Source organism: Paucibacter sp. PLA-PC-4, from assembly GCF_026241155.1.
Taxonomy (GTDB): Bacteria; Pseudomonadota; Gammaproteobacteria; order Burkholderiales; family Burkholderiaceae_C; genus Roseateles_E.
Genome location: NZ_JAPFGP010000018.1, coordinates 1 through 55,475 on the forward strand (window position 1 = coordinate 1; position 55,475 = coordinate 55,475).

The 55,475-nt window shown below is 65.4% G+C and carries 54 protein-coding genes, 1 pseudogene and 1 riboswitch (1 of these 56 running past the window's edge); of the genes and pseudogenes, 22 read left to right on the top strand and 33 right to left on the bottom strand.

The genetic code is table 11. The annotated features are described in order from the left end of the window. Positions 1-179: 179 nt before the first annotated feature. Together lipA and lipB are read right to left on the bottom strand one after the other, a co-directional pair. Positions 180-1,184: a lipoyl synthase gene (lipA, locus tag OOZ63_RS23150; RefSeq protein ID WP_266008000.1), complete on the bottom strand. Its 1,005-nt coding sequence runs from the start codon at positions 1,182-1,184 to the stop codon at positions 180-182. Between the two features lie 17 nt (positions 1,185-1,201). Next, positions 1,202-1,870 carry a lipoyl(octanoyl) transferase LipB gene (lipB, locus tag OOZ63_RS23155; protein WP_266008001.1) on the bottom strand — a complete coding sequence of 223 codons (669 nt, stop codon included), beginning with the start codon at positions 1,868-1,870 and terminating at the stop codon, positions 1,202-1,204. A gap of 92 nt (positions 1,871-1,962) precedes the next feature. On the opposite strand from lipB, the gene OOZ63_RS23160 reads away from it, so the two are divergent. Continuing rightward, positions 1,963-2,595 (top strand): tetratricopeptide repeat protein, encoded by a 633-nt coding sequence (locus tag OOZ63_RS23160; protein ID WP_266008002.1) that lies wholly within the window; start codon positions 1,963-1,965, stop codon positions 2,593-2,595. Positions 2,596-2,632: 37 nt separating this feature from the next. On the opposite strand, the gene OOZ63_RS23165 is transcribed toward OOZ63_RS23160, so the two are convergent. The 7 genes from OOZ63_RS23165 to OOZ63_RS23195 are packed head-to-tail and all read right to left on the bottom strand — an operon-like array spanning position 2,633 to position 7,579. Then, entirely contained in the window at positions 2,633-2,920 is a 288-nt protein-coding gene (locus OOZ63_RS23165; RefSeq protein WP_266008004.1) for a DUF493 family protein, read from the bottom strand. A gap of 14 nt (positions 2,921-2,934) precedes the next feature. Beyond that, positions 2,935-3,810 (bottom strand): D-amino acid aminotransferase, encoded by an 876-nt coding sequence (locus OOZ63_RS23170; RefSeq protein WP_266008005.1) that lies wholly within the window; start codon positions 3,808-3,810, stop codon positions 2,935-2,937. A gap of 38 nt (positions 3,811-3,848) precedes the next feature. Further along, positions 3,849-4,997 carry a D-alanyl-D-alanine carboxypeptidase family protein gene (locus OOZ63_RS23175; protein ID WP_266008006.1) on the bottom strand — a complete coding sequence of 383 codons (1,149 nt, stop codon included), beginning with the start codon at positions 4,995-4,997 and terminating at the stop codon, positions 3,849-3,851. A 29-nt stretch (positions 4,998-5,026) separates the two neighbouring features. Then, positions 5,027-5,644 (bottom strand): alpha/beta hydrolase, encoded by a 618-nt coding sequence (locus OOZ63_RS23180; protein WP_266008007.1) that lies wholly within the window; start codon positions 5,642-5,644, stop codon positions 5,027-5,029. Between the two features lie 4 nt (positions 5,645-5,648). Next, complete coding sequence (locus OOZ63_RS23185) at positions 5,649-5,975, bottom strand: (2Fe-2S) ferredoxin domain-containing protein (protein WP_266008008.1); 327 nt, start codon at positions 5,973-5,975, stop codon at positions 5,649-5,651. Between the two features lie 24 nt (positions 5,976-5,999). Further along, the gene (locus OOZ63_RS23190; RefSeq protein ID WP_266008009.1) at positions 6,000-7,151 is read right to left on the bottom strand and encodes a VanZ family protein; all 1,152 of its coding nucleotides are present in this window, start codon (positions 7,149-7,151) and stop codon (positions 6,000-6,002) included. Then, positions 7,151-7,579 (bottom strand): CopD family protein, encoded by a 429-nt coding sequence (locus OOZ63_RS23195; protein ID WP_266008010.1) that lies wholly within the window; start codon positions 7,577-7,579, stop codon positions 7,151-7,153. Before OOZ63_RS23195 ends, OOZ63_RS23190 begins: the two co-directional genes overlap by 1 nt. A gap of 965 nt (positions 7,580-8,544) precedes the next feature. On the opposite strand from OOZ63_RS23195, the gene hemB reads away from it, so the two are divergent. Then, the gene (gene hemB, locus OOZ63_RS23200) at positions 8,545-9,561 is read left to right on the top strand and encodes a porphobilinogen synthase (RefSeq protein WP_266008011.1); all 1,017 of its coding nucleotides are present in this window, start codon (positions 8,545-8,547) and stop codon (positions 9,559-9,561) included. Continuing rightward, entirely contained in the window at positions 9,561-10,625 is a 1,065-nt protein-coding gene (locus OOZ63_RS23205) for a magnesium transporter CorA family protein (RefSeq protein ID WP_266008012.1), read from the top strand. The genes hemB and OOZ63_RS23205 overlap by 1 nt, the downstream gene beginning before the upstream one ends. 3 nt (positions 10,626-10,628) lie before the next feature. Here OOZ63_RS23205 and ybeY read toward each other — a convergent pair whose 3' ends face one another. Together ybeY and OOZ63_RS23215 are read right to left on the bottom strand one after the other, a co-directional pair. After that, on the bottom strand, positions 10,629-11,075 hold the full coding sequence (gene ybeY / locus OOZ63_RS23210) for an rRNA maturation RNase YbeY (RefSeq protein ID WP_266008014.1): 447 nt from the start codon (positions 11,073-11,075) through the stop codon (positions 10,629-10,631). Beyond that, complete coding sequence (locus OOZ63_RS23215; protein WP_266008015.1) at positions 11,072-12,040, bottom strand: PhoH family protein; 969 nt, start codon at positions 12,038-12,040, stop codon at positions 11,072-11,074. Before OOZ63_RS23215 ends, ybeY begins: the two co-directional genes overlap by 4 nt. A 96-nt stretch (positions 12,041-12,136) precedes the next feature. Between OOZ63_RS23215 and OOZ63_RS23220 the strand changes: the two genes are divergently transcribed. From OOZ63_RS23220 to ruvB, 4 genes are all read left to right on the top strand, one after another. Next, positions 12,137-13,489 carry a sensor histidine kinase gene (locus tag OOZ63_RS23220; RefSeq protein WP_266008016.1) on the top strand — a complete coding sequence of 451 codons (1,353 nt, stop codon included), beginning with the start codon at positions 12,137-12,139 and terminating at the stop codon, positions 13,487-13,489. Positions 13,490-13,585: 96 nt separating this feature from the next. Next, positions 13,586-14,239 carry a response regulator gene (locus tag OOZ63_RS23225; protein WP_137944150.1) on the top strand — a complete coding sequence of 218 codons (654 nt, stop codon included), beginning with the start codon at positions 13,586-13,588 and terminating at the stop codon, positions 14,237-14,239. Between the two features lie 72 nt (positions 14,240-14,311). Next, complete coding sequence (gene ruvA / locus OOZ63_RS23230) at positions 14,312-14,881, top strand: Holliday junction branch migration protein RuvA (RefSeq protein ID WP_266008017.1); 570 nt, start codon at positions 14,312-14,314, stop codon at positions 14,879-14,881. Next, complete coding sequence (ruvB, locus tag OOZ63_RS23235) at positions 14,878-15,945, top strand: Holliday junction branch migration DNA helicase RuvB (protein ID WP_266008018.1); 1,068 nt, start codon at positions 14,878-14,880, stop codon at positions 15,943-15,945. Before ruvA ends, ruvB begins: the two co-directional genes overlap by 4 nt. A gap of 66 nt (positions 15,946-16,011) precedes the next feature. On the opposite strand, the gene OOZ63_RS23240 is transcribed toward ruvB, so the two are convergent. The 5 genes from OOZ63_RS23240 to OOZ63_RS23260 all read right to left on the bottom strand — a co-directional run bounded on the left by OOZ63_RS23240 (position 16,012) and on the right by OOZ63_RS23260 (position 21,553). Beyond that, the gene (locus OOZ63_RS23240) at positions 16,012-16,935 is read right to left on the bottom strand and encodes a porin (protein WP_266008019.1); all 924 of its coding nucleotides are present in this window, start codon (positions 16,933-16,935) and stop codon (positions 16,012-16,014) included. A 185-nt stretch (positions 16,936-17,120) separates the two neighbouring features. Then, positions 17,121-17,768, bottom strand: coding sequence for a histidine phosphatase family protein (locus OOZ63_RS23245; RefSeq protein ID WP_323055779.1), 648 nt, complete (start codon positions 17,766-17,768; stop codon positions 17,121-17,123). After that, a complete protein-coding gene (locus OOZ63_RS23250) occupies positions 17,769-18,092 on the bottom strand; it encodes a DUF1840 domain-containing protein (RefSeq protein WP_266008020.1) in 324 nt (107 codons plus the stop codon). It abuts the gene before it with no gap. Positions 18,093-18,155: 63 nt separating this feature from the next. Continuing rightward, entirely contained in the window at positions 18,156-20,279 is a 2,124-nt protein-coding gene (locus OOZ63_RS23255; RefSeq protein ID WP_266008021.1) for a putative bifunctional diguanylate cyclase/phosphodiesterase, read from the bottom strand. Beyond that, the gene (locus OOZ63_RS23260) at positions 20,276-21,553 is read right to left on the bottom strand and encodes an HD-GYP domain-containing protein (protein ID WP_266008022.1); all 1,278 of its coding nucleotides are present in this window, start codon (positions 21,551-21,553) and stop codon (positions 20,276-20,278) included. The genes OOZ63_RS23255 and OOZ63_RS23260 overlap by 4 nt, the downstream gene beginning before the upstream one ends. 223 nt (positions 21,554-21,776) lie before the next feature. Between OOZ63_RS23260 and OOZ63_RS23265 the strand changes: the two genes are divergently transcribed. From OOZ63_RS23265 to pobA, 5 genes are all read left to right on the top strand, one after another. Further along, positions 21,777-22,478 (top strand): 3-oxoacid CoA-transferase subunit A, encoded by a 702-nt coding sequence (locus OOZ63_RS23265; RefSeq protein WP_266008024.1) that lies wholly within the window; start codon positions 21,777-21,779, stop codon positions 22,476-22,478. A gap of 1 nt (position 22,479) precedes the next feature. Then, complete coding sequence (locus OOZ63_RS23270) at positions 22,480-23,133, top strand: 3-oxoacid CoA-transferase subunit B (RefSeq protein WP_266008026.1); 654 nt, start codon at positions 22,480-22,482, stop codon at positions 23,131-23,133. Positions 23,134-23,161: 28 nt separating this feature from the next. Further along, positions 23,162-24,364: a 3-oxoadipyl-CoA thiolase gene (pcaF, locus tag OOZ63_RS23275; protein ID WP_266008028.1), complete on the top strand. Its 1,203-nt coding sequence runs from the start codon at positions 23,162-23,164 to the stop codon at positions 24,362-24,364. Positions 24,365-24,803: 439 nt separating this feature from the next. Then, a complete protein-coding gene (locus OOZ63_RS23280) occupies positions 24,804-25,637 on the top strand; it encodes an IclR family transcriptional regulator domain-containing protein (RefSeq protein ID WP_266008029.1) in 834 nt (277 codons plus the stop codon). A 93-nt stretch (positions 25,638-25,730) separates the two neighbouring features. Continuing rightward, positions 25,731-26,909 (top strand): 4-hydroxybenzoate 3-monooxygenase, encoded by a 1,179-nt coding sequence (gene pobA, locus OOZ63_RS23285; RefSeq protein ID WP_266008030.1) that lies wholly within the window; start codon positions 25,731-25,733, stop codon positions 26,907-26,909. A gap of 140 nt (positions 26,910-27,049) precedes the next feature. Here pobA and OOZ63_RS23290 read toward each other — a convergent pair whose 3' ends face one another. Both OOZ63_RS23290 and OOZ63_RS23295 read right to left on the bottom strand, forming a co-directional pair. After that, positions 27,050-28,525 carry a M20 family metallopeptidase gene (locus tag OOZ63_RS23290; RefSeq protein ID WP_266008031.1) on the bottom strand — a complete coding sequence of 492 codons (1,476 nt, stop codon included), beginning with the start codon at positions 28,523-28,525 and terminating at the stop codon, positions 27,050-27,052. Between the two features lie 37 nt (positions 28,526-28,562). Continuing rightward, a complete protein-coding gene (locus OOZ63_RS23295) occupies positions 28,563-29,426 on the bottom strand; it encodes an alpha/beta hydrolase (RefSeq protein WP_266008032.1) in 864 nt (287 codons plus the stop codon). A 150-nt stretch (positions 29,427-29,576) separates the two neighbouring features. Here OOZ63_RS23295 and OOZ63_RS23300 point away from each other — a divergent pair, with 150 nt between their 5' ends. Together OOZ63_RS23300 and OOZ63_RS23305 are read left to right on the top strand one after the other, a co-directional pair. Continuing rightward, positions 29,577-30,407, top strand: a complete 831-nt coding sequence (locus OOZ63_RS23300; protein WP_266008033.1) for an enoyl-CoA hydratase-related protein — start codon at positions 29,577-29,579, stop codon at positions 30,405-30,407. Between the two features lie 8 nt (positions 30,408-30,415). Next, positions 30,416-31,396 (top strand): succinylglutamate desuccinylase/aspartoacylase domain-containing protein, encoded by a 981-nt coding sequence (locus OOZ63_RS23305; protein ID WP_266008034.1) that lies wholly within the window; start codon positions 30,416-30,418, stop codon positions 31,394-31,396. Between the two features lie 45 nt (positions 31,397-31,441). On the opposite strand, the gene OOZ63_RS23310 is transcribed toward OOZ63_RS23305, so the two are convergent. From OOZ63_RS23310 to sppA, 5 genes are all read right to left on the bottom strand, one after another. Continuing rightward, complete coding sequence (locus OOZ63_RS23310; RefSeq protein ID WP_266008035.1) at positions 31,442-32,188, bottom strand: hypothetical protein; 747 nt, start codon at positions 32,186-32,188, stop codon at positions 31,442-31,444. A 74-nt stretch (positions 32,189-32,262) separates the two neighbouring features. Continuing rightward, positions 32,263-32,847 carry a methionine biosynthesis protein MetW gene (metW, locus tag OOZ63_RS23315; protein ID WP_266008036.1) on the bottom strand — a complete coding sequence of 195 codons (585 nt, stop codon included), beginning with the start codon at positions 32,845-32,847 and terminating at the stop codon, positions 32,263-32,265. Next, entirely contained in the window at positions 32,844-33,974 is a 1,131-nt protein-coding gene (metX, locus tag OOZ63_RS23320; protein ID WP_266008037.1) for a homoserine O-succinyltransferase MetX, read from the bottom strand. The genes metW and metX overlap by 4 nt, the downstream gene beginning before the upstream one ends. 48 nt (positions 33,975-34,022) lie before the next feature. Beyond that, a riboswitch (SAM riboswitch) is annotated at positions 34,023-34,098 on the bottom strand. 25 nt (positions 34,099-34,123) lie between these two features. After that, a complete protein-coding gene (locus OOZ63_RS29135; RefSeq protein WP_323055780.1) occupies positions 34,124-35,692 on the bottom strand; it encodes a methyl-accepting chemotaxis protein in 1,569 nt (522 codons plus the stop codon). A 134-nt stretch (positions 35,693-35,826) separates the two neighbouring features. Then, positions 35,827-37,680 carry a signal peptide peptidase SppA gene (gene sppA, locus OOZ63_RS23335; RefSeq protein WP_266008039.1) on the bottom strand — a complete coding sequence of 618 codons (1,854 nt, stop codon included), beginning with the start codon at positions 37,678-37,680 and terminating at the stop codon, positions 35,827-35,829. Between the two features lie 138 nt (positions 37,681-37,818). Between sppA and OOZ63_RS23340 the strand changes: the two genes are divergently transcribed. Beyond that, positions 37,819-39,462 carry an FMN-binding glutamate synthase family protein gene (locus tag OOZ63_RS23340; protein ID WP_266008040.1) on the top strand — a complete coding sequence of 548 codons (1,644 nt, stop codon included), beginning with the start codon at positions 37,819-37,821 and terminating at the stop codon, positions 39,460-39,462. A gap of 564 nt (positions 39,463-40,026) precedes the next feature. On the opposite strand, the gene OOZ63_RS23345 is transcribed toward OOZ63_RS23340, so the two are convergent. Beyond that, positions 40,027-40,350, bottom strand: coding sequence for a helix-turn-helix domain-containing protein (locus OOZ63_RS23345; protein ID WP_266008041.1), 324 nt, complete (start codon positions 40,348-40,350; stop codon positions 40,027-40,029). A gap of 1 nt (position 40,351) precedes the next feature. After that, complete coding sequence (locus OOZ63_RS23350; RefSeq protein WP_266008043.1) at positions 40,352-40,648, bottom strand: DNA-binding protein; 297 nt, start codon at positions 40,646-40,648, stop codon at positions 40,352-40,354. A gap of 110 nt (positions 40,649-40,758) precedes the next feature. Between OOZ63_RS23350 and OOZ63_RS23355 the strand changes: the two genes are divergently transcribed. Further along, positions 40,759-41,619, top strand: coding sequence for an alpha/beta hydrolase (locus OOZ63_RS23355; protein ID WP_266008044.1), 861 nt, complete (start codon positions 40,759-40,761; stop codon positions 41,617-41,619). On the opposite strand, the gene OOZ63_RS23360 is transcribed toward OOZ63_RS23355, so the two are convergent. From OOZ63_RS23360 to OOZ63_RS23380, 5 genes and pseudogenes are all read right to left on the bottom strand, one after another. After that, a complete protein-coding gene (locus tag OOZ63_RS23360; protein WP_266008045.1) occupies positions 41,613-43,148 on the bottom strand; it encodes a 3-hydroxyacyl-CoA dehydrogenase in 1,536 nt (511 codons plus the stop codon). The genes OOZ63_RS23355 and OOZ63_RS23360 overlap by 7 nt on opposite strands. An 11-nt stretch (positions 43,149-43,159) precedes the next feature. Continuing rightward, complete coding sequence (locus OOZ63_RS23365) at positions 43,160-43,945, bottom strand: enoyl-CoA hydratase-related protein (protein WP_266008046.1); 786 nt, start codon at positions 43,943-43,945, stop codon at positions 43,160-43,162. 72 nt (positions 43,946-44,017) lie between these two features. Then, positions 44,018-44,377 (bottom strand): annotated as a pseudogene (locus tag OOZ63_RS23370) (cupin domain-containing protein); the annotation flags it as partial. Between the two features lie 175 nt (positions 44,378-44,552). Further along, positions 44,553-44,867, bottom strand: a complete 315-nt coding sequence (locus OOZ63_RS23375) for a hypothetical protein (protein WP_266008047.1) — start codon at positions 44,865-44,867, stop codon at positions 44,553-44,555. A 65-nt stretch (positions 44,868-44,932) separates the two neighbouring features. Further along, positions 44,933-46,018 carry a DUF748 domain-containing protein gene (locus OOZ63_RS23380; protein ID WP_266008048.1) on the bottom strand — a complete coding sequence of 362 codons (1,086 nt, stop codon included), beginning with the start codon at positions 46,016-46,018 and terminating at the stop codon, positions 44,933-44,935. 200 nt (positions 46,019-46,218) lie between these two features. Between OOZ63_RS23380 and OOZ63_RS23385 the strand changes: the two genes are divergently transcribed. The 3 genes from OOZ63_RS23385 to OOZ63_RS23395 all read left to right on the top strand — a co-directional run bounded on the left by OOZ63_RS23385 (position 46,219) and on the right by OOZ63_RS23395 (position 50,913). Beyond that, positions 46,219-47,133: a PEP-CTERM sorting domain-containing protein gene (locus OOZ63_RS23385; RefSeq protein WP_266008049.1), complete on the top strand. Its 915-nt coding sequence runs from the start codon at positions 46,219-46,221 to the stop codon at positions 47,131-47,133. A gap of 162 nt (positions 47,134-47,295) precedes the next feature. Continuing rightward, complete coding sequence (gene prsT, locus OOZ63_RS23390; protein ID WP_266008050.1) at positions 47,296-50,028, top strand: XrtA/PEP-CTERM system TPR-repeat protein PrsT; 2,733 nt, start codon at positions 47,296-47,298, stop codon at positions 50,026-50,028. 54 nt (positions 50,029-50,082) lie between these two features. Then, on the top strand, positions 50,083-50,913 hold the full coding sequence (locus OOZ63_RS23395; protein ID WP_266008051.1) for an alpha/beta fold hydrolase: 831 nt from the start codon (positions 50,083-50,085) through the stop codon (positions 50,911-50,913). Between the two features lie 5 nt (positions 50,914-50,918). On the opposite strand, the gene OOZ63_RS23400 is transcribed toward OOZ63_RS23395, so the two are convergent. Then, positions 50,919-52,007, bottom strand: a complete 1,089-nt coding sequence (locus tag OOZ63_RS23400) for a sensor domain-containing diguanylate cyclase (RefSeq protein WP_266008052.1) — start codon at positions 52,005-52,007, stop codon at positions 50,919-50,921. A 136-nt stretch (positions 52,008-52,143) separates the two neighbouring features. On the opposite strand from OOZ63_RS23400, the gene OOZ63_RS23405 reads away from it, so the two are divergent. Beyond that, positions 52,144-53,067 carry a hypothetical protein gene (locus OOZ63_RS23405; protein WP_266008053.1) on the top strand — a complete coding sequence of 308 codons (924 nt, stop codon included), beginning with the start codon at positions 52,144-52,146 and terminating at the stop codon, positions 53,065-53,067. Then, the gene (locus OOZ63_RS23410) at positions 53,064-53,369 is read left to right on the top strand and encodes an antibiotic biosynthesis monooxygenase family protein (protein WP_266008054.1); all 306 of its coding nucleotides are present in this window, start codon (positions 53,064-53,066) and stop codon (positions 53,367-53,369) included. Before OOZ63_RS23405 ends, OOZ63_RS23410 begins: the two co-directional genes overlap by 4 nt. 72 nt (positions 53,370-53,441) lie before the next feature. Here the strand turns inward: OOZ63_RS23410 and OOZ63_RS23415 are convergent, their stop codons facing one another. Together OOZ63_RS23415 and OOZ63_RS23420 are read right to left on the bottom strand one after the other, a co-directional pair. After that, positions 53,442-53,813 (bottom strand): HU family DNA-binding protein, encoded by a 372-nt coding sequence (locus OOZ63_RS23415; protein WP_266008055.1) that lies wholly within the window; start codon positions 53,811-53,813, stop codon positions 53,442-53,444. A 9-nt stretch (positions 53,814-53,822) separates the two neighbouring features. Then, complete coding sequence (locus OOZ63_RS23420) at positions 53,823-54,707, bottom strand: SDR family oxidoreductase (RefSeq protein ID WP_266008056.1); 885 nt, start codon at positions 54,705-54,707, stop codon at positions 53,823-53,825. A 33-nt stretch (positions 54,708-54,740) separates the two neighbouring features. Between OOZ63_RS23420 and OOZ63_RS23425 the strand changes: the two genes are divergently transcribed. After that, on the top strand, positions 54,741-55,475 hold the 5' portion of the coding sequence (locus OOZ63_RS23425) for an AraC family transcriptional regulator (RefSeq protein ID WP_266008057.1). It continues 231 nt past the right edge of the window; only the first 735 of its 966 coding nucleotides appear in the window; its start codon is at positions 54,741-54,743; its stop codon lies beyond the right edge, outside the window.

Sequence of the window (55,475 nt, forward strand, 5' to 3'; positions counted from 1 at the left end):
GGCTGTTCAGCCCACCATCACGCAATACGCTCCAATGGACACCTCGTGCGCGCCCAAACAAAAGCGCTCCGAGAAACTCGGAGCGCTTTGCTCTTGGCGCCCTTCGCAGCCGTTTTGACACGGACTGCGTGGGCCGCCGTTTGCTTTTGCACTTCGCGGCCGGCGCGCCGGCCTGCTGGCTATTGCACTGCCGCAGCCGTCTTCTCCGCCGCCGCATGAGCCTGCTCATCGGCATGGTAGCTGGAACGCACCATCGCGCCGACGGCCGCATGGCTGAAGCCCATCTTGTAGGCTTCTTCCTCGATCATCTTGAAGGTATCGGGGTGCACATAGCGGCGCACCGGCAGGTGGTGGCCCGAGGGAGCCAGGTATTGCCCGACGGTCAGCATGTCGATGTTGTGGGCGCGCATATCCCGCATTACCTGCAGGATCTCTTCATCGGTCTCACCCAGGCCCACCATGATGCCGCTCTTGGTCGGCACGCCGGGCACTTCCTCCTTGAAGCGCTTCAGCAGATTCAGGCTGAACTGGTAGTCCGAACCGGGTCGAGCTTCTTTGTAGAGGCGCGGCGCAGTCTCCAGGTTGTGGTTCATCACGTCCGGCGGCGCGGCCTTCAAAATATCCAGCGCACGGTCGGCGCGGCCACGGAAGTCGGGCACCAGCACCTCGATCTGGGTCGCCGGGCTCAGCTCGCGGACCTTGGTGATGCACTCGGCAAAGTGGCCGGCACCGCCGTCTCGCAGGTCGTCACGGTCGACGCTGGTGATCACCACATACTTCAGCTTCAGCGCGGCAATGGTCTTGGCCAGGTTCAGCGGCTCGTCGACATCGAGCGGATCGGGCCGGCCGTGGCCGACATCGCAGAAGGGGCAGCGACGCGTGCACTTGTCGCCCATGATCATGAAGGTGGCAGTGCCCTTGCCGAAGCACTCGCCGATATTCGGGCAGGAGGCTTCCTCGCAGACCGTGTGCAGCTTGTGCTCACGCAGGATCTGCTTGATCTCGTAGAAGCGGGTGCTGGGTGATCCGGCCTTCACGCGGATCCAGTCGGGCTTCTTCAGCATTTCGCCGACCGGCACGATCTTGATCGGAATGCGTGCGGTCTTGGCTTGGGCCTTTTGCTTCGCGGTAGCGTCGTAATCGGCGGCGTCCTGCGCCTGGTGAATCACATTCTCGGTTGCCATGGCCTTAGCTCTTGTTATCAGCGCGACAACTGGGCGGCAAGCCGCTCGCCGAAGCGCTGGGCCACCGTGGGCCAGTCCGTACAAACCCCGATTCTAGCGAGGTCGACCGTTTCGAGCCCCGCATAGCCGCAGGGATTGATGCCCAGGAAGGGCCGCAGGTCCATCGCCACATTGAGCGCGGCACCGTGGTAGGTGCAGTGTCGGCTGACCTTCAGCCCCAGCGCCGCGATCTTGCCCAGGCCCTTGAAGGGGTCCAGTGGGTCGACCGGGCCGGTCAGCGCGCCATGGGCGCCGGGGTCGTCGAGCCGCACATAGATGCCCGGCGCGCCGCCAACGCGGTGGCCGGTGACGCCGAAGCTGGCCAGCGTCTGGATCAGCGCGGCTTCCAGCCGGAACACATATTCCTTGACAAAGATGCCCAGGCGTTTCAAGTCCACCAGTGGATAGGCCACAACTTGGCCGGGGCCGTGATAGGTCACCTGGCCGCCACGATTCGTCTGCACGATCGGAATGTCGCCGGGGTTCAGCAGATGATCGGCCTTGCCAGCAAGGCCTTGCGTGTAAGTAGGTGCATGCTCACACAACCACAGCTCATCGTCGGTATCGGTGCCGCGCGCCTCGGTGAAGCCGCGCATCGCCTGCAAGGTGCTCTCGTAGTCCACCCGCCCCAGTGTTTTCACAATCATGCCCGCGATGGTAGCGCTGCCACCGTAAGGCCCCGGTGCTGCCAGGCGACTGCGCTTGATGTAGGGTTGCGTCCAGCCCTGGAGATTCACTCATGCGACTCATCGCTGCCCTGGTGCTGGCCCTGATCGGGCCGGCTTATGCAACCACCCTGGATCAGGCCCTGGACGCCTACGAGCGCGGCGAGCTGGAGACGGCAGCCAAGGGCTTCACCGAGTTGTCGCACCAGGGCCTGCCGCTGGGCGACTACAACCTGGCGATGATGCATATCCGCAGCGAATTACCGCGGCCCGACCTGCCGGAGGCAAAACGCCTGCTGGAGCGCGCAGCGTCGCAGCGACTGGTGCGGGCCCAACTGGCGCTGGGTCAATGGCATGAGCAGGGGCTGCAGGGCAAGGCCGATCTGCGCGCCGCCGCACATTGGTACGGGCTGGCGGCGGCCTCGGGCAGCGTGGACGGCCAAGTACAGCTGGCCACCGCCTATTACCTTGGCCGCGGCCTGGCCAAAAACATGGCCCAGGCCGCGCACTGGTATCGCGAGGCGGCCAAGGCCGGCGATGTCGGCGCGCAATACCTGATTGCGTCGATGTACGAGAAGGGTCTGGGGGTGAGCGCCGATCTGCGGCTGGCGCGCTACTGGTACGACATTGCCGCGCGCAATGGCGACGAAGCGGCGCCGGCCAAGCTCAAAGAACTCGATCAGCGCCTGGCCGCCAAGCCCGCTTAGTCGGTCGAGAACAGAGCTATGGTTTGCGCCGCAATGTCTAAAGAACCACCTTCACCATCGGGTGCGTGGTCAGTGTCCGATACAGCTCATCGAGCTGCTCACGGCTGGTGGCGGTGACGGTGATCGTCAGTCCGAGATAGTTGCCACCCTTGCTGGGACGCTGCTCAACGGAGGCTGCATCGAATTCGGGGTCAAAGTTCTTCGCCACCATGACGATGGCCTCGACAAAGCCCTCGACATGGGCCCCCATCACCTTGATCGGAAAGCGCGAGGGGTACTCGATCAGCGACTGCTCGGGCGGGATGTCGGGCGGGGTGAAACTCATGATTGCGGCTCTTGTCAGATCGATTGCAATTGCTTGGCGCGCTGGTAGGCCTCGTACAGGCGGGCGTAGACCGGCCCGGGCTTGCCGCGCAGCGCGCCATGACCGACCGGCTCATGGTCCAGGGTCGTCACGGGCAGCACTTCCTTGGTGGCCGAGCTGAGGATGATCTCGTCGGCGGCGAAGACCTCGGCTTCGGAGATCGGGCGCAGGTTGTAGCCGATGCCGCAATCCTCGCAGAGCTCGCGCAGCAGTTCTACGCGGATGCCCTCCAGCACCTGCTCACTCTTGGGCACGCCCAAGAGCGCACCTTCCTTGACGATCCAGACATTCGAGGAAGAGGCTTCGGTCAGGTGGCCGTCGCGGAACATGATGGTCTCCAGCGCGCCCTGGTCGGCAGAGATCTGGCGCGCCAGCACATTACCCAGCAGCGAGGTGCTCTTGATGTCACCGCGCTCCCAGCGGAAGTCACGGGCCGACAAGCAGGCCACGCCGTGATGGCGCTCCTCGGCCGACACCAGCTTGGCCGGCGCGCTGTAGGAGAAGGCGGTGGGCGCGGTGTCCTTGGGCATCACATGATTACGCGGCGCGACGCCACGGGTGATCTGCAGGTACAGCCACTGGTCGTCGGCATCGACCGACGCAATCAGCTGCCGTCCCACCGCCAGCCATTCGGCGCGGGTGAGCGGGTTCTCGATGCGCAGCTTGGAGAGGCTGCGGTCCAGCCGGTCCATATGCGAGTCAAAGCGGAACAGCCGCCGGCCATAGACCGGCACCATCTCGTAGACGCCATCGCCGAAGATGAAGCCGCGATCCATCACCGAGATCTTGGCCTCGGCCAGCGGCGTGTACTCACCATTCAAATAACAGCGGACTTCGGGCAGTGCGTGCATTGCGTTCTCCTCGGACCCATCAAGAGCTTACGCCCGAATCACTTGATCCAGAGCCGGATTGCGTCCCAGGCGCGGCCGAAGATGCCGGCCAGCGGCACCTCCTGCTGCACCACCAGCGGCACCTCGGCAACTGGCGTGCCGGCGGCGGTCATCACCTTCAGCGTGCCGACGCGCTGGCCCTTGGCCAGCGGCGCGACTAGCGGGTCGGTGCGTTCGACCTTGGTCTGCAGCTTGCCGCCCTCACCGCGCGGCACCGCAATGAAAACCGCGCCCGCCGCACCCAGCTTGGCCTCGGGTACGGCGCCCTTCCAGACCGGCACGGTAGAGACAGCCTGGTCCTTGTCAAACAGGCGCACCGCGTCATAGGCCGAGTAGCCCCAGTTCAGCAGCTTCTGGCTTTCGCTGGCGCGGGCCTGCATCGAGGCCGTGCCCATCACGACGCTGATCAGGCGGCGCTTACCGTTCGGGAACTCGCGCTGAGCGCTGGTGACCAGGCAATAGCCGGCCGCCTCGGTGTAGCCGGTCTTCAGGCCGTCGACACTGGGATCGCGGCCCAGCAGCAGATTGCGGTTGGGCTGGCGAATCTTGTTGTAGGTGTACTCGCGCTGAGAATAGTAGCCGTAGTACTCGGGGAAGTCGCGGATCAGGCTGGCGGCGATCACCGACAGATCGCGCGCGCTGCTCTTGTGGCCCGGCTCGGTCATACCGGTGACGTTCTTGAACTCGGTGTTCTTCAAGCCCCAGGCCTGGGCCTGGCGATTCATCATCGCAACGAACTGCTCGACCGTGCCGCCCACGCCCTCAGCCAGCGCCACCGATGCGTCGTTTCCCGACTGGATGATCATGCCGCGCAGCAGTTCGTCGACCTTGGGCGTCATCGTCGTGTCGATGAACATCAGCGAGGGATCGCCCTTGCGCTCGTCCCAGGCACGCTGGGACACCGTCAACGTCTGCTCCAGCGTCAGGCGCTTTTCCTTCAGCGCGCTGAAGACGATATAGGCTGTCATCAGCTTAGTCAGCGAGGCCGGGTCTTGCGGTTGGTCGGCTTCGCGCTCGGCCAGCACCTTGTTGGCAGTGACGTCGAACAGGATGAAATTGCGCGCAGCAATCTCGGGTGGCTGCGGCGCCTGGGCCAAGGTATTGAGGGCGCTGGCGGCGGCCAGCACGAAGGCAATCAATCGCTTCATCGGAACAGGGTCTCGGGGAAAGTGGCGGCTCAGGCAGGGTGCCAGCCGCGCAGAACAATGTCCTTGAGCAGCGGCAGCTGCCCATGGAAGAAATGGCCGACACCGGGCACGACGGTGACCGGTAGCGCCTGCGGCCGCGCCCAGTCGAGCACGGCAGCCAGCGGCACAACATCGTCGGCCTCGCCATGGATTACCAGGGTGTCGGCCGGCACCGGCGCAGTATCGAAACGGCTGGTGGCAGGGCCAACCAGACACAGACGCTCGGCGGAGGCCTCCAGGCGGCGCGCCGCCTGCGAGGCAACGAAGCCGCCGAAGGAGAAGCCGGCCAACGCAAGCGGCAGTGCTGCGTCGCGGGCGTGGGCGATCACGGCCAGCGCATCGTCTACCTCGCCACGCCCCTCGTCCCAGGCGCCGGCCGAGCGACCGATGCCACGGAAGTTGAAGCGCACCGCGCGGTAGCCCAGCTGCACAAAGGCACGCGCCAGCGTCTGCACCACCTTATTGTCCATCGTGCCACCCTGCGTCGGGTTCGGATGGCAGATCACCGCGACGCCGCGCAAGACCTGCCCCTCGGGCGGCAGGTCCACCGCACACTCAATCTCACCGGCCGGGCCGGTGATCAACAGCTTCTCGGTTCGCGAATTCATCGATTCAGCGCCCGACGTTGTCCGGCAGCACCAGTCGCTCAACCACCCGACCCTGCTGCAGATGCTGCTCGACGATCTCGTCGATATCGCTGGCATCGACATAGCTGTACCAGACGGCGTCCGGATAGACCACAGCCACCGGGCCGCCGGCGCAGCGGTCCAGGCAGCCGGCCTTGTTGACGCGCACGCCACCGGGGCCGGCCAGGCCCAAGGCCTTAACCCTGGACTTGCAGTGATCGAAACCGGCCTGCGCACCATGCTGGGCGCAGGCGTTATCGCCGCTGTCGCGCTGGTTCAGGCAGAAGAAGATGTGGCGCTGGAAATAGCTCATAACCAGATTGTAGGCAGTGCGGGTTTATCCCGTGCCTGATGCGCGGACTTCGCGCCGCGCCAACAGCGCCAGCAACCATGCCAGCACGCCGAATGGCCAGAGCCAGCCAACCCATTGCGCCAGGCCGTAGAAGCTGATGAATCGGCCCTGCTCCCAGGCTTGCAGGCTTTGCGCCAGATAGGGATCGGTGGGCGCCTCGCTGACCATCGCGATCAGCGCGCTGGTGACGACCAGGCCCCAGGCCGCGCAGGCACGGCGCGAGAACGCGCACAGGATGCAGGCCAGCCCCAGGCCCAGCGCCAGCCCCGGCCAGGTGCTCAGAGTCAGCCAGGCCCAAGCATGCTGGGGGCCAAAATTCAGCGCGGTCGATAAGGCCGTGCTAAGCACGCCCAGCGCGGCCGCGCCGAACACCAGGGCCAGGCGTTGCCAGCCGGGTCGTGCCACCGACAGGGCCAGCAGGCAGGGCGCCAGCAAGCCCAAAGCAATCGTGATGCCTTCGAGGCCCGGCGGCAGTGCCCGCTGCAGCGCTGGCTCGGCCAGCTCATCCCATTGCAGCGCCCAGGGCGTACCTTCCAACAGGCTGGCTGCGAGTTCCTGCAGCCGTGGCAAGACCTGGCCCAAGCCCAAAGGTACCGGCGCCGGGAACAGCAGGGCCACCGGCCAGAGTGCCAGCAAGGCCAGCGCACCAGCGCTGTGCGGCACAAACCAGTGCTCGCGCCGGCCCTGCCAACGGGTCAGGCCGCCGGCGATGTAGAGCACCAAGCCCAGCAACAGACCGACCGCCGCGCCCGCGCTATTGAGCAGCCAGTCCACCATCGAGGGCACCCGCCGCGGCAGGAAGTACTGCAGACTCTCCATGCCGAAGGAGAGCAAAGGCGGCAACAGCAGGCCCAGCAGCAGACAGCGGGGCAGCCGCAGACCGCTGCGCACGGCGGCGGCAAACACAAGCAGACCCAGCGGCATATAGCCCAGCAGATTGGCGTGAACATCGAAGCCGCCCCAGTACTTGGGCCAGGGCAGACCGATCAGCCCCCAGGCATCGACGGTCGGCGGCAGAGTCCAGGGCCAGAACGGATAGAGGCTGGCGTAGACCACCAAACCTGCATAGGCCAGGGCCAGCAGCGTGGCGGAACTGCGGCGGCGCGGCAGCGGCTGCGGCAGCCAGCGCGCCATCATCAGAAGGGCTTGACCACCACCAGGATCACGATGGCGGCAAAGATAAGGACGGAGACCTCGTTGAACACGCGGAACCAGCGATGGCTGCGCTTGTTGGCCATCTGCTCGAAGCGGCGCAGCTGAGCACGGCAGACATGGTGGTAGCCGACGGCCAACAGCACCAGGCTCAGCTTGGCATGCATCCAGCCATTGCCGGGGCCGCGGCCGATGCCGTAGTACAGCCACAGCACCAGGCCTAGTGCCAGGGCCGGGATCATCAGCAGGCTCATGAACTTGTAGAGCTTGTGCCCCATCAGCAGCAGGCGTTCGCGCTCGGCATGGCTATCGGAGGGCACCATGGCCAGGTTGACGAACAGCCTGGGCATATAAAACAGGCCGGCGAACCAGGCGGCCACGAAGACAATGTGAAAGGCTTTGATCCAGAGCATCAAGCCATCATACGGCCCGAGTCCGGCGGGCCCCTCTTGCGCGGACTGCAGAGTTGCAAGCAAAAACCGCAGAATCGGGTAGGACGAGGGGGTCCCCCCTTCCGTCCTCCAACACCACCGCACGTGCCGCTCGGCATATGGCGGTTGCTGCCTACTGGGGCAAGGTGCCCAGTGAGCTGGGTTTGGTTCCTCATGTCGCCTGGCGTGCATGGAGCATCCATCGCATCGAGACTTCTAGCCTCAACGCAGCGGTTGGCGTGGCTGCTGGCCCGTGCCAAACTCTTGCCTTGCAATGCCAGAGCGCACGCGTGACGATCCACTCATGACAGGTTCGGCCCTTCGCCGCTGCGGCTCCCAGCGGCACACTACGAGCTGTGCAGACCCCTGCCAACCCAACCCGTCGCCTTTCGACGCCGGCAAGCCCTCTCAGTCAAGCTGGCAGGACTCCCAGGGTAAGACGCGCGACCTTCACTACATACCCCCGCCGGATCGACTTGCTTGCCATCCGGATGATCTCGGGCTTCAGGTTTCTTGGCACCCTCGCCCAGACGAGCCTGCCGCATGTGCGGTTCCTGTTCGTCGGGCCACAGCTTTGCATAAAGCTTCCTTCAGAATCCACCTCGCGGCGCGCACCCTCGCAGTTCGGCTCACGGTTCCCATCATCAAGGTCCGTAGGGGACTTTCACCCCCAAGTCATCCAGCTCACCGTCACGGCGAGCTGGGCAGCGCCAGGACTGGCGCACCAAAAAAAAACCCCGGCTAAAGAGCCGGGGTTGGAAAGCCTTTTCGCTGTCATCACGTCAAGGCTCCTGCTCAGGGAGGAAAAGCAGGGGACGACCACCTTGCGGCTATCATCCGCTGGCAATTTTAACAGAGCCGTCGCAATCGCGTCTCTACGGGATGTTGCGTAGAGTGAGCAGATTGGCACACTGGCGACGCTCACCCCTCATTCTCGGAGCCTACCCTTGTCGTCCCGCGCCCTGATTCCCGCCCCCTTTCCGGCCAGCCGCCCGCGCCGTCTGCGCCGCGATGCCTTCACCCGTGAGCTGGTGCGCGAGCACCACTTGCGGACCAGTGACCTGATCCTGCCAGTATTTGTTCACGAGGGCATCGACAGGACGGAGCCGGTGAGCTCGATGCCCGGCGTCGCGCGGCTGAGCCTGGACCGGCTGCTGGGAGTGGCTGAGGAATGCGTCGCACTCGGCATTCCGGTGCTGGCCTTATTCCCGGTCATCGATGCATCGCTGAAGACGCCCGACGGCCAGGAGGCCACCAACCCCGACGGCCTGGTGCCGCGCGTCGTGCGGGCGCTCAAGCAGAACTTCCCGAAGCTGGGAGTGCTGACCGATGTGGCGCTGGACCCCTTCACGAGCCACGGCCAAGACGGTGTGCTCGATGAGTGCGGTTACATCATCAATGACCGCACGGTCGAGATCTTGGCTCGGCAGGCGCTAGTCCAGGCCCAGGCCGGCGTCGACATCGTCGCGCCCAGCGACATGATGGACGGACGCATTGGCGCGATCCGCCAGGCCTTGGAAGCAGGCGGCCTGATCCACACTCGCATCATGGCCTACAGCGCCAAGTACGCCAGCGCCTTCTACGGCCCCTTCCGCGATGCGGTGGGCTCGGCCGCTAATCTGGGCAAGGCCGACAAAAAGACCTACCAGATGGATCCGGGCAATAGCGACGAGGCCCTGCGCGAGGTGGCGTTGGACCTGGCCGAGGGCGCCGATATGGTGATGGTCAAGCCTGGCATGCCGTATCTGGACGTCGTGCGTCGCGTAAAGGACGAATTCCGTGTGCCGACCTTCGCCTACCAGGTCAGTGGCGAGTACGCAATGTTGAAGGCCGCCGCCGCCAATGGCTGGCTCGACCACGATGCAGTGATGATGGAATCGCTCCTTGCCTTCAAGCGCGCGGGCGCCGATGGCGTGTTGAGCTATTTCGCGCTGGAAGCCGCCCGTTTGCTGAAAAAGGGCTGATGCGGGTCTTCCACATCCATGGCGAGCAGTTCATCGAGCTGCAGATGCTGCCGGCGGATCTGCCGACCGAGGGTTTTGTCTGGGTTGGCTGCGCACGCCAGGAACTGCCTGAGCGAATCAGCGACCTGCAGCAACATCTGCAAGGCTGGGGCTGCGGCCCGCTGGTCGATCTGCATGTCTCCGACCTGCTGAACAGCCAGCTGCCCTCGCACTATGACTACACCTCCTGGTACGACCTGCTGGTGTTCCGTCGCCTGGCTGCGGCCGGCAAGGTGGGCGAGGCCTCTTCGGCCGCGCTGCTGAGCATAGACACCAGCCCGGTCGGCTTTGCGCTGTTCGACCGCGCACTGATCAGCATCCATCCCGACGACTGCGCGGTGCGCGAGTATTTCGCGGCCCGCATGGGCCAGCTCACACAGGCCTCGGACTTCCGTGGCTCGGCCCGCCTGCCCAGCAACACCAGCGATCTGATGCTGCGGATGGTCAACCATATGGTGGACAGCTATCTGGAGCTGCGCCGCCAGCTGACCCGGCAGTTGGTGGGCCTGCAGCAGGCCTTGATGGATCCGCGCAGCCGCTTCAGTGACTGGCAATTGCTGCTCGACGCGCGCAACAGCCTGCATCTGCTGGAAGACACTTGCGAAGATCAACGCAGCGCGATCCAGGAATGGCTGGACGCGCTAGAGGACTGGCCGATGCCGGCCGAGCCACAGGGCCAGCGCGAACGCGAGCTGCTGCGGGTGCGCTCACGCGATGTGCTGGAGCATGTGGAGCGGGTGCTCAGCCATGTGCGGCGGCTGGAGTCTTCGTCGGAATCGGCAGTGCAGATGCATTTTTCGGCGCTGAGCCACCGCACCAACGCCATCATGCGCACGCTGACCGTGCTGACCGCGATCTTTCTGCCGCTGAACCTGATCACCGGCATCTTCGGCATGAACTTCGATGCGCTGCCGCTGATCCACAACGCCAAAGGCGTGTGGATCGCCTTGGGACTGATGCTGGCGCTGGCGCTGGCGCTGGGCGCCTTTTTCTGGCGCAAGCGCTATCTGGGCACCCAGCGCTAGCGCTCAGTCCTTCAGATAGGGGTCGGCAAAGCCGAGGGAGCGCATGATCTCGCTTTCGCGCGCCTCCATACACTCGGCCTCGTCTTCCTCTTCATGGTCGTAGCCTTGTGCATGCAGCGTGCCATGCACCAGCATATGGGCATAGTGGGCGACCAGGTCCAGCCCCATATCCCGGGCCTCGCGCTCGACCACCTCGGCACAGATCACCAGGTCAGCACCGACCACTGGCTCGTGGCTGTAGTCGAAGGTCAGCACATTGGTCGCGTAGTCCTTGCTGCGGAAGTCCTTGTTGAGCTGGCGGCCCTCGTCGGCATCGACGATGCGCACCGCGATCTCTCCCGGCAGCTCCAGCGCCGCGCGTATCCAGCGGACCACCTTGTGGCGCGGCAGCAGGGCCTTGTGGCGCGGGTCGGCGAATTGCAGCGACAGACTCAGATCGGGGCGGCTCATGACTTGGCTTTCTCGTAGGCCTCGACGATGCGGGCCACCAGCGGGTGGCGCACGATGTCTTGCGAGGTGAAGCGCGTCATCGCAATGCCTTTGACTTTGGCCAGCACGCGCTCTGCATCGACCAGCCCGCTGTTGACGCCCTTGGGCAGGTCGATCTGGCTTGTGTCGCCGGTGACCACGCATTTGCTGCCAAAGCCGATGCGGGTCAGGAACATCTTCATCTGCTCGGGCGTCGTGTTCTGCGCCTCGTCGAGGATCACGAAAGCATGGTTCAAGGTGCGCCCGCGCATAAAGGCCAGCGGCGCAATTTCCAGCTGGCCTTTCTCGAAGGCCTTGCTGACACGGTCAAAACCCATCAGGTCATAGAGCGCGTCGTAGAGGGGGCGCAGATAGGGGTCGACCTTCTGCGTCAGATCGCCGGGCAGAAAGCCCAGGCGTTCGCCGGCCTCGACTGCCGGGCGGGTAAGGATGATGCGCTGCACCGTCGAGCGCTCCAGCGCATCGATCGCACAAGCCACCGCCAGAAAAGTCTTGCCGGTGCCGGCCGGGCCCAGGCCGAAGGTGATGTCATGCGCCAGAATATGGCGCAGATATTCATGCTGGCGCGGCGTGCGGCCGGCCAAGTCGGCGCGGCGGGTGCGCAGCACGATGGCATCGGCGGCGGGCGTGGCGACCGCTCCCGGTTTTGCTTTCACGACCGGCCCCAGGTCGGCAACGGCCTCGGCCAGCGCCAGCTGCAAGGTCTCGGCGGGAATCGCGCGCCGGGCGCGCTCGTACAAGGCGATCAGCAATTGCTGGCTGCGCTGGGCCGCGGCCTTCGGGCCCTCGATGCGAAACTGTTCATTGCGGCGCAAAATCTTCACGCCCAATGCGCCCTCAATCTGGCGCAGATGCTCATCCAGCATGCCGCACAGATGGGCCAGGCGGCTGTTGTCGGTCGGGGTGAAGAGCTGTCGGATGATCAAGGCGGAACTTTCGCAAGAGCTGCAGGCAAGGTGCGCATTGTCGCCGGTACATGCCCCAGGATGGCCGCGCCGCCGCCTCCTGCACAATCGCGCCCCATGCGATTCAGAACTCCATTGATATCGGGCGGCGGCGCGCTCGCACTGCTGCTGCCGGCCTGGGCCCTGGCACACCCGGACCAGGCACCTGTGGCCGCCCTCTGGCAGACGCTGCTGCCGCAGCTGCTGTGCGCGATGCTGGGGCTGATGGGACTGACCCTGGCCTTGCTGTCACGCATCCATGCACGCGAGCGGCATCTGGTCTTTCTGGCCGCCCTGATGGGGCTGTGGGTGCTGCGCTCGGCGCTGGACTGGTTGGCGCTGCCGCAGCTTGGCGGGGACCGGCGCCTGCTGGTCTCGACCGCCTTGCTGCCCTGGCTGAGCCTGTGCCTGATCCAGTTCCTGCTGCGCCCCACCGGTGGCCAGCGGCCCTGGCTGGACCTGGTCCTGCCGCTGCAGGCGGTGCTGGTGCCGCTGAGTCTGCTGCTCTTGCCGGCGCAGATGGCCCTACTGAGCCAGGCCTGGTTGGCCCTGCTGGTTCTGCAGGTGCTGGCCGCCATGGCCTGGCATCTGCGCGAGCGCCGCGACCGGGGGCTCAACACCACCGTGCTGCTCGGACTCGGTGCTATCGCGCTGCTGCTGGAGCTGGTGATGCCGTGGCGCCAGGCGGCCATCGTGCTGCCGTTGCTGCTGCTGGCGTCGGGCGTGCGGATCATCCTGAACATCGCCCATGCCCGCGTCAACGCCGAACACCTGCAGCTCGAACATGAGCAGCATGCGCAGGCCAAAGTGGCCGATATCGAGCGCAGCTTCAGCGAGATGGCCGAGCAGAAGCTGGAGCAGGTCACCGAGCGCGAGCGCAAGCGCATCGCCGCCGATCTTCATGACGATTTGGGCGCCAAACTGCTGACCATCGTGCACACCAGCGAGTCCGACCGCATCTCAACCTTGGCGCGCGAGGCGCTAGAGGAGATGCGGCTGTCCGTGCGCGGCCTGACCGGCAAGCCGGTGCAGTTGCTGGACGCTTTGGGCGACTGGCGCGCCGAGGTTGTATCGCGCCTGGGCCAGGCCAATATCCTGGCCGAGTGGAAATCACCGTCCGAGGACGTGATCCACACCTTGCAGGCACGCGCCTATGTGCAAACCACGCGCATCTTCCGCGAAGCGGTCAGCAACATCATCAAGCACAGCGGCGCCACCCATTGCGTGGTCAGCTGCACGGTGCTGGACGGCGATTTCCTGGTCGTGATCCAGGACAACGGCCAGGGGATCACGACCGAGCTGGATGGCCGGCTGGACAAGGGCCATGGCATGGCCAGCATGAAATCCCGCGCCAAGCAGATGCACGGACAGTGTCTGGTCGAGTCCGGCCCGGGCTGGGGAACCGTGATCCGCCTCACGATTCCGCTCTGAACAGCCCAAGCCAGGGATTGAGGCATTGGCTTTTGCGCCGATAAACGCTAAGTTGTCCCCCATCGGGCCACCGTCCACACCGCAAAGTACAAAACTATGAACCATATTCTTTTGCTGGAAGACATTCCGGAGATCCGCGCCTGGCTCAAAGCCCTGGTCAAGCAGATCTTCGTCAACGCCCAGATCACCGAGTGCTCGCGCGTGCAGGACGCACTGAAGCAGGTGCAGACCCAGCGCTTCACGCTGGCCCTGCTGGACCTGGGCCTGCCGGATGGTTCGGGTGTGGATGTGGTGGCGGCCCTGCGGGAGCAGCAACCGGAGGTGCAGTCGGTCATCGTCACCATCCACGACGACGATGAACACCTGTTCCCGGCCCTGCAAGCCGGCGCCTTCGGTTATCTGCTAAAAGAACAGTCACGCGAGCTATTGGCCGAGCAGTTGCAGCGCATCAGCCAGGGCGAGCCGCCCTTGTCGCCGTCGATCGCGCGCAAGGTGATCGCCTACTTCGCCGCACAGCGGCGACCCCAAGCCGCAGCCCTGTTGCACGAAGTCTCGCTGACCGACCGGGAGACCGAGGTGCTGCTGCGTGTGGCGAAGGGCTACACGCTGCCCGAGATCGGCGTGCAGCTGGGCTTGAGTCGCCACACGATTGCCGACTATGTGAAGCAGATCTATCGCAAGCTCAATGTCAGCTCGCGCGCGGAAGCGGCACTGGAGGCACAACGCCTGGGACTGTTCGGCAGGAATTGATGCCCCTGGCTCGCGGGCACGCGAGCGATCACCCCGAGGGGTGCGCGCGCTATGCGCGTTGATAATCCCTGGATGATCGGAAGACTCACAGGCGTCATCGCGGAGAAATCGCCCCCGCAAATCCTCATCGATGTGCAGGGCGTCGGCTACGAGGTCGACGTGCCGATGAGCACCTTCTACAACCTGCCTGGCCTGGGCGAGCGAGCCAGCCTGCTGACACACCTGAGCATCCGGGAGGATGCCCACGTGCTGTTCGGTTTTCTGAGCGCCGAGGAGCGCAGCACCTTCCGCCAGCTCATCAAGATCAGCGGTGTCGGCCCCAAGATGGCCTTGTCGCTGCTATCCGGCCTGTCGGTCGGCGAGCTGGCCCTGGCCGTCTCCAAGCAGGAGACCGGCCGCCTGGTCAAGGTCCCCGGCATCGGCAAGAAGACCGCCGAGCGCTTGCTGCTGGAACTCAAGGGCAAGCTCGGCCCCGATCTGTCGCTGCCGGTCAGCGTCGCCAATGACGCCCATGCCGACATCCTGCAAGCCCTGATCGCGCTGGGGTACTCCGACAAGGAAGCCGGTCTGGCGCTGAAATCGCTGCCGGCCGAGATCGGTGTCAGTGAAGGCATCAAGCTGGCGATGAAGAAACTCACATGAGCATACAGACCGACAAGTTCGGCGACGCCTTCTCGCCCACACCCCCGCGCGTGGTCAGCGCCGCCCCGAGCTCGCCCAATGAAGAGGCGATCGAGCGCGCGTTGCGGCCCAAGCTGCTGGACGACTATGTCGGCCAGACCAAGGCCCGCGAGCAGCTGGAGATCTTCATCGGCGCGGCACGCAAGCGCGACGAGGCCATGGACCATGTGCTGTTGTTTGGCCCGCCAGGCTTGGGCAAAACCACCTTGAGCCACATCATTGCGGCCGAGCTGGGCGTCAATCTGCGCCAGACTTCGGGCCCGGTGCTGGAGAAGCCCAAGGACTTGGCCGCCATCCTGACCAATCTCGAGAAGAACGATGTGCTCTTCATCGACGAGATTCACCGGCTGAGTCCGGTGGTCGAGGAAATCCTCTACCCGGCACTGGAGGACTACCAGATCGACATCATGATCGGCGAGGGCCCGGCCGCTCGCTCGATCAAGCTGGACCTGCAGCCCTTCACTCTGGTCGGCGCGACCACGCGGGCCGGCATGCTGACCAACCCGCTGCGCGACCGCTTCGGCATTGTCGCCCGGCTGGAGTTCTACACGGCCGCCGAGTTGCAGCGCATCGTGACCCGCTCTGCCGGCCTGCTGAATGCCCCGATCGACACCGAGGGCGCGCTGGAAATCGCACGCCGCTCACGCGGCACGCCGCGCATCGCGAACCGACTGCTGCGCCGCGTACGAGACTATGCCGATGTGAAAGGCGACGGCCGCATCAGCAAGAAGATCGCCGATCTGGCGTTGGCGATGCTGGATGTCGACCCGCAGGGCTTCGATCTGATGGACCGCAAGCTGTTGGAGGCGGTTGTGCATCGCTTCGACGGCGGCCCGGTCGGCCTGGACAATGTGGCCGCCGCGATCGGCGAAGAGCCCGGCACGATCGAGGATGTGATCGAGCCTTATCTGATCCAGCAGGGCTTTCTGCAGCGCACGCCGCGTGGCCGCATCGCGACCCTGGCCGCCTTCCGGCATCTGGGTGTCGCACCGCCCAAGCAGGCAGGCCAGTTGTTCGACGAATAGATCAACGTATCTCGAGCAGACGTAAAAAAACCACCCGAAGGTGGTTTTTTGCTTTTGATCCGAAGATCAGAAGTTGTGGCGCACGCCGGCTGCCAGCGAGCTGAAGTCAGCTGCGTTGACCTTGGCATTCTGAGCGGTATAGAAGCCATACACCTTCGTACGCTTGCTCAGGTTGTAGTTGTAGCCCAGTGTGAACTGGGTGGTCTTGCCTTGGGCCAGGAAGTCGCCCTTACCTTGGGTGGAGCCGAAGTTCGCGTGGAACTCGGAAGCGCCCATGGTGTACATGCCCGACAGGCGATAGACGTTGCGATTCTGAGCGCCGTCATCGGCGCGCTGGTAGTAGGCGCCCACGGTGAAGGCACCCAGCTCGTACAGGCCGCGCACTGCGAACTGCTTGACATCGCCTTCCTTGCTGAAGCCGGCACCCAGGTGCAGCGGGCCGCCGACGTAGTTGGCAGCCAGGTCGAACAGCTTTTCACGGCCAGCAACGCCTTCGCCGGCCGAGACCGAGGCGCTACCGCTGAAGCCACCAACGGTCGGCGTGAAGTAGCCGATCTTGTTGCTCGAGCGGTAGGTCTTGAACGCGTACAGAGCATCCGACGAGGTGCCGGTGTCGTGGTTGTGCATGCTGATGTAATCAGCAGTGGCGAAGTACGACTCGGGCGTGAAGTTACCCAGACGGACAGCACCGAAAGCGCCAGCCAGTTGCACCCAGGCCTCGCGACCCCAGAAAGTCGAGGCAGCACGGCCGTCGTCAGAGTTCAGGCCGCTTTCCAGGTTGAACGAAGCCTTCAGGCCACCGCCCAGGTCTTCCTGGCCCTTGAAGCCGAAGCGCGAGCTGTTGTTTTGCATAACGGCCACGCGGTCGCCATCGCCAACCTTCTGGCTTTCCACGGTGGTGTTGATACGACCGTACAGGGTCACCGAGCTTTGTGCGAAAGCGGAGGCCGAAACGGCGGCCAGTGCAGCGACGAGAGCAATCTTTTTCATCATTTGCCTTTAGGAGTTGAAGAGTAGCCGGACTGAATCACCCGGTCTTGTTCGCAATGTGGCCGCAGTATAAAAGTCCTAGGGTTTGACCGAGTGGCGAGCGACGCGAAATTGCAACAGTCTTGTGGTAAAGCTGCAAACGTACAGATTGGCACTTGCGCAAGCGACGCTTTCGCTCGCAACACTCAGGCGGCGGTCTCGTCCAGGCTCAGCCCTTCCAGATGACCATCGTCGTTCCAGCCGACCACGCTCAGTCCGGCCGCCGAGTACAGGAGGCGGTTGATCGTGGCATTGCCGAGCACCCAGCTGCGCGGCGCCTGCAGACTCAAGCGCCGGCCGGCGCGGTGCAGGCAGTCCATCACCCCGCCATGGGCCACGATGACGACAATCTGCCCGGGATGGGCCCGAGCCAAGCGTTCGACAGTAGTGACCGCGCGATGATAGAAGTCCTGCAGGCTTTCACCGCCCTCAGCCGCGAAATCGGGATCGCGCCGCCGCCAGCGCTCACTTTGGGCCGGCCATTGCTGCTCGATCTCGCTCCAGCTCAGCCCCTGAAAGACGCCAAAGCTGCGCTCCCGCAAAGCCGGCTCGGCCCTCAGCGACAGGCCTGTGGCGGACCCGATGGCCTCGGCAGTCTGCCAAGCACGTGCCAAATCACTGCTGTAGATAGCGTCCAGGCTCTCGCCGGCCAGCGCTCGGCCGAGCCGCCATGCCTGAGCCTGGCCCAGCGCATTCAAGGGAATATCAAGCTGGCCCTGGATGCGGCTTTCGCGGTTCCAGGCCGTCTCGCCATGGCGCACCGCAAGAATCGTGGTTACGCTGTCCAGGCCCATTCAGGCGCCCCAGACCACGTCCTGGCGCTCCACCAGGCTCAGGCGCATCATCTCCAGCAACGGCCAGGCTCGCTGGCGCAGGCTGATGCCCTCGCGCTTCGGAGCGGGCTCACCGGCGGCCTGGGCCTCGATCTGCAGCCGGGCGAACTCGGCCTCGTCCTCGGCCACCGCCTGCTCAAGTGCCGAGATCGCGGCGCCGAGCTGGGACTGGGTCACGATGCCCTGAGCTGCGGGCTCACGCCCCATCAATCGCAGCAACTGCTCGCCGTTGGGGCCCATCATGATCACGTCGGCCGCAGCCGCAGATTTGAATTTGTAGATCACGGTTGCACTCCTGATGTCAGTGTCAACCATTGTGCCGCCTGAACCCTTGGCCTCGCCCAGATATCAGCCGCCGCGCACCAGACGCACCGGCGGCACCACCGGCCGCGGCGGTGGCGTCAGCGCACGCCAGACCTTCTCCTCAAACGCGCGCGGGTCGAGCGCCGGCGCATAAAGAAAGCCCTGGAACTCATGGCAACCGGCACGAGCCAGGCAGTCGCGCTGGGCCTCGGTCTCGACCCCTTCGGCAATCACCTGCAGACGCAGCGCCCGCCCCATCTGGACCACTGCATTAACGATGCCCACATCACTCTCATCTGCGGGCAGGCCCTGGACAAAGCTGCGATCGATCTTCAAGCGCTGGATCGGGAAGCGCTTTAAATAGCCGAGGCTGGAATAGCCAGTGCCAAAGTCATCGATAGACATGCACACCCCCAGCTCCGACAAAGCCTCGAGCCGGCGCAGCGCTTCCTCGGCATCGCGCAGCAGGATGGATTCGGTCAGCTCCAGCTCCAGCAGCGACGGCGGCAGCTCATGCGCCTTCAGCGCCAGCGCCACCGTGTCGACGAAATGCGACTGCTGGAACTGCAGAGCCGAGACATTGACGGCAACCGGCATGCGCCAGCCCTGCCGAAGCCAAGCGGCCGCCTGAGCCACCGCCTGCTGCAGAACCCATTCGCCGATCGCGACGATGAAGCCGCTCTCCTCCGCGACCGGGATGAACTCGGCCGGCGAGACCTCGCCGCGCAGCGGGTCGCGCCAGCGTATCAATGCCTCCGCGCCGATCACTGCACCGCTGGCCAGGTCGATCTGCGGCTGATAGTGAAGCCGGAATTCGCGCTCCTGCAGGGCCTGGCGCATCGCGTGGTCCAGGCGCATGCGCGACAGGAGATCCACGTCCTTGCGCGGTTGATGGAATCGGAACGTGCCTCGACCGCTTTCCTTGACCCAGTGCATCGCCCGCTCGGCGCTGACCATCAACTCCTCAGCGGTGCCGCCGTCGCTGGGGAACAGCGCAATGCCGGTGCTACAGGTCACGGTGAAGCTCAGCGTATCAAAGCTGAAGGGGCGCGACATTGCCTCCTGCACCCGCCGTGCCGCGTGCTCGGCGCCCCGCGCGTCGGCCTGATGGACCAAGAGCGCGAAATCGTCACCGCCCAGACGAGCGACGGAGTCGACCTCTCGCAAACACTCCTTCAGGCGCTGGGCCACCTCCTTTAACACCCGGTCACCATAGGCATGACCCAAGGTGTCATTGATCTGCTTGAATCGGTCCAAATCGACATTCAGTAACGCGAAGCTCGTACCCTCGCGTCGCGCCATCGCTTGGGCGTACTCGGCCCGCTCGGCCAGCGCCCGCCGGTTCGGCAGGCCGGTCAGCATGTCGGTGTGCGAGAGCTCCTCGATGCGCTGGCTGGCGGCCAGCTTCTCGCTGAGATCGCGGTAGGAATAGACACGGCCGATCGGCCGGCCGCGGCTCCACTGCGGCAGCGAGACCCGCTCCAGCACCCGACCGTCCAGCAACTTGATGACGTCGCTAGTCTGCAGCAGCGGCGCTTCCTGGATCGCACTGAGCCGCATCGCATAGGCGGCTCCGTCGACCACGCTGCGCCGCATCCAAGCCTGCACGGCCTCGTCGTTGCGCTCGGTCAGCAGGTCCTCGGGCAAGCCCCACAAGGACGCGAAGCGCTGATTGAAGCTGCGCATGCGGCCGGCCAGATCGGTAACCAGTATGCCGTCGGCGGTCGACTCCAGCGTGGCCTTCAGTTCGGCCAGCAAGGTTTCGCGCTCTTCGTCATGCTGGCGCTGCTTGCTCAGATCGGCCATCGCCACCAGCCACAGGCCAGCGCTGCCGGCTTGCTCCACATGGCTGATGCGGCGCGTCACCCAGATGGCCTGTCCATCGGCACGGCGCATCAAGGTGTCTGTGTGCAGGCCTTCGCGCCCCCCGGCCGCAGCCTCGGCCCAGAACAGCGCGTCCTCGGCAGTACTAGACAGCGACTCCATGCCGCAGCCCAGCAGCTGATCCGGCCCCATGCTCAGCAAGCGCGTGGCCGCCTGATTGACGGCAACCACCTCCAGTGTGGCCGCATCCACCAGCCAGACCGCCTCCTGCAGCCCTTCGAGAAGAGACTGGTAGAGATCGACGGCTGGAGAAGCGGTGGGGGGATTGAAGCTGACCAGCCTCACGCAGCCAACTCCCCGTTGCCCGTCACCGCGCACTCAAAGAAATAGGCCACCCGCGTGCGCGGGCTCAGATAGTCCAGAGAGGCGCGGGGCAGCAGATTGGGTTTCAGGCTGCGGCGTATGCCCAGGTCGGAGTGCTGCTCCAGATTCAGGATCAAAGCCTCCTCGCGCGGCACCTTGGCGTCATGCACCATCACCTTGGGCTTGAGCGGCCGCGAGGAATTGACCGCCACCACCAGGGCATAGCGATCGTCGGTCAGCTGCACCGCCGAGCCGGGGGGATACACCCCCATCATACGAATGAAGGCATTCAGCATGGTCGCGTCAAAGCGGTTGCGGCCCTGGGCGAACATCAGCGACAGCGCCTCGTGCGGGGTCATCGCCTTGGAGGCCAGCAGCGGATTGCACAGGCCATCGAAGCGGTTGACCAACGCGACGATGCGCGAGGCCGCGCTCATGCGGTCCACATTAATGCGCTGCGGGAAACCGCTGCCATCGGCATTCTCATGGTGCTGGGCGATCACCAGCAACGGACCAGCCGCCAACCCCATGCCCTGAGCCAGAGCCACGCCCTTGCTCACGTGTTGCTGGTAGAGCTGGGTCTCGGCCATCGTAAAACTGTCGTCACGATTGCGCACACGGGCCGGCAACTCCGTCTTGCCGATATCGTGCAGCAAGGCGCCGACACCCAGATCCATCATCTCGTCGCGCCCCAGGCCGAAGGCGCGGCCCAGCAGCAAGGAGATGATCGCGACATTCAGCGCATGGGCGGTGCTGCGATCGCCCGCGCCCTCGTTGAGCAGGCGGATATTCAGGTCGCCCTCGGTCAGCATCTTGTCCAGCAAGGCGCTGGTCAGCGCGATCGACTGATCGCGCGTGCTGCGCGGCTCTCGCGGCAGCAGTTCCATCAGCGCACGGAAGGCACCGGCGGCTTCGCCGTACTGCCGCTCGCACAAGGACAGGGCCTCACGCTGGGCGGCCAGCGCGCGCCGATGTGCCTCCTTGGCCTGCTGCTCGGGGCTTTGCTCATCGACCCCGGCGGCTTCCACCACAGCGACCTGCATCGGTGTCGCCTCGGTCTGCAGCTCGCTGCGACCGGGGCTCCAACGCACCTGTTTAAGTCCCAGGCGGCGCAGGATCAGCAGTTGATCTTCCGAGCTCAGTTTGAAGCTGCTGAGCGGAAACGGATGCGACATCCAGCCCAGATCCAGGTGGATGAACATGCCCACCTTCAGCTGGCCCACGTCGATCAAAGGATCGGAAGATCTGTCCTTCATTGGATTCCTTCGCCCTGTTTTTGAGGCGCCCTCGCTACCAGCATCGGCACGAGCGCCCGCCAACTTAAGTAAAACAGGCGCCGTTATTTAGAGACAAGCGATACAAACACTTTCATGTGCGAATTGTCACGAGATCGGCTTGACCGCCGCCAAGTCGGCGCCGTAGCATGTTCAATTCAGGAACTCGAGTTCTATATATGAACTTTCTCGAGACTCATCATCGATGATCAACAAGCTACAAGACTCTGCCGCCCAGGCCTTGCTCGATGTCGCCGATGGCGCGACGGTGATGATTGGCGGCTTCGGCACGGCCGGCATGCCTACGGAGCTGATCGAGGCCTTGCTTGAGCACGGCGTGCGCGAGCTGACTGTTGTGAACAACAATGCCGGCAACGGCGACAGCGGCCTGGCCGCTCTGCTGGCCGCCGGCCGGGTGCGCAAGATCATCTGCTCCTTCCCGCGCCAGGCGGATTCCCACCATTTCGACGCGCTATATAGAAGCGGCCAGATTGAGCTGGAACTGGTGCCGCAGGGCAATCTGGCCGAGCGCATCCGTGCCGCCGGCGCCGGAATCGGCGCCTTCTTCACCCCCACCGGCTACGGCACTGCGCTAGCCGAGGGCAAGGAATGCCGCCTCATCGACGGTCGCGGCCAAGTGCTCGAATACCCGATCCGGGCCGATTTCGCGCTGATCAAGGCCGAGCGCGGCGACCGCTGGGGCAATTTGGACTACCGCATGACCGCACGCAACTTCGGTCCCATCATGGCCATGGCCGCCAGGATCACCGTGGCCTCTGTCCATGAGGTGGTGGAGCTGGGCCAGATGGACCCCGAGGTCATCGTGACACCCGGCATATTTGTGCAGCGCCTGGTCCAGGTGCCGCGCCAGAGCACCCGCGGCGGCGGTTTCAAGTCGGGAGCATGATATGAGCAGCTCAAGCTACAAGAAGTGGACCCGCGAGCAGATGGCCGCGCGCGTGGCCCGCGACATCCCCGAGGGCGCGGTCGTCAATCTGGGCATCGGTCTGCCGACCCTGGTGGCGGCCCAGATCCCGGCGGGCCTCGAAGTGATCCTACACAGCGAGAACGGCGTGCTGGGCATGGGCCCGCCACCGCCCGTCGGCGCCGAGGACTTCGATCTGATCAATGCCGGCAAGCAGCCGGTCACTCTGCTGCCCGGTGGCTGCTTCTTCCACCATGCCGACAGCTTCGCGATGATGCGCGGCGGCCATCTGGACATCTGCGTGCTCGGGGCCTTCCAGGTTTCGGTTCACGGTGATCTGGCCAACTGGCATACCGGCGCGGCAGACGCGATCCCTGCGGTGGGTGGCGCGATGGACCTGGCCATCGGTGCCAAGCAGACCTTTGTGATGATGGAACATCTGAGCAAATCTGGCGAGAGCAAGATCGTCGACCAGTGCAGCTATCCGCTGACTGCGCCGGCCTGCGTCAGCCGCATCTACACCGATCTGGCCGTGCTCGCTCTCAAGCCCGAGGGTTTGCAGGTGCTGGACCTGGCAGAGGGCCTGAGCTTTGAAACCCTGCAAGAACTGACCGGCCAGCCGCTGCTGCGCCCCTGAACCCAAACAACAAACTCACGGAATTTTCATGAACCAAGCCTATATCTGCGACGCTCAGCGCACCCCCTTCGGCCGCTACGGCGGCGCCTTGTCCTCGGTGCGTGCCGACGACCTCGGCGCGATCCCACTGCGTGCGCTGATGGCCCGCAACGCAAGGGTCGACTGGGATGCCGTCGCCGATCTGCTGTATGGCTGCGCAAACCAGGCCGGCGAGGACAACCGTAACGTTGCCCGCATGGCCGGCCTCCTTGCCGGCCTGCCGATTGCCGTGCCAGGTGCGACGATCAACCGCCTATGCGGCTCCGGGATGGACGCTGTCGGCAGCGCCGCCCGCGCGATCCGCGCCGGCGAGGCCGAGCTGATGATTGCCGGGGGCGTCGAGAGCATGAGCCGCGCTCCCTTCGTGATGCCCAAGGCGGAGTCTGCGTTCTCGCGCAGCAATGCCGTCTATGACACGACCATAGGCTGGCGCTTCGTCAACAAGCTGATGAAGGAACAGTACGGTGTCGACTCAATGCCCGAGACAGCCGAGAACGTCGCCTCTGACTTCAAGATCGAGCGAGAGGCCCAGGACCGCATGGCCCTGTCCAGCCAGCTGAAGGCCGTGGCTGCGCAAAAGGCCGGCGTCTTCGATGCCGAAATCACGCCCGTGACCATCGCGCAAAAAAAGGGCGAGCCCACTGTCGTAGCCAAAGATGAGCACCCGCGCGAAACCAGCCTGGAAGCCCTGGCCAAACTCAAGGGTGTGGTGCGCCCTGACGGCACGGTCACCGCCGGCAATGCCTCGGGCGTCAACGACGGCGCGGTGGCGCTGCTGCTGGCCAGCGAAGCCGCCGCCGCACGCCACGGCCTGAGCCCGCGCGCCCGTGTCGTCGGTATGGCCACCGCCGGTGTCGCGCCGCGCATCATGGGCATAGGCCCGGCACCGGCCGCCCGCAAGGTGCTGGCACTGACGGGTCTGAGCCTGGCGCAGATGGATGTGATTGAGCTCAATGAGGCTTTCGCTGCCCAAGGCCTGGCTGTGCTGCGCGATCTGGGCTTGCCCGACGACGACGCACGCGTCAACCCGAACGGCGGCGCCATCGCGCTGGGCCACCCGCTGGGTGCCAGCGGCGCCCGCCTGGTGATGACGGCCGTCAACCAGCTGCAGCGCAGCGGCGGACGCTACGCGCTGTGCACCATGTGCATCGGCGTCGGCCAGGGCATAGCCCTGGTGCTCGAGCGCGTCTGAACGACAGGGATTGCCGCTGGCAGCGAGGCCAGCCATGACAAAAACTCAAGCCCTGCTGAATATTTGTCATGGACAGGGGTGCCGAAAGGCACCCTTTTTTGCGCGCACCGCGTGGGATACTGGATCCAATCTCATTCCGCGCTTCGCACATATACCGCGCAAAAACCGCCTTGCGCCCGGATGTACCGGGAAGCAGCGACACTAATCCTCACAATACACCGCTCAGATACCCCGGTTCGCACATTCCTTGCCGCACACCCGCCTCTCCAAGGCCGTGGGCTGAGCCCTATCCGAAACGCACCAAAATAGTGCATTGAAGTGCGTCAATCGCCCAAAATGCCAGGTTTGGCTTGGACATGCCTCGAAGGCCTCCCTATAGTCAGCGCTTCCCTGCTTGCGCCCAGCCGATATGGGCGCCATTCGCACAAAACACGCCACCATGTCTGCTGCCCGCGCACTCGATGATTTGGCCGCCCTCGCGGTCCCTGCCCCAGCCCCCGCCAGCCCCGCAGAGAGCGGCCCACTCAAGCGCGATCTGGTAGCCGGCCTGGAAAAAGGCCTGGCCGTGATCGAAGCCTTCGATCAGGAACGCCCCCGGCTGACCATTTCCGAGGTGGCGGCCCGCACCGGCCTGACCCGCGCTGCCGCCCGCCGCTATCTGCTAACGCTGACCCATCTGGGCTTTGTCTCGCAGGACCGCAAGATGTTCGCGCTAACGCCCAAGGTGCTACGCCTGGGCCAGAGCTATATGCACTCGGCCCGCCTGCCGCGCATCGTCGAGCCCGAACTGCACAAGTTGGCCTACGCGCTGAAAGAAGCCAGTTCGGCCGGCGTGCTGGACGGCAATGATGTGATCTGCATCGCCGCCACCAGTGCCGGCCGGGTCGTTTCGCCCACCCTGCAGCCCGGCACCCGAGTGCCGGCGCATTGCTCGGGCAATGGCCGGGTGCTGCTGTCGGCCATGCCCCAGGCCGAGGTCGACGCCTGGATCGCCCGCCAGGAGCTAAGTGCGCTGACGCCCCACACCATCATCCACCCCGAGCGCCTGCGCATCGAGATTGCCCGCGCCCGCGCGCTCGGCTATGCCTGCATCGACCAGGAGCTGGAGCTGGGCCTGCGCACCGTGGCGGTGCCGCTGAAGAACTACCGCGGCGATGTCGTGGCTGCGATGAATATCAGCGTGCACGCCTCGCGCATGAGCATGGACCAGCTGGTCGAGCATTGCCTGCCGCCCCTGCTGCAGGCCCAGGCACATTTGCGCATGCTGCTGTAAGAGTTAACGGGACCCGCCGCCGCCAAGCGGTGGCAAGCTCCATCCCTGAGCAGGCCGTCATCAGGCCTGTCATCCACACAGGGGGAACAAAAATTGCAGCGCACCCAGGTTGCCATCATCGGCGCCGGCCCGGCCGGTCTTTTGCTGGGTGCCTTGCTGCACAAGGCCGGCATCGCCAACACGATTCTCGAGCTGCACAGCGGCGAACAGGTGCTGGCCCGTGTGCGCGCTGGCATTCTGGAGCGCGGCAGCGCCGAGCTGCTCGACGAGGCCGGGGTCGGCCGGCGCATGCGTGCCGAGGGCCTGATCCACGAAGGCATACAGCTGAGCTTCGGCGGCCAGCGCCAACGCATCGATCTGCAGGGGTTGACCGGCCAATCGGTGCTGGTCTATGGCCAGAACGAGCTGTGCCGCGACCTGATGGACGATCGCAAGGCCGCCGGCTTGACCACGCACTACGAGGCCCGGCATGTCAGCCTGCATGGCCTGGGCGAGCCACGGGTGGTCGTGCGCTACCAGCATCTAGGCCAGGCCCGCGAGCTGGCCTGCGACTACATCGCCGGCTGCGACGGCTTTCACGGCGTTTCGCGTGCCGGCCTGCCGGCCAGCGCTTACCACAGCTACGAGCGCGGCTACCCCTTTGGCTGGCTGGGCGTACTGGCGGACACCAGACCACCCGCCGACGAACTGGTCTACGCGCAGCATGAGCGCGGCTTCGCGCTGTGCAGCATGCGCAGTAGGACCAGGGTGCGCTGCTACATCCAGTGCAGCCTTAGCGACCGGCTCGAGTCATGGAGCGATGCGCGCTTCTGGCGCGAGCTGAAAAGCCGGCTCGACCCGGTCACCGCCGCTGCGCTGGAGCCGGCGCCCTCACTAGAGAAAAGCATCGCCCCGCTGCGCAGCTATGTGACCGAGCCGCTGCGCTTCGGCCGCCTGTTCCTGGCCGGAGACGCTGGCCATCTCGTGCCGCCGACCGGGGCCAAGGGCTTGAACCTGGCCGCCTCTGATGTGCGCTATCTGGCGCGCGCGCTGACCGAGCATTACCGCGACCGCAGCGACGCCGGTCTGGCGCGCTACTCGGAGCAGGCGCTGCGGCGCGTCTGGCGCGCCGAGCGTTTCTCATGGAGCCTTACCCGGCTGCTGCACAATTTTCCGGACCACAACGGCTTCGACCAGCGCATCCAGCAGGCCGATCTCGACTACCTGATGAGCTCGCGCGCCGCCCAAACCGTGCTGGCCGAGAACTATGTCGGCCTGCCCTTAACCGAATGAAGTGCGCTTGAGCTCGAGAACTTTTGTAGTGAGCCGTCGTCAGGCCAGGCGGGCCGGGCGCAGGAACCGCAGCGCAACTGAGGAGATGAGCACCGCCCAACGACGCATGGCGGCGGCGCAGCACAAAAGCTCTGAGCCTCTCAAGGGTGGGCGGCCATTACCTGGGCTACGGCCGCCGTCAGCCGCTTGCCATAAGGCACATGCAGGAACTCATTCGGCCCATGGGCATTGCTCTTCGGGCCTAAGACACCGCAGACCATCATCTGCGCCTTCGGAAAGCCTTTTTGCAGCATGCTCATCAGTGGGATCGTGCCGCCCTGGCCGATATAGCCGACCGGGGTGCCGAACTGGGCCAGGCTGGCCTCGTTGAGCGCGGCATCCAGCCAGGGTGACAGATCCGGCGTGTTCCAGCCGGTGGCGCCATAGGCGCCGGCGCGGCCATCGGGCACGAAGGTGACCTTGGCGTTGTAGGGCGCGTTGTCCTCCAGCAGTGCCTTTAGGCGCAACGCGGCCTCGTTGCCGTCCACGAGCGGCGGCAGGCGCAGAGACAGCTTGAACGCGGTGTAGGGGCGCAGCACATTGCCTGCGCTCTTCATGTCCGGAAAGCCGTCAACGCCGGTCACGCTCAAGGTCGGCCGCCAAGTGCGGTTCAGAAGCACCTCGACCGGATCCTGCGTCACCGGCAGGACCGCGCCTCCATCGGCACCGCAGGCCCACGGATAGCGCTTCCAGACCTCGTCCTTCAGAATAGCGGCGGTGGCCTGGGCCTGCGCAATCCGGTTGCCTGGGATGTCGCAATGGAAGCTCTCGGGCAGCAGACGGCCGGTCTTGCTGTCCTCCAACCGGTCCAGCACTTGGCGCAAGATACGGAAGCTCGATGGCACCAAGCCGCTGGCGTCGCCCGAGTGGATGCCCTCGGTCAACACCTCGACCTTCAGCACGCCGCTGACCATGCCACGCAGCGAGGTGGTCAGCCAGAGCTGGTCGTAGTTGCCGGCGCCCGAGTCCAGGCAGACCACCAGGCTGACATTGCCCAGCCGATCTTTCAACGCGTCGATATAGGCCGGCAGATCGTAGGAACCGCTTTCCTCGCACGTCTCGATGATGCCCACGCAGCGCGGCCGCGGAATGCCCTGGCGGTCAAGCGCCATGATGGCGGTCAGCGAGGCATAGACCGCGTAGCCGTCATCGGCACCGCCACGGCCGTAGAGCTTGCCGTCCTCGTACTTGGGGGTCCATGGGCCCAGGTCGTTGCGCCAGCCATTGAACTCTGGCTGCTTGTCCAGGTGACCGTAGACGACGATGGTGTCATCGCTGCCGACCTTGGTGGCCGGCACCTCGAAAAAGATGACGGGCGTGCGGCCCTCGATGCGGATCACCTCCAGCTTCAGCCCAAGCACTTTCTTGCCCTCGACCCAGCTCGCGGCGTCACGGATCACCTTCTCGATATGCCCGTTCGCGGCCCAGTCGGCATCGAACATCGGGCTCTTGGCCGGGATCGCGATGTAATCGGTCAGCGCGGGGACGATTTCCTCGTCCCAGACGCGGGCGGCATAGTCGCCCAGCGCGGTGGCTTCATCGGGTTGTAGGGGCAATGACGGGTCGCGAGCGTTCATGATGGAGTTCCGGCTTGTGGCTGGTGAGTTCCCGATCTTAAAACTTGTCGTCCAGCCAGGCCTGCAGTCGGGCAAACACCTGTTCGCGCTCCGGCTCGTTGAAGAGCTCGTGGAACAGGCGCTCGAAGCACTGGGACTGCACGACCGCCGCCGGCGCCTCAGCGACAAAGGCTTCGCTGCCGGCCGGGTCGACACAGTGATCGCTGCCTGCCCACATCAGCAGGGTCGGCAGCACCCACTGCGCCGCCCGATCCAGTACCTCGGCGCCGCCCTCAGCAATCATGCTGGCGAGGGCAGGCGTGATGCGGTTATGGACCAGAGGGTCGTTCTCGTAGGCCGCGACCACGGCCGCGTCGCGCGAGATCCAGGCTGGCTTGAGCCCGTTGCCGACCGCAAGATGCGGCAGCAGCGGCAGCGCTACCGTCAGCAAGGCCTTCTGCAGACCCGACATGCCGGCATCGAGCGCCGGCGAGCTGAGCACCAGGCCATCGACCGGTCGGAACCAGGCCGGCAGCACGCCGCCACTGCTGGCGCACAGGCCGCCGGCCACGAAGCGCGCCGCAACAAGGCCACCCATACTGTGGCCCAGCAGGAGCAGCGGGCCCTTGTTCAAGGCGGCATCCGCCCGCAGCTCGTCAATCACCAGGGCCAGGTCTTGCATCAGTCGCTCGGGGCCGACGACATCGCCTCGCGCGCCACCCGAGGCGCCGTGGCCGCGCTGGTCATGGCCGACCACCTGCCAGCCCCAGCTGTTCAACCGCGTCGCCAAATGCTCGTAACGCCCGATGTGCTCGCCCAGACCATGAACGATCAGCACCGTGCCGCGCGCAGGCTGCGGCCCGGGCAGCCCCCATTGGCGCCAGTGCAAGGGCAGGCCGTCATCGGTTCGAAGCGTTCGCATACGAGCAGTGTAGGGAGCGCTCCAGAGCGCCCGCCCCAGGGCTTCCCCGGTCGGTGAAAGTACGCAAGACATGAGGTCATATCGGCTGTCTCCCACCGGATAGACAGGGTCTGTCCCTTGATTAAGCTACTCACCACCACAGGAGCCGCGATGAACGAATTCTTCAGCCTCGCCACCGATGTCCAGGGCATCAGCCACATCAGACTGAATCGACCAGAGCGCATGAACACCATGAGCCCGACCTTCTTCCCGGCGCTGCGCGACGCGGTGCGGGGCCTGCACGACGCTGGCCGGACCCGCGCACTGGTGATCTCGTCGACCGGCAAACATTTCAGCGCCGGCATGGCGCTGGACACCTTTACTGGCGACGACGCAATGCTGGACACGCGCAGCGCGCGCAGCCGGCTGAGCTTTCAGGACTCACTGCGCCGCTTGATGGACTGCTTCACCGCGCTAGACGAGGCGCGCTTCCCGGTGCTCGGCGCCATCCAGGGCGGCTGCATCGGTGGCGCGCTGGACTTGGCCGCCGTCTGCGATATGCGCTACTGCACGGTCGACGCCTTCTTCTGCGTGCAGGAAATCAATGTCGGCATGGCCGCCGACCTTGGCGTGCTGCAGCGCCTGCAGCGTCTGATGCCGGCCGGTCTGGCCCGTGAGCTGGCCTATACCGGCGAGCGCCTGGGTGCCGAGCGCGCGCTGAGCTGCGGCCTAGTCAACGCCGTGCTGCCGGACGCCGACGCGCTGCTGGACCATGTGCTGGGCCTGGCCCGCAGCATCGCCGACAAATCACCACTGGCCGTGGCCACCAGCAAGCTGGCATTGAACCATGCCCGCGATCACGGCACTGCCGCTGCGTTGGCCCAGATGAGCCTGCTGCAAAGCGCCGTCTTCGACACTGCCGAGATGGGCCAGGCCATCTCGGCCTGGAAGAGCAAGCGGCCCGCCGAATTCGCGCCCTTGAATCCGGTCGCCGAGCTCTGAGCCGGGGCATGATGGCGACATCTCATCTGCCCAGCCCTACCATGCAGCCACAGATCGAACTAACCCCACCGGACATCAGCCGCTACCAGCACGGCAATAGCGGCGTGGACTTCGTCCATGTGCTCGACTCCGGCCTCGCCGGGCCAAACGTAATGATCCAGGCCCTGACCCACGGCAACGAGCTGTGCGGTGCGATTGCGCTGGATTGGCTGTTCCAGCAAGACCTGACCCCGAAGGCCGGCAAGCTGATCCTGAGCTTTGCAAACGTCGAAGCCTACCGGCGTTTCGATCCGGCCGATCCGAATGCCTCGCGCTGCGTTGACGAGGATCTGAACCGCGTATGGGACGACGCCACGCTAAACGGCACGCGAGACTCGCTGGAACTGCGCCGCGCGCGCGCGATGCGGCCTTTTGTCGACGCTGCCGATCTGCTGCTGGACATCCATTCGATGCAGGATGCCTGCCGACCGTTGATGGTCTGCGGCCTGCTGGACAAGGGCGCCGCCTTCGCGCGCCAGCTGGGCATGCCCGGCGATCTGCTGATCGACACGGGCCACCCCTCGGGCCTGCGCATGCGCGATCGCGGCGGCTTCGGCGACCCAGACAGCGCAAAGAACGCCTTGCTGATCGAATGCGGCCAGCATTGGGAGGCCGCCTCGGCGGATGTGGCCATCGACAGCGTCGTGCGCTTCCTGCGCCTGACCGGCATCGTCGATGCCGCCTGGGCCGAGCAGCGTCTGCGCCTGCCCCTGCCCGAGCGCCAGCACCTGATCCGCGTCAACGAGGCGATTACCGCGCTGAGCGGCGACTTCCGCTTCCGGTTTCCCGTGCGCGGTCTCGACGTGATCCCGAAAGCCGGCACGGTCTTCGCGCAAGACGGCGACACCATATTCAAGACCGCCTACGACAACACCGTGCTGGTGATGCCGACACAAAAACACGGCAAGCCGGGCAACACAATGGTGAGGCTGGGGCGGTTCGAGGATTGACGGCCGGCTTCAACGCTCGGCACATTCGCCGACGCTGGTGTGGAGTCAGTCATTCAGGCGCTGCAGTGCCGCCGCCGCGCCTTCGATGGCTTCGCGATTGAGTTCCCGCGAATGCGCTGTCGCAAGCCGGGCATCCTTGGCCACCTGCTGCAGCACCGGGCGCGCCTCGCCGCTGCGGCCCTGGGCCAGCAACCACTGCCCCCAGGCGCTGTGGGTGGCGATGCCGCCGTGGCTGCGCAATGCCACGCCAAAAGCCGCCTCGGCCTGCTCAGGCGCCGCCTGAGCGGCCAACTGGGCGTGCAGCAAGGCCAGCTCGCCGGTGTGGCGTTGCGGATACTGGTTCAGCAGCTTCTTGACGGTCTGCCAGGCGGCGCCCGCATTGCCCAGGCTTTGCTGGGTCAGGGCCAACCCCCTCAAGACCTCGGGATCAGTGGCGAAGATGCCTTGGGCGCAAGCCTCGAAATGAGGCAAGGCATCGGCCGAGCGGCCCGCCGCCAGCAGGGCCTGAGCCAGGCGCAGCCGGTTGCCCATCGACGGCGTCTGCTCCAGCGCCACCTGCGCCTCACGGAGCTCGCGCTGCGGGTCCAGCAGTTGCTTGAACGCGGAGCCGGTGTTCCTGCCCACACGGCTGTGCCGCTTTTCGGGCAGGTACTCGGCGAACAGATAGACCAGACTGCCAACAAAGGGGAAGGACAGCAGTACAAACAGCCACACGGTGTTGCGCCCGGTGCGCACCGCATGCACGGCAAAAAAGATCGCGACAGCAATATGCAGAACAGCCAGCAATGGCATGGGTTCACTCCCTCGGCGGTGACCGCCTTGTCTTTTCTGCGAAGGAATGTACCGCAGGCGGCCGCTTGTCTCGATCAGCCCCTATCGAACTTGAACACTGCCATGCTGGCCAGCAGATTCGGCCGGCTGCGCACCGCGCGGCCTTGCTGGATGCCGAAGCTGTCGAGGATGCGCAGTCGGTTCTTGCGCGCCAGCACCTCGAAGTCGGCGTAAGTGCCGACGCGGATATTGGGCGTGTCGTACCACTCGTAGGGCAGCACCTTGGTCACGGGCATGCGGCCGAACAGCACCTGCAGCCGGTTCGGCCAATGCGCGAAGTTCGGGAAGCTGACGATGCCGATGCGGCCTACCCGCGCGGTCTCGCGCAGCATCAGCTCGGTATTGCGCAGATGCTGCAGGGTTTCCAGTTGCAGCACCACATCGAAACTCTGGTCGTCGAAGATCGACAGGCCCTCCTCGAGGTTCAGCTGAATCGCATTGACACCGCGCTTGACGCACTCCAGCAGATTGGCGTCGTCGAGCTCGACGCCGTAGCCGGTGCAGCCGCGCGTCTTCTGCAGATGCGCCAGCAGCTCGCCGGTGCCGCAGCCCAGATCCAGCACCCGCGAGCCCTCGGGCACCAGGGCCGCGATCTGTTCCATCACCCCTTGCACGCTCATTGCAGCTCTCCCGCGATGCGCTGGAAATAGGCCCTCAGCACCCCGTGATAACGCGGGTCCTCTAGGAGGAATGCATCGTGCCCGTGGGGCGCATCGATCTCGGCGTAGGAGACATCGAGCTTGTTGTCCAGCAGCGCCTTGACGATCTCGCGCGAACGTGCAGGCGCGAAGCGCCAGTCAGTCGTGAAGCTGGCCAGCAAGTATTTGCACCGGGCGCTGGCAAAGGTGCGGCTCAGATCGCCGCCATGCTCGCGCGCCGGGTCGAAGTAGTCGAGCGCGCGGGTGATCAGCAAATAGGTGTTGGCGTCGAAATACTCACTGAACTTGTCGCCCTGATAGCGCAGATAGCTCTCGATCTGAAACTCGATGTCCTGGGTCGAGTAGCCCAGCTCGGCTGCGCGCATCTGGCGACCGAACTTCTGCTCCATCACATCGTCGCTGAGATAGGTGATATGACCGATCATTCGCGCCACCCGCAGGCCGCGCTTGGGCACGACGCCATGCTGGTAGAAATGGCCGGCGTGGAAATCGGGGTCGGTAATGATGGCGCGCCGCGCTACCTCGTTGAAGGCAATGTTCTGTGCCGAGAGGCTGGGTGCGGTGGCAATCGCGATGCAGTGGCGCATGCGCTCCGGGTAACGCAGCGACCAGTCCAGTGCCTGCATGCCGCCCAGCGAACCGCCCAGCACGGCGGCAAGCTGCGTGATGCCCAACGTGTCCAGCACGCGGGACTGCGCATCAACCCAGTCCTGCACCGTGACGACGGGGAAGTCGGCGCCGTAGACGCGCCCGGTCGACGGATTGACATGCATAGGTCCGGTCGAGCCGAAGCAAGAGCCGAGATTGTTGATACCGACCACGAAGAATCGGTCTGTGTCCAGCGGCTTGCCCGGGCCGATCAGGTTGTCCCACCAGCCTTCGCTCTTGTCCTGGCCGGCATAGCTGCCAGCCACATGGTGGCTGGCGTTCAGCGCATGGCAGACCAGCACCGCATTGCTCTTGTCGGCATTGAGCCGTCCATAGGTCTCGTAGACCAGTTCGTAGTCGCGCAACTCGGCACCGCTGCGCAGCGGCAGCGGCTGGGCAAACGACAGCCGCTGCGCCTCGACCAGACCGACACTTCCCATCAGAACTCTCCAAAAAACAAAACCGGCGCCGCTAGCTGTGACGGACGCCGGTGGTCTGGAGCGCCCTGTTTAGCTGCATTTGTAGAGCGCCCGCAATCCGGAACAAATCGGCGCTGTCGCTGCGAAGTATAAATAATGCGGCCGGCAGCTCAAGTGGCGTCGAGATGGAACTGCGATACCGCCGCACCCAGGCGCTGCGACTGCTCGCGCAGACTTTCGGCGGCAGCCGCCGACTGCTCGACCAGCGCGGCGTTCTGCTGCGTCATCTGATCGAGCTGGTTGACGGCCTGGTTGACCTGTCCAATGCGCTGGCTCTGGTCCGAGGTGCCGGCGGCGATCTCGCCGATGATGTCGCTGACCCGCTGCACCGACGCGACGATCTCGCCCATGGTCTTGCCGGCGTCCTGCACCAGCTGCGATCCGGCGTCAACCTGGTCGACGCTCGCGCCGATCAGCTGCTTGATCTCCCGGGCCGCCTCAGCGCTGCGCTGCGCCAGGCTGCGCACCTCGCCGGCCACCACCGCAAAGCCGCGGCCCTGCTCGCCGGCGCGCGCCGCCTCGACGGCGGCATTCAGCGCCAGGATATTGGTCTGAAAGGCGATGCCGTCGATCACGCCGATGATGTCGCCGATGCGGCGCGAGCTCTGGTTGATCCGGTCCATCGTCGAGACCACTTCGGACACCACCGTGCCGCCGCGCTGCGCGACCTCGGCGGCCGAGGTCGCGAGCTGCTTGGCCGTCATCGCCGCATCGGCGCTCTGGCGCACGCCGCCGGTCAGCTGCTCCATCGAGCTGGCGGTGCTCTGCAGATTCGACGCCGCCTGCTCGGTGCGCTCGCTGAGGTCCTGGTTGCCGGCCGCCACCTCGACGCTGGCGCTCTCGATATGTTGGGTGGACTCGCGCACCTGGCCCACCAGGCGGCGCAGCGAGTCCTGCATGCTTTTGAGCGAGCCCAGCAGATCGGCAGCCTCGTCGCGGCCCTCGACCCGGATCTGCCGGTTCAGATCGCCCGCCGCGATCGCCTGTGCCACCGTGCGGGCATAGCTGATCGGGCTGGTGATGGTGCGCGAGTTCAGCAGGGTCAGCGGCACCACCAGCAGCACCACGACCGCCAGCACCCCCAGGAACACATAGCTGATCTTCAGCATCGCGGCATTGAACTCGACCTGGGTGTCCTGCGCCTCCTGCTCGATGATCGCGGCGATCTTGCTGACCCGCTCCTCGACCCCGGCCATATGCGTCTTGGCCCGGCCCATCATGCGGTCGGCCACCTTGGCGGTGTCGAAGCCCCCATCCTGGATCTGGGCCAGCACCGGCTGCGAGGCCTTGTTGTACTCGGCCATCAGTGCACTCGCCTCACGCGCCAGCGCGTTGTCCTCGTCGTCCTCGCCCTGCTGCAGCGCGACCAGGCCGGCACTGGTGCGCTTGATCGCGGCCTCCCAGCTCTCGCGCGCCTTCAGCACCGCGACGCCGTCCTCGTAATTGATCACCATCTCCTTTTCGAGCAGGCGCACATCGGCCAGCGCGCTGCGGATCTGGGAGAGCTGGGTCAACTCCTTGACCGCATGCTCCATGAAGTCGGCGTTCAGCGACTTGAGCCGCTGGCCGCCCAGCAGACCGGTGAGCCCGACCAGGGCAAACATGCCGAGCACCATCGCAATGGCCCCCAGCATGCGCGTGCGGATCGTGAAACTCCGCATCCAGACCGTCAGATCCATGTCTGCTCCTCCGTACGATGCTGTCATCGACCCGGTCGCAAGGACCAAGCCCTGGCCGCGCGCAAACCGCCGCCCGGTCGTTCTTTATCGGTCCGCCGAGCCGGCGCTTGAGCGATATCGCTCGGACGCGCCGCTCAGGGCACAGTGCAAAGGCAATGGACCACGGCTGCGAACGGCCGGCCCTGCGTGCCCAGCGTCGCCAGCCAGGCCAGCTCACCGGCCGCCGCCTGGGTCGGCAGCGCCAGCCCGCCCAGTTGGGCGCGCACGGCGCCGGCCACCCGCTCGCCGACCACATCACCGAGTCCATCCAGCAGCCGCTCGATACGGCCGCGCTCGCGCTCCACATAGCTCAGCCGCGGCTCGCCCTCCAGCTTGGCCAACTCGGCGGCGGCCTTGACGGCATCGCCATAGCTGCCGAGCTGGTCGATCAGCCCGCGCTCCAGCGCCTGGGCGCCGGTCCAGACCCGGCCCTGGGCCACGGCGTCGATCTCGGCCACTGGCTTCTTGCGCGCGGCAGCGGCCTTGCCGGTGAAGTCGTCGTAGATGTGCTGGATGGCCGACTGCACCGCCGTGCGCATGCGCGGGTCAAGCGGGCGGCGCGGGTCATAGCCGCCACCGGCCAGCCAGGTCGTGGTGTGGCCGCCGGTGTGGATGGACAGCTTGTCCAGCAGCTTGTCGGCCGTCGGCAGCATGCCAAACACGCCGATCGAGCCGGTCACGGTACTCGCGTCGGCAATCACGCGGTCGGCCGCCATCGAGATCCAGTAGCCGCCCGAGGCCGCCACATCGCCCATCGACACCACCACCGGCTTGCCGGCCTTGCGCGTGAGCTCCAGCTCGCGGCGCACGATCTCGGAAGCCACCGCGCTGCCGCCGGGCGAGTTGACGCGCAACACCAGGGCCTTGATGTCCTCGTTCTCGCGCGCCTGGCGGATCAGCTGGGCAGTCGAGTCGCCGCCGACCTTGCCGGGGCCGGCCTCGCCGTCAACGATCTCGCCTTCGGCCACGACCACACCAATCACCGCCCCCTCGGTCCTGGGCTTCAGCGTGGCCTGATAGGCGGCCAGCGAGATCTGGCGGAAGCTCTTGGCCTTCTCGTCGCGCGCACCGCGCTCGATCAGCATCGCGCGGATCTCGTCGCGGGTCTTCAGACCGTCGACCAGGCGCTCCTTGAGCGCCAGCTGGGCCGTGTCACCCTTGACCGCTTGCAGGCGCTGCGGCAGCTCCTCGATGCCTAGCGCCACCGCGCCCTTGTCGAGCTTTCGGGCCGTCTCGACGGCGCCGGTATAGCGAGCCCACAGATCGCCGTACAAATAGGCGTCGGACTCCAAGGTCGCCGGCGACGGCGCGTTGGCGAAATAAGGCTCGCCAAAGTTCTTGTAGGTGCCGACCCGTATCACATTGGGCTCGATGCCGACGCGCTCCAGCGCGTCCTTGTAATAGTTGCGATAGCGGCCGAAGCCCTCCATCATCGCCATGCCCATCGGGTGCATATAGACCTCGTCGGCACGTGCCGCGAGGAAATAGCTGCGCTGGTCGTAGCCACCGGCATAGGCCAGCACCGGCTTCTTGCTGTCCTTCTTGAAACGCTCCAGCGCCGCCGCCACCTCGCGCAGCCCAGCCTGGCCACCGCCGCCAAAGTCGTCCAGCGCCAGCAGCACTGTCGAGATCTTCGGATCGGTGGCCGCCGCCTCCAGCACCTGCAGCACGTCGCGCAGCCGGGTCTGGGCCTGCGGCGTCTGGCCCTGCAGCTGGGCCATGGCCTGGTCGCGCGCCGAACCCGAATACTGCTCGACCAGCCGACCCTTCAGATCCAGCACCAGGGTGGTCTTGTCCTCAAGCGGTTTCGGGCCGCGGGTCGCGAGCGCGACGATTACGCCAACCACAAGGGCCAGCAGCAGCAGATTCAGCAGCGCGCGCCGGCTGGCGTCGAGCAGCCACCAGAGCTTGGAGAAGAACCAGCCCAGCGGGCGGAGGATGGACATCATGTGGTGGGATCCCTGGTTGCGGGCCTGGCCCGGTCGAATTGATTGTAGGCAGGCAGGTCAAAGCCGCCCTGCTCGCTCGATAGGTCCGGCCAAACAGCGCTTAGCATGCCAGCCTTGGCGACTGCAAAGGCTTCCTCCATGCCCGCTTGGCTGCTCCGACTCGATCATCATTTCCCGATCCGCTACAGCGCCTGGCTGCTGTGCATCATCGCCGCGCTGATCAGTGCGATCGCCTGGGTGCTGGACGGCGTCGACGGGCTGGCCGTCGTGATCTTTGGCTCACTGAGCCTGGTCGGCCTGGCCGATGTGCGCCAGACCAAGCGCTCGCTGCTGCGCAACTATCCGGTGATCGGCCATCTGCGCTTCATGCTGGAGTTCATCCGCCCCGAGATCCGCCAGTACTTTCTGGAGGCCGACAACGAGGCCGCGCCGTTCTCGCGCCAGCAGCGCTCGCTGGTCTACCAGCGCGCCAAGGGCGAGCCCGACAAGCGCCCCTTCGGCACCCAGCTGGAGGTCGGTGCGCTGGGCTATGAATGGATCAACCATTCGCTGCAGCCCACCCAGCTGCCCAGCCACGACTTCCGCGTGCTGATCGGTGCCGACCGCGCCCAGCCCTACGAGGCCAGCGTCTTCAATATCTCGGCGATGAGCTTCGGCGCGCTCAGCGCCAATGCCATCCTGGCACTGAACGCCGGCGCCCAGCGCGGCGGCTTCGCCCACGACACTGGCGAGGGATCGATCAGCTTGCACCACCGCCAGCACGGCGGCGACCTGATCTGGGAGATCGGCTCCGGCTACTTCGGCTGCCGCAACGAGGACGGCAGCTTCAACGCCGAGCGCTTCGAGCTCAATGCCCGCGACCCGCAGGTCAAGCTGATCGAGCTCAAGCTCAGCCAGGGCGCCAAGCCCGGCCATGGCGGCGTGCTGCCCGGCCCCAAGGTGACCGCCGAAATCGCCGCCGCCCGAGGCGTCAACATCGGCGAGGACTGCATCTCGCCGGCCTCGCACAGCGCCTTCGGCACGCCGCTGGAGATGCTTCACTTCATCGAGCGGCTGCGCCAGCTCAGCGGGGGCAAGCCGACCGGCTTCAAGCTCTGCATCGGCCATCCCTGGGAGTGGTTCGCGATCGCCAAGGCCATGCTGGAGAGCGGCATCGTGCCGGACTTCATCGTCGTCGACGGCGCCGAGGGCGGCACCGGCGCCGCCCCGCTGGAGTTCACCGACCATGTCGGCGCACCGCTGCAAGAAGGCCTGCTGTTGGTGCACAACACCCTGGTCGGGCTGAATCTGCGCGACAAGGTCAAGATCGGCTGCGCCGGCAAGGTCATCAGCGCCTTCGACATCGCCCGCATGATGGCGCTGGGCGCCGACTGGTGCAATTCGGCGCGCGGCTTCATGTTCGCCTTGGGCTGCATCCAGGCCCAGACCTGCCACACCGGCCACTGCCCCACCGGCGTCACAACCCAGGACCCGCAGCGCCAGCAGGCCCTGATCGTGCCCGACAAGGCCGAGCGCGTGTTCCGCTTCCACCAGCTGACCCTGGAAGCCCTGCGCGAGCTGGTACAGGCCGCCGGCCTGCACCACCCCAGCGAGATCTGCGCCGCCCACATCGTCCACCGCATCAACAAGCACGAGGTCCGCTTGCTGGCCAATCTGCTGCCCTTCATCAAGCCCGGCAGCCTGCTCACGGGCGACTTGCCCGGCAATGTGTTCAAGATCTATTGGCCGCTGGCCAGCGCGCACAGCTTCGCGGCGCAGGGAGCGGTGGGCCCGGCGAGTTGAGGGGCTGATGCATTGGAAGCATCGATAACAGCCTGGCGCGCGGCGCCGCCTTGCAAGTTTCTAATGTTCCCAACGGAGGGCAGGGGCATGTCTTGACTGCAGGTTAAGGCATGCCCACGAGCCAACTGGGCAGTTTTCGCTAGCCACGACTTGGCAGCGCAGTTGCGCTCTCAGCCCATGTGCAGTCTGCAACGGTGATGCCTCCTTAAAATTGGCGAAGGCAAGCAGCATCCCCCCTGCGGAGCGCAACATGGCCTTGGTCAACAAAGTCATTCTCATCGAGGGTGCGAGATGAAGCTCACCATCCGCAAGCAGGAAAGCGGGGAAGGACGAGCGATCGTCATTGAGCGCTCAGACCCACTCAGGCATTTCAGCAAGGATGGTCCTTGCGTAAGGCTTCTGGCTTTGCTTGTCAGCCAATGCCCCGCTGTTGCACTCGTAGTTCTAGTGATGGGTGTTGGGCGCGGTTGGTGGTAATGCCCATGTCGGCGGCTGAGGGCAACTCAACCCTCTCGAAGATCCGTACGCTTGTCGAGAACTGTGAACCTAATCCCGTCCGCGCCATCAGGAAGCAGCCAACTCGTCTGTCAGCTCGGGATGGTTGACGATGAGCCGCATCAGGCAGGCCACGGCGCCAGGTGGCGCGAAGCGGCCTTGCTCCCAGTCGCGCAAGGTCGCCACCGGCGTGTCGATCCTTTCAGCGAAGGCGGCCTGGGTCAGGCCCGACTTCTCCCGCGCTTGACGCACGAGGATCTGCGCAGGCGTGGTGATACGCCCCTCGCCCGCCCGCGCTTCCTTCAGCGCCTGACGCAGATCGGGCAGTGCCTCGCCGGCATCGGCCTCAATGGCCCGCGCCACCGCTTCAAGGTCAAACTTCCTATTGCTCATGTCAGACCACCTTCTTGATGTTGGCAGGGTTCATGTTGCCCCGATCAGCCTTGGCATAGACCGCCACCAGCAGCACGAGTTCTTCATCGCTCAGGTTGAAATAGATCACCCGCGCACCGCCCGATTTGCCCGAACCCGCTCGGCTCCAACGCAGCTTGCGCGCTCCGTCCGCGCCGGGGATCACATCACCCGCGGTCGGATTCACCGCAATCCAGTCAATGAACGCCAAACGCTCAGACTCATCCCACACCTTGGCGGCCTGCTTCTGAAAGGTCGGCGTTTCGATCACCGCGCGCATGAGACTGAGTCATACGGGGATCCCGTACAAACAGCAGTGAACCCCCGCCAGCACAGGAATTCGCGCTTCCCCTATCCTGCAGCCCTGCCGTCCACCTCGCTGTTCCCGCCATGACCCTGCCCATCCCCTCCTGGCGCCGCCTGCTGCTTGGCGCGCTCGCTACCCTGGCCCTGCTGGGCGGCTGTGCCACGCTGGACGAGAAGCAGCGGGAATGGATCTTCCAGCCCAGCGACCGGACCTGGTCCGGTGGGCTGGCGGCGGCCGAGGGCATGGATGAGGTGTGGATAGCCTTCGACTCCAAGCTCAGCGGTGCGCCGGTCAAGCTGCACGGCCTTTGGATCCCGGCGGCGCGCGCGGATGCGCCGGTGCTGCTGTACCTTCATGGCGCGCGCTGGGATGTGCGCGGCAGCGCCAACCGCATGCGCCGCATGCAGGAGCTGGGTTTTTCAGTGCTGGGCATCGACTACCGCGGCTTCGGCCAGAGCAGCAAGGTGCTGCCCTCCGAGACCATGGCCTACGAAGACGCACGCGCCGCCTGGGACTGGCTGGCGACGCAGCATCCGCGTTCGCCGCGTTATATCTTCGGCCATTCGCTGGGCGGCGCCATCGCGGTACACCTGGCCAGCGAGGTGCAGACCGCAGCGGCCGGCCTGATCGTCGAGGGCAGTTTCACCTCCATCCCCGAGGTAGCCAGCAGCTACAAATGGGGCTGGTTGCCGGTCGGCCCGCTGATCACTCAGCGCTTCGAGGCAGGCGAGCGCATCGCCGGGCTCAAGGTGCCGGTGCTGATCGTGCACGGCAGCGCCGACCGGGTCATCAAGCCCGAACTCGGCCGGGCACTGTTCGAGCGCGCGCCCGAACCCAAGCGCTTTGTGCTGGTCGAGGGCGGCTCGCACCACAACACCAATGCGGTGGGCCAGGGGCTCTACCGCGAGGCGCTGGCCGAGCTGTTCGGCCACCGCGCTCAGTAAGAAGCAGTGCTCCAGCGCTGCTGCTGCAGCAAGGGGCTGACCCGGTAGCGCTCGCTGCGATAGGCGATGAACAGCCCGTCCAGCAGGGTCGCCACCATAGGCGCGCCCAGAAGGGCCAGCCACTCGAAAGGCCCGGCCGGATAGTTGACGCCCAGCTTCATCGCCAGATCGGCGCCTTGCTCGTCGCAGACACCCTGCCACACCGCATCGGCCCCCTCGTTGACCAGCATGGCCACGGTGCGGGCCACGGCAAGACCCGGAACATCGCGCAGTACCAGGGGCTGCCAGCCCAAGCGGCGCCATAGCGCCACCACCTGAGCCCGCGCGGCTTCGCTGGCCTGCGGCGCAAAGGCCAGCGCCAAGGCGTCGGCCCGGTCCGGTGCCACCGGCCAGTCCATCACGCCCAGCTCCGGATGCTTGCGCTGGTGCGCCAGCTCGGCCGCGCTATGGCCCATGGTCAGGTGCAGTTGCAGCTCACCGAGTTGCAGGCCGGCCCAGTCGGCCGACTCACCACGGCTGAAGCTCAGGCCCTTGTGCGCCAGCCAGTCGGCCAGACGCTCGACCAGCGCACCGCGCCCGACCACGCTGATCGGCGGCAGCTCCACACTCTCACCGGCCGCATCGACCGGCGCCGCCGCGGCAGGCACGCCTTCGTAAAAGCCCTTGCCAACCTTGCGGCCCAGCCGTCCGCCGTCGACCAGAGCTTTTTGCACCAGCGAGGGCATATAGCGCTTGTCGCCGAAATTGGCGTCATAGACCGACTGCGTCACAAGATAGTTGGTGTCGTGGCCGATCAGATCCATCAGCTCGCAAGGCCCCATTCGGAAACCCGCACCGCGCAGCGCGCGGTCCAGCTCTGCCGGCGAGCCGGCCTGCTCCAGCAGCAGGGCCAGCGTCTCCGCGTAATAAGGCCGGGCGATACGGTTGACGATGAAGCCGGGCGTGGACTTGGCATGCACCGGCGTCTTGCCCCAGCGCTTGGCCAGTTCGTAGATCACCTGCGCCACGCGGGCCTCGGTCTCGGCGCCCCAGACCACCTCGACCAGCTTCATCAGCGGCACCGGATTGAAGAAGTGCATGCCCACCAGACGGGCCGGGTTCTTCATGCCGTTGGCCAGCGCGGTGACGCTGATCGAGGAGGTATTGGTCGCGATGATGGCGCCCGGCGCCAGCAGCGCATCGAGCTCGCGCAGCAGCGCCTGCTTGGGCTCGAGCTTTTCGACGATGACCTCGATCACCAGCGCCGCATCAGCCAGCTCGGCGGTGGCTGTAGCCGGACTCAGCCGCGCCAGCACCGCCTCGCGCGTGCCAGCCTCCATGCGGCCCTTGAGCACCAGGCCGTCCAGCGCCTTGGCGATCGAGGCGATCGCCGCCGCCGCCGCGCCCTCGCGCACATCCAGCAGCTTCACCGCGTGGCCGGCCTGGGCCGCCACCTGGGCGATACCCGCCCCCATGATGCCGGCGCCCACCACGCCAATCGGCGCCGGCTCGCTGCCGGCCACGGTCCAGATCTGATTCGTCTCGCTCATCTCAACAATCCTTATTGGGGAATCCAGGCGGCCGGCCGCTTGGCCAGGAAGGCGGCAAAGCCCTCGCGCGCCTCGTCCGTCATACGCACTCGGGAAATCGTCTGTGCGGTCAGCTCGCGCACCGCCGGCGTCACCGGCCCGACCTCCAGCTCGGCGAACAAGGCCTTGATCTCGCCCTGGGCCGCCGGGCCATTGGCCAGCAGCTCGTCGACCCAGCGCTTGATCGCGGCGTCCAGCTCGTCCAGCGCCACGACCTCGTGCACCAGGCCCATCGCCAGCGCCTGCGCGGCGCCGATGCGGCTGGCTGTCAGCGCCAGGCGCTTGGCCTGGCGCGGCCCGACCGCATTGATCACATAAGGGCCGATCACCGCCGGCAGTATGCCGAAACGCGCCTCGCTGACCGCGAACTTCGCCTCCTCGCTGGCCACCGCGATATCGCAGGCCACCGCCAGGCCGACCCCGCCGCCCAGCGCCAGACCCTGCACGCGGGCAATCGTCGGCTTGGGGCAGGACGCGATCTTGTGCAGCATGCCGGCAAAGCTGCGCGCGTCCTCCAGATTCCACTCCCGCGTGGCCTCGGAGGCCCGCTTCATCCACTGGATGTCGGCGCCGGCGCTGAAGGCCTTGCCGGCCCCGGCCAGCACGATCACGCGCACCCGCGGATCGGCGATCAAGCGGTCAAAGCCCTGACCGATCTCGCTGATCATGACCTCGTTGAAGGCATTGAACACCTCCGGCCGGGTCATCGTCAGCTGGGCGACGCCGCGCCCATCCACCTCGATATGCAAAGTCTCCACGCTGAAACTCCTGGTAATCGGGGGAGTATCGCAGCGGTGCGGCACCGGGATCGGGTACCTGGGCGCAGCGCGTCAGCCGGCTCTCTCGGGAGGCTCGGTGCTCTCGCGGTCGTAGCACTCGACCATGTTCTGCGCACGAAACATCTTCCAGAGCCCCGGCTCGCCACGTCGGCCGGGCCCGATCAAGATCTTGTTGGAATCCGGGTACTCGCAAGTCTCGATGTCGACCACATTCGACAGCGCCAGATAGCGCATACCCACCTTTCCGGTATTGATGGTCTGATGCGCCACCTCGGGCCCACCGGTCGGACAGGCAATCACATCGTGTGGTCGGATCGGGTAGCGCTGCTCGCCAAAGCGCAGCTCGCCTTCTCCTTCGAGGATAGAGAACCTCTGTTCCTCGCCATGAAGATGGTGGAATGGGCACTGCGCCTTGCCGGGCGGCTACACCGTCAGGTTCTAGCCCAGCTTGCGGGCACGGATGTGGTCGCTGATCTGGGCGCCCCTGGACGTGTAGTAACCGTTCTCCTCGACATCGTTGAACTTCAGTTCGTCGAGATTCATGATTGGCTTGGTCACGATAGAACGCCGTTAAGACGATAAGGATCTAGGTCTTCGCGTTGGCCTTGATCTTGCGGACCGCCGCCACGTCTGCGAGAAACACCACCAAGGCGTCTCGCTCATCCTGCGAGAGTTCCTTGCTTTCCATGAGGTGCAGTCTACTGATAACCACTTCAAGGGCCTCGGTCAGGTGACCGATCTGCTTGCCATAGCTGCCGACCTGCTCAATGACCTGCTGCTCGACCTTGGCGTTGGACGTGGCGCCAAGGTTGACGCTGAACAGGTTGAAAGACCAGTTCGAAAGAACGGGCTGGGTCAGCGAACTCGGCGCCAGCTGTAAGGGCATATAGACATTTGCCACGGAATACTCCCTGCGCGCGATCAATGCGAATGCAACACTATTCTGCGGCGAAACGCGCTAGCGACTCAGCGCCCGAACAAACCTTTCACCAATCCGCCCAGCCCTTTGACCACACCAGAGACACTGACGCCCAGCGTCTCGGCCAGACCCGAGGCCAGCTTGGTGGCCAAGTTTTCGTTGAGCGAGAACGCCGGGTCGTCGAGACGGCCTTCGAGCGTGAAGCGCACCTCCAGGCGGCCATCGCGCGTCATCGCGGCCAGCACCGCTTGGCGCGGTACGCCGGCAAAGGTGGCCAAGGGGCCGCCGCTGGCCAGCTCCAGATTCGTCAAGGTCAGTGTGCCGGGCGCGCGCAGCCGCTCGCCGACCACCGTCGCATGGACGACCAGGTCCAGTGTGCCGCGCCGCACGCCGGCCTCGGCCACCTTCAGCAGATAGGGCTGCAGCGCCAGCAGGTCCACATCGCTGAAGCGCGCGCGCAGATCGGCATCGTGGCTGGACGGGGTGTAGAGCCCTTTAATCTCGATGCGACCGTCACGCTGCGGACCCTTGAACACACCGCCAAGCTCGATCTGCACCGCGTCGTCCAGCGCAGGCAAGCTCAGCGGACCGAGCTTGGCCGCCAGCTGCTCGATGCGCAGCTGCAGCGCTGGGCGGCGCACCGAGTGGTCGAAGAAAGCCAGGCCGCCGTCGATGATGCTGATCTCGTCGATTTCGATCGCCGGTACCGGGGTGGGGTCTTCACTTGGCGCCTGCGCCCGGCCAGCGCGCTCGTCGAGCAGGGCCGGCAGCAGGCGCAAGCGGCCGTCGCGACCGCGCTGCGCGGACACAAAGCCGCCCTCGACCGACACGCTGGCAATGCGCCAGGGTCCGCCCAGCAGGCTGCGCAAATCGGGCCGGATGTGCACGCGGTTGGCCCGCAGTTCGTCCTCGGCCGGCCAGCCCGGCGCCGCCTGGATGCGCAGCTCGCGCAACTCGACACTGCCGCTCCAGCCGATGCTGATGCCGCCTAGGGTCGCGCGCGGCCCCAGTGCGGCCTCAATCCGCGTTTGCAGCTGCCACGCGGCTAGGTAGGGGCCGGCAACGAGCAGCAGGAGCAGGGCCGCCAGCGGTATGGAGGCTAGAACAGCAAAACGACGATGGCCGCGGGTCACAAGGAAGAGGGCAAAACAGGGTGCGCCATCCTAGCGAAAACCGTAGGGAGGTTCTCTCAAGCTTGTGAACCCTGGCTCCAGCAGCATGGCGCGCAGCGAATTGATCGGCACTTGGTGTCAAAAAACTTTACACAGCCAGGAATGAGCGCCTCTTCGAATCTGAAACCTCTCATATAAATCAATAACTTAAATAGCATGGCATGCATCATGCGAACACGCCCTCAGCCGCGCTTAAGACGAGCAATTGCGCTTCATTCACTCAGGAGACTGCCTTGAAACTGAAGACATGGCTTGCCACAGCCGCAATTGTGGCCACCTCAATCCCGTTGCAATCCCATGCGGCACTGCTGATCGGCGGTGATGCCGCGAGTCAGGCGACCGCGTCCAGCATTCTGGACATCGTGTTCGCTATCGATACCAGCGCGAGCATGTCGGATGACATTGCCTCCATTGCACTGAGAGCGCAGTCAACCATTCAGAATCTGAACTGCCCGACAACGGACTGTTATGTGCGGGCTCGCTTCTTTGGCATCAACGGCGTCTCAGGTTCGGTCTTCAACGAGAACGCCCGCACCTACATCCTCGGCCGTCCCGGGGTAAGCAGCAGCCTGATCAACAGCACTGAGGACAATGCGCCGGTGGTGACCGATCTGGTCAACTACTACGAGTGGAACAATGATGCCGCGCCTGGCCAGGACTATTTCCGCGCTATCGTGACCATAGGCGATGAGGGAACGCAGGACGGCTCGCCTGTCAACACCGCCGACTATGAAGCTGCCGTGGTCGCCAATCAGGCCGCCAAGGCGGCCGGCATTTTGTTGTTCTCCTGGGTAGCCGATGATCCGACGAGTGCGGCCGTGAGCCCGCTGTTCCAGGCAATGGCCACAGGCGGCTCGATCACCTCCGGTGGCGCGACCTACAACTACCAGAACACCGGCGGCGGCTTCGTGTCCGGACCGCTGACCGATGTGACCGTCGAAGCTCAACTCGAGGCCATTATTTGCGCCGCAGCGTCTGGTGGCCCAGGCAATGGTGTGCCGGAGCCAGGAAGTCTGGCCTTGGCCAGTCTGGGACTGGCCGGTGCCTGGGCGCTTCGTCGACGCCGCACAGCCTAGTCCGCCGGTATTTGCCAGCACTGAAGCCTCGCCTATGTGAGCGAGGCTATTTTTTTTGCCTCACCAATACACTCAGACCCGCTGCAATGGAGCTATACCTTGCCCGCATTGCGATTCCCGCTTAGAGGTCACAGTCTGCGCAGGACTCTCCTGGGCCCGTTGGTGTGGCTCCTGCAGGCTTGCGACAGCACCCCGCCCGCCGACCCTGTCGCGATAGCCCGGTTGATCGATGGCGGAGAAGCCGCCACCGCGAGCATCGAACTGAAGAATCAGTTGCAGGTCAAGCCGGACCAAGCACAGCTTCGATTTCTGCTCGGGCGTGCCCTGCTCGAACTCGGCGAGGTACCAGCCGCCGAGATCGAGTTGCGCCGTGCACTGAGTTTGGGGCTGCCTGAGGCAACCGTGGGCCCGCAACTGGCAAGGGCACTGCTTGCGCAACAGCGCTACAAACAACTCACCGAGGATTTTGCAAACACCAGTTATGCAGATGCAAGTGCAACGGCAGAAATGAATACGCTGGTCGCCACTGCCTTTCGCCAGCAAGGCAACCTGACAGAGGCAGAGCAAGCAGTCGCCAGTGCGTTGACGCATAAGCCGGATCATGTGCCGGCGCAGTTGATGCAAGCCAGCCTCAAGGCGGCGCGAGGCCACGAACCTCAAGCGCTGGCGATGGTCTCTGCAGTGATTCGCAAAGAGCCGGAGAACCTGCAAGCGTGGGTGTTGCAAGGTCAGTTGTTGTATGCGCAGGGTGACAACTCTGGCGCGGTTGACTCCTTTAATCGGGCCTTGAGAATCCGAACAGATTCCGTGTCCGCGCACGCTGCACTGATCGCTCTGCACTTGGCTGGGGCCGACACAACCTCCGCACAGCGGCAGTGGCTGGCCATGCAAAAAGCCTTGCCCAACAATCCCCGCACTCGCTTGTACGAGGCCAAACTGGCCTTGCTGCGCGGGGACGCCAAGCTTGCACGCGACATCACGACGGAATTGCTGCGTGGCGGTGGCGGCAATGTCGAGTTGCTGCTGCTCGCGGGAGCCGCTGAGTTGACGATGAAGTCTCCTGCCCGCGCCGAGGCCCTGCTGTCGCGAGCCGTCGGCATTGCCCCGCAAGCCGAGATGCCGAGGCTGATGCTGGCGCAGGTACTGCTGCACAGCGGTCAGTACCAGGCCGCGATAGAAACCCTGAACCCGCTGATGCACAGGGATCCTCCGCCTGCTTTAGCTATTCCCTTGCTTGCCCAGGCAAAGCTGATGCAAGGGGATGCCAAGACCGCCGATCAGTTGTTCCAGCGTGCTGCCGCCCGCCAGACGGGCAGCAACGAAATCACCCTGGCGGCAGCCCGGGCGCGCGTCAGGCTGGATCCGGGCGAAGCCGGTTTTGAAGAACTTCGGACGCTGTCCCGCATCGACAAGGGTGGGGATGCAGATCTGGCACTGATCAGCGCACATCTGGCTCGCGGTCAGGCCCCCCTGGCTTTAGCCGCCATCGACGAGCTTGCGCGCAAAAAGCCCGAGATGGTCCAAGTCGATGAGTTGCGGGGCCAGGTGCTATTGCAGCAAAAGAAGCTTGAGGCCGCGCAAAGGGAATTTGAGCGAGCGCTGCAAAAGAACCCCCAGCACTACCCAGCCATCGCAGGACTGGCGGGCATTGAGCTAGCACAGGGCAAGCACGCAGCGGCGGTTGCGCGTTTTGAAGCCTTGCGCACCCAGCAGCCAGCACATCTGCAGGCCACGCTGGCGCTTGCAGAACTGCAACCCGAAACCGTAGAGGGCGTCGCTGCCGCAACCAAGTTGTTGAAAGAGGCCATCGCCGCCCACCCGGATCTGAGCGCACCCCGGCTAGCGCTGATCGAGTTGCAGTTGCACAGCCAAGATTACAAGCAGGCGGTGGCCACGGCCCAGGCTGCAGTGGTCGCATTGCCTGGCGAGCCTGCCCTGCACGACGCGCTAGGCCAAGCCCTGAGCGCGAACGGCGAGGTTCAGCAAGCCATCAACACCTTTGGGCAACTGGCTGGCATGACGCCGTCAAGCGCGGTCCCCCATCTACGGGTGGCTGAGTTGCAGATGAAAAAGCAGGATTTCGCTGCAGCTAGGTTGGCCGTGCGAAAGGCGCTGAACGCCGAACCCGGTGCCGTCGCAGGTCTGCGTCTTGGAGCCGCGTTGGCGGTGCGAGACAAGCAACTACCGCAAGCCCTGGCCATGGCCAAAGAGGCACAGAAGCGCCATCCCGACGACGCCGCCGGATTTGCCATGGAGGGTGAGGTCCGGGTCATCATGGGCGACAAGCCTGCTGCCGAGCTCGCGCTAAGACAAGCCGTCAGCAAACGCGATGCGGCGCAAGCCGCGCGGCAATTGCATCAGTTGCTGCTATCAGACTCACGTCAAGCTGAGGCGGAACGATTCGCCAGTAGCTGGCTGACCCGGCATCCTGGCGACATACCGTTTCTGCACCATCTGGCCGAGCGCGCGTTGGCTCGAGAAAACTGGTCCGACGCCGAGCAGCACTACCGCCGCATTAGTGAGCAACGGCCGCTCGATGCCCAAGCATTGAACAACACCGCCTGGCTGCTGGTGAAGCAGAGCAAACCTGGCGCATCGGACTTTGCCAAACGGGCACTCAAGGCCTCACCCGACAACCCGGCCATCTTGAACACACTGGCACAAAGCTATGCGCACGAGGGTCAGTTGTCCAAGGCCATCGAGGTGCAGCGCCGGGCTGTCAGCATGGCCCCAGAAATGGGCTCTCTGCGTCTGGAAATGGCCAAGCTCTATATCGCGTCGGGCGATCTTGCCCTGGCTCGTGATGCACTGGGTCAGCTGGAAAAGCTAAAGGCCAGCCCTCTTGCGAAGGCCGAGGCGCGGCAGTTGCTCGCAAAGCTGGACTCCAGACACTGAACTCCAGATGGTGCAACAACAGCGATACAAGGATGCGCGCCGCACAATGCGGCTATGCCACACCGCACAGACATCTTCCTGCAGCCGCTGAGGCTTGAGGGTTGTGAGATCCAGATCGAGTCCCAGTGGCTCAGTGCCCAGTCACGCAGCGAGCCGAGTATCGACAGGAGGCGCCCGCTGATCGTGTTTCTGCACGAGGGCCTGGGCTCGCTGTCGCAATGGAAGGACTTTCCGCAGCGCCTGTGTGAGGCGGCCGGCTGCCGTGGGCTGCTGTTCTCCCGCCCCGGCTACGGGCACAGCACGCCGCGCACCGAGCCCTGGCCGCAAGACTATCTTCAGCGCCAGGCGCGCGGGCTGCTGCCGGCCTATTTTGATGCGCTGGGGCTGCAGTGCGAACCGCTGTTCCTGTTCGGCCACAGCGACGGCGCCTCACTGGCCTTGCTGTTTGCCGCCTATTTTCCGGCGCGCGTGCGCGCCCTGGTGGCGCTCGCGCCGCATCTCTTCGTCGAGCCGACCACGATCACCGGCCTGCGCGCCGCCAAGACGGCTTACGAGCAGGAGCCCAGCGCGCTGAAGGCCGCGCTGAGGCGCCACCATGCCAACACCGACTCGGCCTTCTACGGCTGGAATGACGCCTGGCTGCGGCCGGGCTTCGAGGGCGGCTGGAATATCGAGGCCGATCTGAAAACGCTGGCCTGCCCGGTGCTGGCGCTGCAGGGTGTGGACGACGAGTACGCGACGCTGGCGCAAATCGAGGCGATTCGCCGCATTCATGCGCCGACCCGCCTGGTCGCGCTGCCGCACTGTGGCCATGCGCCGCACAAGGACCAGGCCGAAACCGTGATCGCCCAGACCCTGGTCCTGCTGCAAGAAATCGGCGCCTGAGCCGCTCAGGGCGGCGCGGCGCTCCCACCGACCACCTGGTTGCGCCCGCCCTGCTTGGCGCGGTAGAGCGCAGCATCGGCCGCCTGCAGCAGCGGCGCGGCTTCCGGCGAGCCGGCGAGTTCGAGCATGGCCAGGCCGATCGAGACGGTCACCGCCAGCTCGATACCGCCGCCCACCGGAAGGCGTTGGTCGGCGATGCGCTGACGGATGCGCTCAGCTACCTCGCGGGCGGCAGCGGCAGGTGTGCGTGGCAACAGCACGACGAATTCCTCACCACCCCAGCGCGCCACCGTGTCACCGGCGCGCAGTTGGCCCTGGATCATGAGCCCCACCGCGCGCAGTACCGCATCCCCGGCGGCATGACCGTGCCGGTCGTTGACCGGCTTGAAATGATCGATGTCGAGGAACAGGCAGGCCAAGGCCTGGCTGTGGCGGCGCGCCTGGCTGATCTCGATCAGGCAGCGATGCTCGAAATAGCGCCGGTTGTGCACGCCGGTCAGCACATCGGTCAGGCCAGCCCGCTTGACGCGCTCCTGGTTCAACGCGCTCTCCAGGCAGACCGAGGCGATCGCCGCCAGGCGCTCCAGGAACTTGGTGCCGGCCCCGCTGTTGTAGCGCGCTGCATCGCTGCTGCCGAACTGCAGGCAGCCGATCAGTTGGCCGCGCCGGCTCAGCGGCAAGAGCGCCACCGAGGCGATGCCGGGCGCAGCGCCGAACAAGTCGCCGTGCAGGATGGCATCGTAGGCGCCCAGCCAAGGCCGCTGATCCAGATCCAGCGCATCGAGCGCCCGCAGGGTGGGCGGCAGCTGCAGGCCAGGCAAGGCGGTGTGCTCATGCAGTTCGGCGTCCAGGATGCTGCGGATCTCCAGTTGGGTGTCCAGCAGGGTCAGGCCGACGAACTCGATGCCGAACACCGGCCGGTACTCCAACAACAGTAGGCGCAGCAGCTCGCCCAGCGAGCCGGCCGCGATCAGCCGGTGCTCCAGCTGGTCGAAGCGGCGCATCTTGTCCTCGTTGGCACGGGCCTCCCGCAGCATGTCTTCCAACTGCTGGCGCAGGGCCTGGTTCTCAGCCCTAAGTTCGCTCGGGTGCATGCTCAGCCATCATCCATCGCCCTCGCGCCATCGACGCTGGCGCTGATGGGCTGCGATTCTCGCCGCATGCCGGCACCTGGCCCGTGCAGGAAATCCCGGCCCGGGTTCACAATCGCAGCATCAGCGCACCCGACCGATGGCTGCAACACCGACGCATCACCCCACCCACAGGCTGGCGGCCGGGACGTTTTTCGGCCTGTGCCTGGCACTGTGCGCCAGCCTGACCGCCGCCCAGCCCATACGCCATGCGATGGCCCAGCAGCAAAGCAGCCAGGTCATCACCTACGAGCTCGAGGTTTTACAGCTGCTGCTCGACAAGACCCGGACAAGCCATGGCGACTACGGCCTGCAGGCCACCGAGGTCGTGACACAAAACCGCGCCTTCTTGCAGCTGCAGGCCGGCGAAGTGGATGTGCTGAGCTCAATGAGCTCGGCCGAACGCGAAGTCCAGGGCCTGGCGTTGCGGGTCTGCCTGTATCGCGGCCTGCTGGGCGTGCGCCTGCCGGTAGTGCTGGCCGGTCGTGCGGCGGAGCTCGATGCGTTGGACCAGCCAGGACAGCTGCGCTCACTGCGGCACGGCCAGGTCAGCGACTGGCCCGACAGCCAGATCCTCCTGGCCAATGGCTGGCGGGTCGAACGCATGCCCAGGCTGGCAGCATTTGCCGAGCTGCTGCGGCGGGATCGCATCGACACTTTCGCGCTCGGTGCCATCGAGGTCTATCCGATTGCCGATGCCCATCCGGGGCTGACCGTGCTGCAGCGCTGGGCCATCGCCTATCCCTCGGCCTTCTACTTTTTCGTCAGCCCCAAGCGGCCCGAGCTGGCCGAGCGGCTGCGCCGGGGCTGGGAGCTTGCGCTGGCCGACGGCAGCTTTGTCGCCCTGTTCGAGCAGCGCATCGGGCCTCAACTGGCGCGCGCCCGTCTCGATCGGCGGCGCTGGATGGTGCTGAACAACCCTCTGCTGCCGCCCGACACGCCGCTGGACAAGGCGCCATACTGGCATCCGCTGGTGCGCAGCAAGCTGCTGCTCACCCTCAACTCAGGAAAGCCCCGACCATGATTCTCGAAGTCGCCGACATCCGCATCCAGCCCGGCCAGCAGGCCGAATTTGAAGAAGCAATCCAGCTGGGCATCGCCAGTGTGATCACGCAGGCCCAGGGCTTTGTGCGCGCCCAGGTCCAGCATGGCATCGAGTCGCCCGAGCGCTATCTGCTGCTGATCGAATGGCAGACGCTGGAAGACCACACCGTGCACTTCCGCGGCGGTCCGCTGTTCGCCGAGTGGCGCGCCATCGTCGGCCCCTTCTTCGCCAGCCCGCCACAGGTCGAGCACTTCGAGCTTGCGGCGCAGCGCCTGGTCTGAGGCCCGTCCAGAAGCAAGAAGGCCGGGCACCCTCGCGGCTGTCCGGCCTGCGCCAATCGTGTTGGCAGCGTCTTACTTCTTGGCCTTCTTGGCGGCGGCCTTGGCAGCCGGCTTGGCCGCAGCCTTGGCGGGCTTCTCAGCGGCCTTGGCAGCCTTGCGAGCGGCAGCCTTCGGATCGACAGCGGCCTTGAAGCCAGCGCCCGGGGTGAACTTGGGCAGCTTGGCGGCAGCGATCTTGATCTTGTCGCCGGTGCTGGGATTCACGCCGGTGCGGGCTGCACGGGCGTGCTGCTTGAAGGAGCCAAACCCGGGGATAGTGACCGCGCCGCCCTTTTTGACGGTGGTCACCACCGCGTCCAGCAGGGTTTCGATGATGCGGCCGGCTTCGGCCTTCGTCAGTTCGTGCTTGCTGGCCAGGTGCTCGATCAGTTCGGTTTTGTTCATTCCAGGATCTCAATTCTGTGTGGCGCCCGACGATCTCGGGCGGGCGCAATTCTCACTCATAAAACGCAAGTCTCCCGATGACGACGCGGGAAAACGCTGATCTGCAATTGTTTCAAGTGCGTGCTGGCGTGCAGAAGGTCGCAGGGAAAGCGCACCGGCATCGGCGCCATCGGTTTGTTTTATGGTCGCAACCAGGGTCTGCGCGGTGGCTGGGCCGGCCTGCAGCAAGTTGATTCGCAGCGCCGGCGGGAGCTCGCGACGAAGGCCCTCGCTGATCGCGCGCAGCGCCTGCTGCGTGGCTTCGTGCACGGCAGATCTACCGTCGTCGGGCTCGACAATGTTGATGATCTGCCCATGGCCGCGCGCCTGCAGCAGCGGCAGGCCGGCCGCGATGCCATGCAGCGCGCCGCGTAAATTGACATCGATCATCCGATCCCAGTCATCAATGCGCAGCGCGTCAAGCGCCGATGGCGCAAGCAGCCCGGCACTGTTGACTAGCACGTCCAGCCGGCCGAACCAGGCGTGGGCCAAGCTGATGAAGCGCTGCGTGCTGCGACGGTCCGTCACGTCCACGATATGCCACTGAGCCGACCCGCCGGCTCGCACGATGAGCCCCCCCAAGGCCTCGATCTGCGGCCGATCGCGCGAGCCCAGCACGACATGGGCGCCCTGCGCAGCCAGCAGCCGGGCGGCGGCCGCGCCGATGCCCCCGTCGCCCGCCTCGGTGATCGCGACGACCTTGCCTTCGATTCCTGACGACATGAACGACTCCTTGATGCCTGCTTGCCGGATTGGCGCGGGGTTGGGCGGCAGTCTAGAAAATCGTCTCGACGCGGCGGTAGCCCGTTCCTGCAGGCTTCTTGCCCAATGCTCCGAAACTGCTCTCGCGGCCATGTGCGGGCCGCGCCGGCTGACTAGACTCGCGCCATGTCCGCGACCACCACGCTCAACCCTGCCAACGCCAGTGAGTACCAGGTCCAGTTGCTGCTGCGCCAGGCTGAACTGGTACAGCGATTGGCCGCACTCGCACCGCAAGACGGCGAGCAGACCACGCCCGTGCCCGGCCTCAGCCTGTGGCGCCTCAGTGCCCCCAGCGAGCCGCACCACGGCCTGCACAAGCCGGCCGTCTGCCTGATCGCGCAAGGCGCCAAGCGCCTGTACCTGGCCGACGAGCTGTACGATTACGACGCCAGTCACCACCTGGTTGTCAGCCAGGACCTGCCGGTGATGGGTCAGGTCTTGCAGGCAACCGAGGAGCAGCCCTATCTGTGCGTGCGCCTGGACATCGACCCGGCGGCGCTGGCCGAGCAGGCGCGCCATCTGAGCGCCCCGCCCACGGATGATCCGTCCAGCACCCGCGGCGTCTTCGTCGGCCACAACAGCATTGAGCTGCTGGACCCGGTGCTACGCTTGCTGCGCCTGCTGGAGTCTCCGCAGCACCTGCCCGCGCTCGCGCCGCTTGCACTGCAAGAAATTCTCTACCGTCTACTGTCCGGCCCCGAAGGCTGGCGGCTGGCACAGACGCTGACGGGCGGCAGTGGCGGCTCTGCGGCGCGCATCGCTCGAGCGATCAACTGGCTGCGTGAGCGCTATGCCGAACCCCTGAGCATCGCGGCAATGGCCGAGGCCGCACACATGAGCCCCTCATCGCTGCATCACCAC

Bases quoted from the DNA above. Each gene is read 5' to 3' on its own strand.
- OOZ63_RS23355 (WP_266008044.1), top strand. From the start codon at position 40,759: ATGACCCTGCCCATCCCCTCCTGGCGCCGCCTGCTGCTTGGCGCGCTC.
- ybeY (WP_266008014.1), bottom strand. From the start codon at position 11,075: ATGAGCCGCCCCGATCTGAGTCTGTCGCTGCAATTCGCCGACCCGCGC.
- OOZ63_RS23305 (WP_266008034.1), top strand. From the start codon at position 30,416: ATGATGGCGACATCTCATCTGCCCAGCCCTACCATGCAGCCACAGATC.
- OOZ63_RS23405 (WP_266008053.1), top strand. From the start codon at position 52,144: ATGGCTGCAACACCGACGCATCACCCCACCCACAGGCTGGCGGCCGGG.
- OOZ63_RS23240 (WP_266008019.1), bottom strand. From the start codon at position 16,935: ATGAAAAAGATTGCTCTCGTCGCTGCACTGGCCGCCGTTTCGGCCTCC.
- OOZ63_RS23350 (WP_266008043.1), bottom strand. From the start codon at position 40,648: ATGCGCGCGGTGATCGAAACGCCGACCTTTCAGAAGCAGGCCGCCAAG.
- OOZ63_RS23400 (WP_266008052.1), bottom strand. From the start codon at position 52,007: ATGCACCCGAGCGAACTTAGGGCTGAGAACCAGGCCCTGCGCCAGCAG.
- lipA (WP_266008000.1), bottom strand. From the start codon at position 1,184: ATGGCAACCGAGAATGTGATTCACCAGGCGCAGGACGCCGCCGATTAC.
- OOZ63_RS23175 (WP_266008006.1), bottom strand. From the start codon at position 4,997: ATGAAGCGATTGATTGCCTTCGTGCTGGCCGCCGCCAGCGCCCTCAAT.
- OOZ63_RS23385 (WP_266008049.1), top strand. From the start codon at position 46,219: ATGCATCATGCGAACACGCCCTCAGCCGCGCTTAAGACGAGCAATTGC.
- OOZ63_RS23245 (WP_323055779.1), bottom strand. From the start codon at position 17,768: ATGGGCCTGGACAGCGTAACCACGATTCTTGCGGTGCGCCATGGCGAG.
- OOZ63_RS23180 (WP_266008007.1), bottom strand. From the start codon at position 5,644: ATGAATTCGCGAACCGAGAAGCTGTTGATCACCGGCCCGGCCGGTGAG.
- OOZ63_RS23270 (WP_266008026.1), top strand. From the start codon at position 22,480: ATGAGCAGCTCAAGCTACAAGAAGTGGACCCGCGAGCAGATGGCCGCG.
- OOZ63_RS23415 (WP_266008055.1), bottom strand. From the start codon at position 53,813: ATGAACAAAACCGAACTGATCGAGCACCTGGCCAGCAAGCACGAACTG.
- metW (WP_266008036.1), bottom strand. From the start codon at position 32,847: ATGAGCGTGCAAGGGGTGATGGAACAGATCGCGGCCCTGGTGCCCGAG.
- OOZ63_RS23260 (WP_266008022.1), bottom strand. From the start codon at position 21,553: ATGAAGGACAGATCTTCCGATCCTTTGATCGACGTGGGCCAGCTGAAG.
- OOZ63_RS23295 (WP_266008032.1), bottom strand. From the start codon at position 29,426: ATGCGAACGCTTCGAACCGATGACGGCCTGCCCTTGCACTGGCGCCAA.
- OOZ63_RS23360 (WP_266008045.1), bottom strand. From the start codon at position 43,148: ATGAGCGAGACGAATCAGATCTGGACCGTGGCCGGCAGCGAGCCGGCG.
- OOZ63_RS23340 (WP_266008040.1), top strand. From the start codon at position 37,819: ATGCCCGCTTGGCTGCTCCGACTCGATCATCATTTCCCGATCCGCTAC.
- OOZ63_RS23300 (WP_266008033.1), top strand. From the start codon at position 29,577: ATGAACGAATTCTTCAGCCTCGCCACCGATGTCCAGGGCATCAGCCAC.
- metX (WP_266008037.1), bottom strand. From the start codon at position 33,974: ATGGGAAGTGTCGGTCTGGTCGAGGCGCAGCGGCTGTCGTTTGCCCAG.
- OOZ63_RS23165 (WP_266008004.1), bottom strand. From the start codon at position 2,920: ATGAGTTTCACCCCGCCCGACATCCCGCCCGAGCAGTCGCTGATCGAG.
- ruvA (WP_266008017.1), top strand. From the start codon at position 14,312: ATGATCGGAAGACTCACAGGCGTCATCGCGGAGAAATCGCCCCCGCAA.
- OOZ63_RS23310 (WP_266008035.1), bottom strand. From the start codon at position 32,188: ATGCCATTGCTGGCTGTTCTGCATATTGCTGTCGCGATCTTTTTTGCC.
- OOZ63_RS23345 (WP_266008041.1), bottom strand. From the start codon at position 40,350: ATGAGCAATAGGAAGTTTGACCTTGAAGCGGTGGCGCGGGCCATTGAG.
- sppA (WP_266008039.1), bottom strand. From the start codon at position 37,680: ATGATGTCCATCCTCCGCCCGCTGGGCTGGTTCTTCTCCAAGCTCTGG.
- OOZ63_RS23190 (WP_266008009.1), bottom strand. From the start codon at position 7,151: ATGATGGCGCGCTGGCTGCCGCAGCCGCTGCCGCGCCGCCGCAGTTCC.
- OOZ63_RS23395 (WP_266008051.1), top strand. From the start codon at position 50,083: ATGCCACACCGCACAGACATCTTCCTGCAGCCGCTGAGGCTTGAGGGT.
- ruvB (WP_266008018.1), top strand. From the start codon at position 14,878: ATGAGCATACAGACCGACAAGTTCGGCGACGCCTTCTCGCCCACACCC.
- OOZ63_RS23205 (WP_266008012.1), top strand. From the start codon at position 9,561: ATGCGGGTCTTCCACATCCATGGCGAGCAGTTCATCGAGCTGCAGATG.
- OOZ63_RS23290 (WP_266008031.1), bottom strand. From the start codon at position 28,525: ATGAACGCTCGCGACCCGTCATTGCCCCTACAACCCGATGAAGCCACC.
- OOZ63_RS23170 (WP_266008005.1), bottom strand. From the start codon at position 3,810: ATGCACGCACTGCCCGAAGTCCGCTGTTATTTGAATGGTGAGTACACG.
- pcaF (WP_266008028.1), top strand. From the start codon at position 23,162: ATGAACCAAGCCTATATCTGCGACGCTCAGCGCACCCCCTTCGGCCGC.
- OOZ63_RS23410 (WP_266008054.1), top strand. From the start codon at position 53,064: ATGATTCTCGAAGTCGCCGACATCCGCATCCAGCCCGGCCAGCAGGCC.
- OOZ63_RS23195 (WP_266008010.1), bottom strand. From the start codon at position 7,579: ATGCTCTGGATCAAAGCCTTTCACATTGTCTTCGTGGCCGCCTGGTTC.
- OOZ63_RS23280 (WP_266008029.1), top strand. From the start codon at position 24,804: ATGTCTGCTGCCCGCGCACTCGATGATTTGGCCGCCCTCGCGGTCCCT.
- OOZ63_RS23420 (WP_266008056.1), bottom strand. From the start codon at position 54,707: ATGGCCGCGAGAGCAGTTTCGGAGCATTGGGCAAGAAGCCTGCAGGAA.
- OOZ63_RS23185 (WP_266008008.1), bottom strand. From the start codon at position 5,975: ATGAGCTATTTCCAGCGCCACATCTTCTTCTGCCTGAACCAGCGCGAC.
- OOZ63_RS29135 (WP_323055780.1), bottom strand. From the start codon at position 35,692: ATGGATCTGACGGTCTGGATGCGGAGTTTCACGATCCGCACGCGCATG.
- lipB (WP_266008001.1), bottom strand. From the start codon at position 1,870: ATGATTGTGAAAACACTGGGGCGGGTGGACTACGAGAGCACCTTGCAG.
- OOZ63_RS23160 (WP_266008002.1), top strand. From the start codon at position 1,963: ATGCGACTCATCGCTGCCCTGGTGCTGGCCCTGATCGGGCCGGCTTAT.
- OOZ63_RS23265 (WP_266008024.1), top strand. From the start codon at position 21,777: ATGATCAACAAGCTACAAGACTCTGCCGCCCAGGCCTTGCTCGATGTC.
- OOZ63_RS23220 (WP_266008016.1), top strand. From the start codon at position 12,137: ATGCGATTCAGAACTCCATTGATATCGGGCGGCGGCGCGCTCGCACTG.
- OOZ63_RS23225 (WP_137944150.1), top strand. From the start codon at position 13,586: ATGAACCATATTCTTTTGCTGGAAGACATTCCGGAGATCCGCGCCTGG.